The sequence below is a fragment of the Alcanivorax profundi genome (assembly GCF_003597125.1).
Taxonomy (GTDB): domain Bacteria; phylum Pseudomonadota; class Gammaproteobacteria; order Pseudomonadales; family Alcanivoracaceae; genus Alcanivorax; species Alcanivorax profundi.
Genome location: NZ_QYYA01000004.1, coordinates 228,696 through 270,083 on the forward strand (window position 1 = coordinate 228,696; position 41,388 = coordinate 270,083).

Consider the following 41,388-nt stretch of genomic DNA (forward strand, 5'->3'; position numbering starts at 1 on the left):
GAGGCCGAAGCAAACCGGCCAAGAGTGACACGGTCATTGCCACCCAGATCCTGCGCGGTGCGCACATCCTGAAAACCGGCCTCGTCCAACAATGCCCGCACCGCACCGCCCTGCTCGAATCCATGCTCCAGCATCAGCCAACCGCCATCAACCAGCTTGCCGGTGGCCTGCCGCACAATCTCGGCCAGGTCCGCCAAGCCCTTATCGTCAGCCACCAGCGCCGAACGCGGCTCAAAGCGCACATCGCCTTCGTCCAGATGGTGGTCGCTGGCATCGATGTAAGGCGGGTTGCTGACGATCAGATCAAACGGCCCCTCACAGGGCACCAGCCAGCTGCCGGCCAGGCATTGCACCGGCGCGTTCATCTGTCCGGCATTGTCGGTGGCTACCTGCAGGGCGGCCTCGCTGAGGTCCACCAGCGCGACCTGCCAGTGCGGCTTTTCCAATGCCAGGGTGACACCGATGGCCCCGCTGCCGGTGCCCAGGTCGACCACACGGGCGTCATCAGGCAGCGGCAGGGCAAGCGCGATCTCGATCAGGGTTTCGGTATCGGGTCGAGGAATCAGGGTATCGGCGGTCACCCGGAAAGGACGGCCAAAGAATTCCCGTTCACCGGTCAGGTGCGCGACAGGCTCGCCGGTTTCGCGCCGAGCCAGCAATGCCTCAAAGGCGGTCTGCTGGTTCGCTTCCAGCTCCCGGTCAGACCAGGTGAACAGCCAGGTACGCGTCTGGCCCAGTACATGGCACAGCAGCAGCTCTGCATCCAGGGCGGCAGAAGGCGACGATGCCAGACGGCCACGAGCCTGCCGCAGGGCCTCATCGATGCGCATGTTACTGCTCGCTCAGGGCAGCCAGCTGATCGGCCTGATGCTCGGCCAACAATGCTCCCAACACTTCGTCCAGATCCCCTTCCATCACTTCATTGAGGCGATACAACGTCAGATTGATGCGGTGATCCGTGATGCGACCCTGGGGGTAATTGTAGGTCCGAATGCGCTCGGAACGATCCCCGGATCCCACCAGGGATTTGCGCTCCGCCGCCTGCTCGGCGTGGGCGGCATTCTGCTGGGCATCATAGAGTCTGGCGCTGAGCAGGCTCATGGCCCGGGCCTTGTTCTTGTGCTGGCTACGCTCGTCCTGGCACTCCACCACAACACCGGTGGGCAAGTGGGTAATCCGTACCGCGGAGTCGGTGGTGTTAACGTGCTGACCGCCCGCTCCGGAAGAACGGTAGGTATCAATACGCAGGTCTTCGTTGCGGATTTCGATATCGCCCAGGTCTTCGGCTTCAGCCATGATGGCCACGGTGCAGGCAGAGGTATGAATGCGCCCCTGGGATTCGGTGGCAGGCACTCGCTGCACCCGGTGAGCGCCAGACTCGAACTTCATCCGCGAATACACACCATCGCCAATGACTCGGGCAATCACTTCCTTGTAGCCACCATGCTCGCCTTCGCTGGCACTGACCAGCTCCACTTTCCAGCCCATCTGGTCGGCGTACTTCGAATACATGCGAAACAGGTCGCCGGCAAAAATCGCCGCCTCGTCACCGCCGGTACCCGCACGCACTTCCAGAAAGACATTGGCGCTATCGCGCGGGTCTTTCGGCAGCATCAGTTTCTGCAGCTCATCGGCCAGCGTCTCGATCTGCGACTGGGCTTCGCGGGCTTCTTCTGCCCCCATTTCACGCATTTCGGCATCGCTGTCATCCTGCATGGCCCGGGCAGCCTCCAGGTTTTCCTGCGCCTGCAGATATTCACGGTAGCATTTGATCACCGGATCGATTTCAGCGTACTCGCGGGACAGGTCCCGGAAACGGTTCTGGTTCGATATCACCTCTGGATCCGACAACAGGCCCGACAATTCCTCGAATCGGTCTGCCAGTTTATCCAGCTTGGCTTGTAACGACGCTTTCATAAAATCGATTCCACGCTTCACGCAACCACGCCGCCCGATGGGCGCACGCAACATTCAGGATATTTCGAAGACCAGGGTACCGCTGAAGAACGCCCCGGCTACGACGACGAGTCATCGTCGCCAAGCAACAATTCACGGGCGACCAGCAATGCCTCTGCCCGACCTTCTGCGGCCATCTTGCGCAGGGCCACACTGGGCGAGTGAAGCCACTTGTTGACCAGAGAATGCTGAAAACGGCGCAACACCTCTTCCGCGTCACCGCCATTGTTCAACTGTTGAAGGGCTTTATCCAACTCATCCGCTGCCATGCGAGTGCGATTTTCACGGTAATCACGCAACACACCCACCGCATCCTGTTCACGGCGCTGGCGACGGTGGCGCACAATGGCATCACGGATCAGCTCAGAGGCTTCACGGGCTGCATCCTGTCGGGCCCGGACATTCTCCTGGATCGCCTCCTGAAGATGGTCCACCGTGTACAGGTACACATCATCCAGATTGCCGACCTCCGGCTCGATATCTCTTGGCACGGCAATATCCACCATGAACATGGGCCGGTGGCGGCGTTGCTTGAGTGCTCGCTCTACCATCCCCTTGCCGAGAATCGGCAACGGCGCGGCCGTACAGGAAATCAGAATGTCGGCATTCTCCAGCGCCACGGGCAGCTCTTCCAGACTGATACCCCGCCCTCCCACGCTGGCCGCCAGCTCACTGGCCCGCGCCTGAGTCCGGTTGGCAATGGTAATCTCACGGACCTGTTGTTCACTGAGATGCCGGGCCACCAGCTCAATCATCTCGCCAGCACCGATCAACAAGGCCCGGCTTTTTTTCAGATCGGCAAAGATGTGACGGGCAAAGGAGACCGCAGCATAAGCCACCGACACCGGATTGGCGCCAATGCCGGTTTCGGTGCGGATACGCTTGGCCACAGAGAACACTTCCTGGAACAGGCGCGACAATTCGCCATTGAGCAAACCCGCCTCATGGGCGCGGGCATAGGCCTCACGCATCTGCCCGAGAATCTGCGGCTCACCCAATACCAGGGAATCCAGGCCGCCAGCGACCCGCATCATGTGCTCCAGAGCCTCTTCGCCTTGATGCTGGTACAGAACCGGTTCGATCTTGTCGCGGGAAAGATGACGACGCTCGGCCATCCAGGCCACCAGGTCAGGGGCGCTGTCGTCGGTCAGACAGTAGAGTTCGGTGCGATTGCAGGTCGACAGCAACGCGGCCTCACAAACCCCAGGCACATCGCGAAGACTGGCCAGCGCTGCCTGCGCCTGCTGCGTGGAAAACGCCAGACGTTCGCGTAACTCCACATCTGCGGTGGTGTGATTAACGCCAACAGCAACCAGATTCATAGTGTCCCGTGCCCGTCCGTCGTGACAGGCAATATCCTGCCCTTGCCCGTCCGTACCCGTCAGCCCGCGTTACCCCGAAAAGCGGGGCTGCAAGGGAGAGGCATTTTGCGTGAAAGCGCCCCCCAAAACAATGACGCAGGCCATGGCTACCTTCTATGGCTGCAATAAGGTTTTCGGCTTGCAGAGGCCTGTGCCATCATAACGGAAACACATTGCAGGTCCTTTTGATGTCGCCTTGGTCACTATTGCCGCTCTGCGGCGCATTGCTCTTCACCGGTTGTGCCCATCAACCCGCCGAACCTCCCCCTGAACCCGCGGCCGGGAGCGAGCAGACTGACAGCACGCCGCTGCCACCCGGATATGACAGCGAGACCCTGTCTGACCTGCTGGTAGCCGAAGTGGCCGCCCAGCGACAGGCGCTAGGCGTCACCCTTGGCTATTACGGCCAGGCCGCCAACACCACCGGCGACCCCACCGTCATCCGCCAGGCCGCCCAGCTGGCCAGCTATCTCGAAGACCACCAACAAGCCCTGGCCCTCAGCGAGCAGTGGCTGGAACAGGATCCCGGCAACGAGGAGGCTCTGCAACTGGCGATCCTGTCGGAAATTCGCCTCGGCAATACCGATGCCGCCACCCGATACCTGGATACCCTGATCGGCAGCCATGGGCAGGAATCCCTTGGCCGCATGGTCAGCCAGGCCCGCGGCCTGGACGCCCAGGGCAACCTGCAGCTGGTCAAGGCCCTCGCCCAATTGACAGAGCAATACCCGGATCAGGCACCGCTGTGGTATGCCCGGGCCGTCTGGAAGGAACACGAAGGAGAGCTGCAAGCCGCCCTGGACGCCGATGAGCGCGCCATCAAACTGATGCCTCGGCACGAAGATGCCCTGCTACTCAAGGCTCAGTTACTGTTCGAAATGGGGGAGAGTCGCGACGCCCTTCGCCACATGAAAAAGGTGGTCAAGAAGTACCCCAAAGCACGCCGACCGCGCATCACCTATGTCCGCTTGCTGCTGGCCACTGGCAGTATCGCCGAGGCCGAAAAGCAGCTTGCCATTTTGTCTGAACAGAACCCGGGGGATCTGGATCTCAAGTTTTCACTGGCCTTGCTGGCACTGGAGGCAGGTGCCACCGACACCGCCACTGACCAGCTCGACGCCTTGCTCGCCGAGAACTACCGTCCAAACGAGATCCATCTGTATCTGGGCCAGGCCGCCGAACAGCAAGCAGATCTGGAACTTGCCATCGACCACTACCTGAAAGTGGATGGCCCACAAGGGATGCGCTCACGGGTACAGGCTGCTCGACTGATGGTCCGCCAGGGCAACCCCGCCCAGGCCCATGCCCTGATCAGCTCACTGCGACGCAGCCATCCGGAACTGTCTACCAGTCTCGCCATTACCGAAGCGGAAATCATCAGCAGCCATGGCAACCAGCAAGGCGCCCTTGCGCTTCTGGACAATGCACTGCAAGACGACCCAGACAATACCGAACTGCTTTATAGCCGCGCCACTCAAGCGGAAAAAGCCGGCGATCTGGAGAAAATGGAAAGCGACCTGCGGCGCATTCTGACACTGGAACCGGATGATGCCAGCGCCCTGAATGCACTCGGCTACACCCTGGCCAACCACAATCTGCGGCTGGACGAAGCCCTGGAATATGTCTCCCGTGCGCTGGCCCTGCGGCCCGAAGATCCGGCCATTCTCGACTCAATGGGGTGGGTTCTGTACCGACGCGGCGACCTGAAAGGGGCTCGCGACTATCTGCGTCGGGCCTATGAAAAATTCCCGGACCCCGAAGTGGCCGCCCATTACGGCGAAGTGTTGTGGGTGCTGGGCGCTCAGGGGCAGGCCCGGGAAGTCTGGCGCGACGCCCTGGACAGCAACCCCGATGCCCCGCATATCCGTGAAACCATGGACCGGCTGGGAGCCAAACTGTGAAACACCGCCTTAGCCGTGTGCTTATCGCGCTCTGCATCCCGCTGATCCTGAGCGCCTGTCAGACGCCCACCACGGAACTCACCACCTTCACCCACCCCAGCCAGATTCAGGGCTGGGAGATGGAAGGCAAACTCGGCTACCGCACCCCCAATGATGGCGGGAGCGCCACCTTTGAATGGCGCCAGCAACCCGCCCGAGGCGAAATCCGTTTTTCCGGCCCGCTGGGCTTCGGCAGCGCCGACCTTCGCTGGGACACCGGCCGTGCCGAGCTGATTACCGCCAAAGAGCAATATCAGGCCCGCAGCCCAGGCGAACTGGCCTGGCACCTGACCGGCTTCTGGTTACCGGTATCCGCCCTGCAATACTGGGCACGGGGCCTACCCTGGCCTGGCGCGCCGGGCGAAGCCAGCTATGATGACCTTGAACGCCTGCAGAGCCTGGAGCAATTGGGCTGGACCCTCACCTTTGACCGCTATGAAACGGTGGCCGGCGTTGAACTGCCATTCCGTATCAAGGCCACCCAGAACGGCAACCGCTTCACCCTGCTGATCAAGGACTGGCAACCCGGCCTCGGACAATGATGGCTCCCATTCTGACCCTGCCCGCCCCGGCCAAGCTCAACCTGTTCCTGCACATCACCGGGCAGCGGACAGACGGCTACCACTGCCTGCAGACCGTCTTCGCCCTGCTGGATCACGGAGACACGCTGCACTTCGAACCTGCTGAGAGCCTGAGTCTGGAATGCGATGACCCGGAAGTCCCCTGCGACAGCAGTAACCTGATCCTGCGCGCCGCCCAGGTCTTGCAGCACCACACCCAAACGCGCAACGGCGCGCGCATCCGTCTGCAAAAACGCCTCCCCATGGGGGGCGGCGTAGGCGGAGGCTCCTCCGATGCTGCCACCGCCCTGCTGGGCCTTAACCAGCTGTGGAACCTGGGGCTGTCGCTGGACACCCTCGCCGAACTTGGCCTCCATCTGGGCGCCGATGTGCCCGTCTTCGTCCGCGGCCGCAGCGCCTGGGCCGAGGGGGTGGGAGAGAAAATTACACCGGTTTCCCTGCCGGATGCCCATTTTTTAGTCATTCACCCCGGAATTCATGTATCAACTGCTCGAATTTTCGGCGACCGGGAATTGACAAGGGATACCCCCATCAGTAAATTACCGGCCTCGCTTGAGGCGGTGCTGACCCGCGACTTTCACAACGACTGTGAAGCGGTGGCACAGCGGCACTTTCCGGAGATCGGCAAGGCCCTCGACTGGCTCAGGCAACATACGGGTAATGCCCGTATGACCGGTACCGGCGCTTGCTGCTTTGCACGCCTCACCGGATCGCAACAGGGGCAGCAATTGCTGCAACAGTTGCCACAACACTGGACAGGTTTCGTCGCTCGAAGCGGTAATACTTCTCCTCTCCATCAAACGCTTGGAGAGACACTGGCGAAGTTTCGAGAGACAAAGAATTCAGGCGAATCTGCACAAACGCATAAGTAGTGCAGACCTGTAAAAGCGTGTTGGGGTATCGCCAAGTTGGTAAGGCAACGGGTTTTGATCCCGTCATTCGTAGGTTCGAGTCCTGCTACCCCAGCCATTTTCTTTCCCGGCCCTCCCTTCCCGGGGCCAGAAATTCACGATACGAAGCACGAAGAGAAGAGAGGCGCCAGTGTCCAAGCTCGTCGTTTTCACCGGTAACGCAAATCCCGAACTGGCCCGCGCCATGGTCAACCACCTGAATCTGCCCATCGGCAATGCCGACGTTGGCACGTTCAGCGATGGTGAAGTCGCCGTGGAAATTCAGGAAAACGTGCGCGGCAAGGACGTCTTCATCGTCCAGTCCACCTGCAACCCCACCAACAACAACATCATGGAACTGCTGGTCATGGCCGACGCACTGCGTCGCTCCTCCGCTGGCCGTATTACCGCCGTGATGCCGTACTTTGGTTACGCCCGTCAGGATCGCCGCGTGCGCTCCGCACGAGTGCCGATTACCGCCAAAGTGGTGGCCGACATGATCACCACCGTGGGCATCGACCGCGTGGTAACCGTCGACCTGCATGCAGATCAGATCCAGGGCTTCTTCGACATTCCGGTAGACAACGTCTACGCCACCCCGCTGATCGTGGCAGACATCGAGCGCCAGAAACACGACGACCTGATGGTCGTGTCCCCGGACGTGGGTGGCGTAGTCCGTGCCCGCGCTTTGGCCAAGCAACTCAACGATGCTGACCTGGCCATCATCGACAAACGCCGCCCCAAGGCCAATGTCTCTCAGGTCATGCATATCATCGGTGAAGTGGAAGGCCGCACCTGCATCCTGGTAGACGACATGGTCGATACCGCCGGCACCCTGTGCAAAGCCGCCCAGGCACTGAAGGATCATGGCGCATCCAAGGTCTACGCCTACATTACCCACCCGGTACTGTCTGGCCCGGCCATCGATAACATCGCCAGCAGCTCTCTGGACCAACTGGTGGTGACCGACACCATCCCGCTGTCAGAAGCTGGCCGCGCCTGTGACAAGATTCGCGTGCTCAGCCTGGCGCCGATGCTGGCAGAGACCGTTCGCCGGGTGAACAACGAAGAGTCGCTCAGCGCCATGTTCGACCGATTGGAGCTGGTGTAACCCCGGTTTCGAGATGAACGTTAAAAGTTGAAACGCGGGCAAGACCATCTTGTACCGCCGCCGCGGAGGCCGCGCACCAGTTTTGGGCGCGGCCTCCTGCTTTTTGGGGTCGCCCCCACGCCATAACCACGTTTTGACTTTAAACTTTGGACTTTCAACTCTTGCCCTGCTGGCCTCCCGGCCAGATTTCATGCATAATCGCGCCCCCGCGGAATCCTCCGTGGTTTTATCAACCTCTCTGGCCGACCTGGTCGCGGGAAGCCCGAGAGCAGACTGGAGACATAACATGTCCAATGAATTCCTGCTGAATGCAGAAATCCGCAGCGACGCGGGGAAAGGTGCGAGCCGCCGCCTGCGTCGTCTGCAAGATCGCGTACCTGGCATCCTCTATGGTGGCGAAGCCGAACCGCAGATGATCAGCGTTGAGCTGCGCGAGCTGAAAAAAGCCCTGGAAAACGAAGCGTTCTACAGCCACATCCTGACCCTGAAAGTCGACGGCAAGGATGTACAGGCGGTACTGCGTGACCTGCAGCGTCACCCGGCCAAAGGTGTTCCGACCCACGCGGATTTCCTGCGTGTGGACAAGACCCACAAGATCACCATGAACGTACCGCTGCACTTCATCAACGAAGCCGGCTCCATTGGCGTGAAGAAGCAGGGTGGCGAAATCCAGCACAACATTTCCGAAGTGGAAGTGAGCTGTCTGCCGCAGGATCTGCCTGAGTTCATCGAAGTGGATATGGCTGAAGTCGAAATGAACGCCATCGTTCACCTGTCCGACCTGAAACTGCCGAAAGGCGTGGAACTGACTCAGCTGGCGCTGGGCGACGACCACGACCAGCCGGTTGCTGCTATCCACGCGCCGAAAGTACGTGCTTCCGAGTCTGACGACGAAGAAGGCGGCGAAGAAGCAGCCAGCGAAGAATAAGACGCACCGTGGCGGAACCTGTTCGACTGATCGTAGGCCTGGGTAACCCGGGCCGCGAATACGAAGACACCCGCCACAATGCCGGCGTCTGGTACATTGACGCCCTGGCTCGCCGCCAGGGCGTTTTCCTTTCCGAAGACAAGAAGTACTTCGGCCTGACCGGCACCTTCACCTTTGAAGGCGAAACCATTCGCCTGCTGGTCCCGACCACTTTCATGAATCGCAGTGGTCAAGCCACGGCCGCACTGGCCAATTTCTTCAAGATCCCTGTCACGCAGATACTGGTCGCCCACGACGAACTCGACCTGCCTCCAGGCACTGCCCGCTTCAAGTTGGGCGGAGGCCACGGTGGGCATAATGGTCTGCGCGACATCATCAGCAAGCATGGCAACAGCCGCGACTTCTACCGCTTGCGGCTTGGTATTGGCCATCCCGGCTCTGCTGCCCAGGTCACGCCTCATGTGCTCAACAAGCCGTCGAAAGCCGACCGTGATCTGATTGACCGCGCCATCGACGAAGCGGTGTATCACACCCCGGATATGCTTCGCGGGGAACTGAACAGCGCGATGAATCAACTGAATGGGTTCAAGGCGTAGAGGACAGGTTCAGCCTTCCCTGACCCGTTCGCGTGTTGCCCGCATTATCGATCCTGCCCGTAACGCGCCAGCACCCATTGTCCAGCCGGCCGGGTATTGAGCTTATGCAGCTGTGCCTGCAGAGCCGGGGAAAGGGTGCTCTCGTCGAAAATATCCCAAGGGGTACCGACTGGGCTCAGCAGCGGCGCCAACAGGCTGGCTGCGGCAATGTCCGCCAACGTAAAGGTGTCCCCTACCAGATAGTGCCCATTGCCCTTTTGAAGGCAGGACTCCACCAGGGCAAGCCCTTCCTCCACACGCTGCTCGGAACGCATCACCGCCTTGGGTTGGATCCGGTACAGGCGACGCACCGCCTCACGGGTCACGGGTGTCATGACTTTCTGCACCATCGCCGGCAGCCCGTAGGGCGTGAGCATGGCATCCATCACTTCCGGCCGGTCAATGATCTGCCCATAGAGCCAACGGCGGACATGAACACCAATGCGGTCAAACTGCTGCTCCAGCTCAATCACCCGGGCTCGCAGCTCCCGGTCTTCCGGTAACAGGGGGCGTTCCGGGTATGTCTTTTCCAGGTAATAGGCAATCCGGGTGGAATCGCCCACCGTCCGCTTGCCGTCACGAAGAATTGGCAAGGTATCGATCCGGGCCATCAAGCGGGTGCGGATACGGTGCGGCCCGGGCAGCAGGTTATGGATACGGAAACCCAGCCCCTTGTGGTCAAGCTGCCAGCGGGTTTTCTCGCAATAATGCGAAATCGGAAACTGGTAAAGAATGCGGTCAGTCATGATGGTGCGCCAGTCAGGATCATGGCCGCAGTCTAGCCCCTCCCCAAAATGGCACATCGGCATCAGCGCCCTGCCATGCCGTCCCCCCAGCAACCCCGCTTTCCGCCTGCCGGTGGTCGCTTTTCCGGCCCGCTTTCAGTAGCATTGCGGCCTCGAAAACTGGAGGTCTGTCATGGGTTTCAAATGCGGTATCGTCGGTCTGCCCAACGTGGGCAAATCCACCCTGTTCAACGCGCTCACCAAGGCGGGGATTGATGCCGAGAACTTCCCGTTCTGCACCATTGAGCCCAACACTGGCGTGGTCCCGGTACCCGACCCGCGTCTGGACAAACTGTCCGCCATCGTGGATCCGGAGCGCGTAATGCCCGCCACCATGGAATTCGTGGACATTGCCGGCCTGGTTGCCGGCGCCTCCAAAGGCGAAGGCCTGGGCAACAAGTTCCTTGCCAACATCCGTGAAACCGACGCTATCGCCCATGTGGTACGTTGCTTCGACGACGAAAATGTTATCCACGTGGCCGGCAAGGTCTCACCGCTGGACGATATCGCCGTGATCAATACCGAGCTGGCACTGGCGGATCTGGATACCGTGGAAAAGGCCCACCTGCGTGCCACCAAAGCCGCCAAGGGCCAGGACAAGGATGCCAAAGGCCTCCTTCCTGTTCTCGACAAGGTATTACCCGCATTGAACGAGGGCGAGCCTGCCCGCTCCGTGGAGCTCAATGACGACGAGCGCAAGGTGCTCAAGAGCCTCAACCTGCTGACGCTCAAGCCGACCATGTACATTGCCAACGTGGACGAAGGCGGCTTCGAAGACAACGCCCTGCTGGATGCCGTACGCGAGCTGGCCGAGAAAGAGAACTCTTCCGTGGTGCCGATCTGCGCCAAGATTGAATCCGAAATCGCCGAGCTGGACGACGAAGAGAAGGCGGATTTCCTGTCTGATCTCGGCATGGACGAACCGGGTCTGAACCGGGTAATCCGTGCGGGTTTCAGCCTGCTCGGCCTGCAGACCTACTTCACCGCCGGCAAGAAGGAAGTCCGCGCCTGGACCGTCAAAGTGGGCGCCACCGCGCCACAAGCCGCCGGGGTCATCCACACCGATTTCGAGAAAGGCTTCATCCGTGCCGAAGTCACTGCCTACGATGACTACATCGAGCACAACGGTGAGTCCGGCGCCAAGGATGCCGGCAAATGGCGCCTGGAAGGCAAGGAATACATCGTCAAGGACGGCGATGTAGTGCACTTCCGCTTCAACGTGTAAACGCCACAGGCACGCAACACGCTAAAACGAAAAGGCCGCCCGAGGGGCGGCCTTTTCGTTTTTCGCTGTTAACTGATTTAATCAGTGCCACCCGCATTCACCGGCTCAAAGTCTTCATCCTTCAACTCCGGCAGCTTCTCATCACAGCCCTGAATGCCCTGCTTTTTCAGGTTGGTGCACACCCGATCCAGCTTGTTGTCCACCGCATGCATGTGATCCAGCAGCAAGTGAATGGCTTCGGCCACCGGGTCGGGCATGTCGTTGCTGACCCCATAGGCCTGAAATCCGATTTTCTCGGCCATTTCCTGACGGGTCTTTTCTTTCTCGGTGAGCGGCTTGTTGATCACACGACCCGGGATCCCCACCACCGTTGCCCCTTCCGGTACCTCTTTGGTCACTACCGAGTTGGAACCGATCTTGGCGCCCTTGCGCACGGTAAACGGGCCCAGCACCTTGGCGCCGGCCCCCACCACCACCCCATCTTCCAGGGTCGGGTGGCGCTTGCCTTTGTTCCAGCTGGTGCCGCCCAGGGTCACCCCGTGATACAAGGTGACGTCATCGCCGATCTCTGCGGTTTCACCGATCACCACCCCCATGCCGTGGTCGATAAAGAACCGACGACCAATCTTGGCACCCGGGTGGATTTCAATACCGGTCAGCCAGCGGGAAAACGTGGAAATAATGCGCGCCAACTGCTTGAAGTTGCGCCGCCACAGGCCATGGGCCAGACGGTGAAACAGCACCGCATGCAGGCCGGGATAGTTGAGCAACACTTCCAGCGTGTTGCGGGCCGCCGGGTCCCGATGAAATACCGACGCAATGTCCTCGCGTACTCGATCAAACATAGCTACCTCGTCCAGGACCTGAGTCCTTATGGATGCGCCAACCCGGTCTGCGTTACGGGTTGCCGCCCTCCTTCATTTTTTTCTCCAGCGCCACCAGCACACCCCGCAAAATGCTCATTTCCATTTTGTCGGGTCGGGCGCGCATAAACAAACGGCGCATGCGCGTCATGACCTGCCCCGGCTGCTCCGGATTCAGGAACCCACTCTGCTCCATGACCGTTTCCAGGTGATCCAGAAAACCGGCCACCGCCTCGTTGGTAGCAAGCGGCTCATCCCAGAACATCTCGGGCAAGGGCATCGCTTCGCGGCGCGAGCGGGCTTCCTTGAGATCGAAATCCTCTCCCAGCAACGCCAGGCGCAACTCGTAACAGATCAGCTGCACCGCCGAGGCTACATTCAACACCCCGTAATCCGGGTTGGCCGGGACGCTCACGTGCAGGTTGCAACGACGCAGCTCGTCGTTGGTCAGCCCGCGGTCTTCACGGCCGAACAGCACCGCAATGCGTGTTTCTTCCGGCTCGTGGGACAACTGCGCCGCCAGCTGACGGGGGGTCAGACAGGGCCAGGGAATCCGTCGCTGGCGAGCACTGGTACCAATCACCAGCGTGGCGCCTTCCAGGGCCTCATCCAGGCTGTCACATACCTGCGCGGCTTCCAGCACATCGCCGGCACCTGACGCCCGGGCAGTGGCTTCCACATTGGGGTAGCCCTGCGGTTTTACAAGGCGAAGATCCGAAAACCCCATGGTTTTCATGGCTCGGGCAGCAGCCCCCACATTACCGGGATGGGTGGTTTCCACCATCACGATACGCACATTTTCCAGCATCAGCGTTCCTGTAACAGGTCTGGTCGTAAAAGACGGCAATGTTATCATGAGAGTGTATTAATGACTGCTTAGGCTCTGCTACAATCCGCGCCCCGGTCAGGCCTGCCCTGCTGCCGGAGCTCTTTTACAGTCAATTTTTGAGGACAGATGCATGCATGCGCCGCAAGTGAATATCGCCCTGCGAGCCGCCCGCTCCGCGGGTAACCTGATTCGACGCGCTGCCGAAAGCAGTGACCCGGTGTCTGTCACCAAGAAGGGCATGAACGACTTCGTTACCGAAGTGGATCGTGCGGCTGAAAAGCGCATTATCGAAACCCTCCTGAAAGCCTATCCGGACCACGGCATTCTCGCCGAGGAATCCGGCATCATCGAAGGCAAGGGCGAAGGGGCCGATTATCAGTGGATAATCGACCCGCTGGATGGCACCACCAACTTTATCCATGGCTTCCCCCAGTACTGCGTTTCCATTGCCCTCAAGCACAAAGGCAAAGTGGAACATGCGGTGATTTACGATCCCAACCGCGATGAGGAATTCACCGCCAGCCGTGGTCGGGGCGCGGCCCTCAATGGCCGCCGCATTCGCTGCACCAACCGTCCCGGCCTGGACGGCTGCCTGATCGGCACCGGTTTCCCGTTCCGCAAGGATCAAGCCCCCTTCATGGACGCTTACCTGGGCATGTTTGCCGACATCGCCGCCAGCACCGCAGGCTTGCGCCGCCCGGGCTCTGCCGCCCTGGACCTGGCCTGGCTGGCCGCAGGCCGCCTGGATGGTTTCTTTGAATTCGGTCTGGCCGAGTGGGACATGGCTGCTGGCGCCTTGCTGATCACCGAAGCCGGCGGGCTGGTTGGCGACCTGAGCGGTGGTCACAAGTACCTGAAAAGCGGCGGCGTGGTCGCTGGCAGCCCCAAGGTGTTCAAAGGCCTGCTGCAAAAAATCAAACCCCATCTTACCGACGGTCTGCGAAGATAAAGACAGCTTCGAGCTATCCGCTTCCAGCCATGACGCGGCCCAAGCCAGGTGCCAACCAGCACCTCTTGAGCCGCACCCCATTGCCTTCCATGTCAGCTTCCTTCCTGTTAAGCGCTTCGATTTCTGCTTTTCCGCTTTTTCTCGCAGCTCACCGCTAATCGCTCGCCGCTGATTTCCTTAGACCCCAAACCGATTTTTGCAATTCGGCATGGACATCTGTGTGTGCTTTGCTAGCGTGAAAGACAGACACGTTGGCAAGGAGACATGGAATGGGCTCAGTAACGCTATCGGATCCGTCACTTTTCCGTGAGCAGTGCTACATCGACGGTCAATGGTGTGATGCGGACGACGGTGGCACTTTCACGGTGGACAACCCGGCCACTGAAGAGACGCTGGGTACTGCGCCACGCATGGGCGAGGCCGAAACCCGCCGCGCCATTGATGCCGCCCATGCCGCCTTCCCTGCGTGGCGAGACAAAACTGCCGCAGAACGGGCCGGCCTGCTGGAAACCTGGCATGACCTGATGATGGAACATCAGGACGACCTCGGTCTGCTGATGACACTGGAGCAAGGCAAACCCCTGGCCGAAGCCAAAGGCGAAATTGCCTACGCCGCCTCGTTTCTGAAATGGTTTGCTGAAGAAGCCCGTCGCGCCTACGGCGACACCATCCCGGCACCAAAACCCGGCCAGCGTATCGTGGTCATCAAACAACCCATCGGTGTCACCGCCGCGATCACCCCCTGGAATTTCCCCTCCTCCATGATTACCCGCAAGGCGGGGGCGGCTCTGGCAGCCGGCTGTACCATGGTCGTCAAACCGGCCAGCGCCACCCCCTATTCGGCATTGGCACTGGCAGAGCTGGCCCAGCGGGCCGGCATTCCGGCCGGCGTTTTCAGCGTCATTACCGGTAGTGCAGGGGCAATTTCCACCGCCCTGACCGACTCCCCCATTGTTCGCAAGCTGAGTTTTACCGGTTCCACCGAAGTGGGCAGCAAACTGATGGCCCAATGCGCCAAACATATCCAGAAGGTCTCACTGGAACTCGGCGGCAATGCGCCCTTCATCGTGTTTGATGATGCCGATCTGGACAAGGCGGTGGAGGGCGCCATGGCCAGCAAATTCCGCAACACCGGCCAGACCTGCGTGTGTGTTAACCGCTTCCTGGTACAGGACAGCGTGCATGATGCCTTCGTGGACAAGCTCAAGGTCGCCATCGAAGCCATGAACGTAGGCAATGGCATGGACGATGGCGTGACCCAGGCCGCCCTGATCAATCGCGGTGCCGCCGACAAGGTCATGGAGCATATCGAGGATGCCCTGGGCAAGGGCGCCACTGTTATCACCGGCGGGCAGCGACATGAACGCGGCGGCAGTTTTGTACAGCCTACCCTGATCACCGGTGTCAGCCAGGACGCCCAGCTCTGCCAGGAAGAAACCTTCGGCCCACTGGCCGCCGTCATCCCGTTCAAGAGCGAAGAAGACGCCATCCGGATTGCCAACGACACCCCGTACGGCCTGGCGGCCTATTTCTACAGCAATAACATCCACCGCTGCTGGCGTGTGGCTGAAGCACTGGAAAGCGGCATGGTCGGCGTCAACGAAGGCCTGATTTCCAATGCTGCGGCCCCCTTCGGCGGCGTCAAGGAATCCGGCCTGGGCCGGGAAGGCTCCCATCAGGGAATGGATGAGTACCTGGAAGAAAAATATCTCTGCATGGGTAGCTGATACCCCTGAACGGTCGCCTGGCGCGGCCCACCCCTGAGTGAGGCCTGAAGACAGAACCGCGCCGGCCAGAAAGGAGACGGAATGGGACAAACGCTGAACATTGCCCTGTTGCCCGGTGACGGCATTGGCCCGGAAGTCATGGATGTGGCGGACGCGCTCCTGGAACAGTTGATTCAACGCTATCAGCTCCCCCTCGCTGCGACCCTGTTTCCCTGGCCATCCCATGCCTGGTACCAGCAGCACGGGCAGATGATGCCTGAGGATGGCGTGGCGCAATTGCGCCGCTTCGACGGCATCCTTCTCGGGGCACTGGGTGATCCCGGCCCACTGGATGATCCTGAGCGGTTTGTCCTCTCTGACAGTATTTCACTGGGGCCTTTGCTGGCCCTGCGCAAACAGCTGGATTTATGGGCCTGCGAGCGCCCTGCCCGCTGGCTGGCTGGTGCTCCCCAATACCTCGCGGACCCACGCGCCAAAGACGTCGACATGCTGGTGATTCGGGAAAACAGTGAAGGCGAATACAGCAATCAGGGCGGCCGCCTGCGGGCCGGCACGGCAGACGAAATCGCCACCCAGGTCGAAGTCTTCACCGCCACGGCCACAGAACGGCTGATTCGCCATGCCTTCGAACGTGCCGAAGAACGTGCCCGACTGCGCGACACCCCACGCCAGTTCAAGGACGGCAAAGCCGCCCAGGTGTGCCTGATCACCAAACGCAATGCGCAACCCTTCTGGGGAGATCTGTACACCGAAACCTTCGCCCGCATCGCGGCTCTCTATCCCGAGGTGGACACCCATCACGAGCTGGTGGACGCCGCCTGCATGAAGTTCGTGCAAAGTCCCTGGCAGTTCGATGTGATCGTGGCCAGCAACCTGCACGGCGACATTCTCACCGACCTGGCTGCAGTGCTGTGTGGCGGGCCGGGCCTGGCACCGTCTGCCAACCTGAATCCGGCTGACGCCGACACGCCAGCCCTGTTTGAGCCGGTACACGGCAGTGCCCCGGATATCGCCGGAAAGAATCTGGCGGACCCCCGTGCCACCCTGTTAAGCCTGGCCATGCTGCTGGACACCCTGGCGCCGAACCATCCGGCCATCGGCAATGCGGCACAACATCTGCATGACCTGATAGCAGAGGATTTACGACAGCCCTTTACAGGCACCCGGGAAACCGGCCAACGATTGAGTCAACGTATGGCCGCTGCCGTCTGAGGGCAGCGCCATTGATGAGGAAAACCGCGACAGCAAAGCAAACACATCGCAAGCATTGGTAAACGGAGGCGCCATGAGTCATTTGTCCCCCCTGCTGGTCCAGTCCAGCGGCATTTGTGCGGAGCGCGGCGAAGGAAGCTGGCTCTATGACAAGGACGGCAACCGCTGGCTGGATTTCACGTCCGGGATTGGCGTCACCGCCACAGGCCATTGCCACCCAAGGGTCGTTGCGGCTGCCCAGGAACAAGTGGCCAAGCTGGTGCATGCTCAATACGCCACGGTCACCCACCCCAACATGCTGGCACTGACGGACAGGCTCTATGAGCACTTGCCCAAAGGACTCGATGCGGTGGCCTTTTCCAATTCCGGCAGCGAATCCGTCGAAGCCGCCGTGCGGCTGGCCCGTCAGGCCACCGGACGCACCAATCTGATTGCCTTTCGCGGTGGCTTCCATGGCCGCACTTTGGCGGCGGCCTCCCTGACCACCTCCACCAGCAAGGTCCGCACCGGCTGGCAACCGCTCATGGCCGGGGTCAGCATCGCCCCCTTCCCCCATGCCTACCGCTATCAACAGAACATGGACGAATGCGTGGCGGCCTGCCTGCACGAGCTGGACCATATCTTCGCCACCGAGTGCAATCCGGCAGACACCGCCGCCATGATCATTGAGCCGGTGCAGGGTGAATACGGTTATTACCCCGCCACAACCGGGTTCATGGAAGGCTTGCGCGAGCGGTGCGACAAGCACGGCATCTTGCTCATTGCCGACGAAATCCAGGCGGGCTATGGCCGCACCGGGCGTTTCTGGAGCCACCAGCATTTCAATGTGAAACCCGACCTGATTATTACTGCCAAGGGGCTGGCCAGCGGTTACCCGCTGTCTGCCATCGCCGCCAGCAAGGACTTGATGAACCACGGTTATCCAGGCTCCCAGGGCGGCACTTACGGCGCCAACGCGGTGGCCTGCGCAGCGGCCCTTGCCACCCTGGATGTCATCGAGGATGAACAGCTGGTCGCCCGGGCCGACAGCCTAGGTGCCCGGTTGCGAAAGCATCTTGAAGGTTTGCAGAAAGAGGACGGCGGCATCGATGAAATCCGCGGCGCCGGTCTGATGTTGGGCGTGGAAATGGTCAGCGCGCCGCACGTTCCCGACGGCGACCGCGCCGGCCGCATTCTCAAACATTGCGAACAGAACGGCATGTTGATGCTGCGCTGCGGCAGCCAGGGGCAGGTGGTACGCTGGCTGCCCCCGTTGACGGTCAGCGAGGCAGAAATCGATCAGGCCGTTGACCTGTTTGCCAAGGCGCTGAAGGCCACCGCCTGAGCGCCGTACTGAATCAAGGATCTTGTATGACCGAAACCGTTGTGACCGTGCTGCTTGCCGAAGACGAGCCCTCCCTGCCCGGCCTGGAAGCCCTTGCCGGCCAGGCCCGGGTGCAGGAAGCACGGACACCGGAGCAGCTGAAAGCCGCCCTGCCGGACACCGAGGTACTGGTGGTCACCGACTTTCGCACCGATGTGCTGGCGCAAGTGTGGCCGGACAACTGCCCGGTGCGCTGGGTCCATGCCACCAGCGCCGGCGTGGATGCACTGATGATCGACCCGATCAGGAACAGCGACATCGTCGTCACCAACGCCCGCGGCATATTCGACCGGGGTATCGCCGAGTATGTGCTGGGTGCGGTGCTGATGTTTGCCAAAGACACGCTCACCAACCTGTCACTGAAGCGCGAGCATCGCTGGCAACACCGTGAAACCCGCCTGCTGCGTGACAGCCTCGCCGTCATCGTGGGGGCGGGTTCGATCGGCCGGGAAGTGGCCCGTCTGCTGGGCGCGCTGGGCGTGAACGTGGTGGGCACCGCCCGCCATGCCCGTGACGATGCAGCCTTTGACAAGGTGTATGCGCAAGACGATTTGCCCGGGCTCCTTGGCGAGGCGGACTACGTAATCATCACCGCGCCACTGACCCCGGACACCGAAGGATTATTCGATGAGCCGCAGTTCCAGCGCATGAAAGCCGGGTCGGTCCTGGTGAACGTCGGCCGCGGCCCCATCGTTCGCACCGACGCCCTGCTGGCCGCCTTGCAGAGTGGTCATCTGGCCGGGGCCGCACTGGACGTATTTGAACAGGAGCCCCTGCCCGCCGATCACCCATTGTGGGATCAACCCAACGCCATGCTGTCCGCCCATATGGCAGGGGATTTCATCGGCTGGCGCGCTGCGCTGGGGCAGCAATTTGTCGACAACTTTGAACGCTGGCAACAGGGCGAGGCGCTCGCCAACCCCGTCAGCAAGGAACATGGCTATGTCAGCAATGCCTGAGTGCGGATCCATTCAGACCAGGCATACGTCACACCAGGAGGTACGCCGATGAGCAAGGAACTACTGACCATGAGCGCCCAGGCGCTCAAAGCCGCCTACCAGACCGGCGCGCTGTCCCCCGTGGAAGTGTGCTCCAGCCTGCTGGACCATATAGAAAAGCACGACCAGGCGCTGAATGCCTGGTGCCTGATCGACCGCGACACCACCCTGCAATGGGCCCGTGACTCGGAGCAACGTTATCAGGATGGCAAGGCAGACGGCCTGCTCGATGGAATCCCGGTGGCGGTCAAGGATGTGTTCCTGACGCCCATGTGGCCAACCGTGAAAGGGTCAAAAACCATCGACCCCGACGCGACCCTCAACAAACGCTCCCCCGCCGTGGCCGCCCTGGAACGGCATGGCTATGTCCCGCTTGGCAAAACCACCACCCCGGAGTTCGGCTGGAAGGGCATCACCGACAGCCCCCTGTGCGGGCCGACCAACAACCCCTGGAACCCGGCACGCACTGCCGGCGGTAGCAGCGGCGGCAGCTCAGCGGCGGTCTCGGCCGGCATGGCGCCCCTGGCGCTGGGCACTGATGCCGGCGGCTCAATTCGCATCCCGGCCGGTTTTTGCGGCATCGTGGGCCATAAACCCACCTTTAGCGAAGTCCCACACTGGCCGGCCAGCCCGTTCGGCACCCTGGCGCACGCAGGCCCCATGACACGAACCGTAGCCGATGCCGCACTGATGATGAACGTGCTGTGCGAAGCCGATGCCCGCGACAGTCTGGCCGCACCGCGCCGCCATATTGATTATGTGGCAGCCCTGAACCAGCCCATGAAAGGCCTCAACATCGCCATGAGCACGACTCTCGGCTATGTGGACGTGGACCCGGAAATCGAAAAGGCGTTCAAGGACGCTGCCAAGGTGTTCGAGGACCTGGGCGCCACCGTGACCGAAGCGGACCCCGGTTTCAGCAACCCGCTGGCCGCCTTCAGCCATCTGTTCTACAGCGGCGCCGCCAACGCCATGCGCGACCTGGGCGACCGCCAGCGCAGCCTGATGGACCCGGCGCTGGTCGAAGTGGCCAGCAAGGCCGAAAAGCTCACCATGCTGGACTATCTGGGTGCCATGAACGAGCGCATGGCCGTGAGCGAACGCATGGCGGTATTCCATACCAAGTACGATCTGCTCATCACCCCGACCCTGCCCATCGAAGCCTTTGATACCGACCGCGAAGTGCCGGTGGACTGGCCCAGCACCCGCTGGCCGACCTGGACGCCCTTTACCTATCCGTTCAACCTCACCGGGCAGCCGGCGTTGTCGGTGCCCATGGGCCTGAACAGCAATGGGCTGCCCATGGCCCTGCAAATCATCGGCGCCCGTTTCGATGACGCCCGGGTACTGGCGGCAGGTCACGCCTTCGAGCAGGCAAAGCCATTCACAGACTTGCCGCCCTTGCTACAGGAATAACCTCTTTCTGCAGGAGCATCGCAGTCGGCTCGAAAACCACAGCAAGAAGCGGGCAACGGGTTTGGTGGCGCACACCGCACCCTCGCGAAAAGTTTTTCAGGAAGGAGAACATGATGGGCAATATCAATCTGGACACGGATTTCTACGAAAACGAAGACCCGATCTGGAATCCGGCGTTGCTCACCATTCCGGTGCCGGGAATTCGCCGCATGGTGAATCTTGCCGCAGACATGGACGACGTTATCCATCTCTCCATCGGCCAACCGGACTTCAAACCACCTGACCATGTCATTCAGGCGGGTGTGGATGCGCTCAAGGCTGGCCAAACCGGCTACACCATGGATGCCGGGCTGCCGGAATTACTGGAGGCATTGGCGGAGTATTACAGCAAGCGCTATGGCCGCCCGCTGTCACCGGAAAATTTGATGATCACCACGGGGGCCACGGAAGCCATCTACCTGGCTCTGACTGCCACCTCGGCACCTGGACGCGAGTTCATCATTCCCGACCCTTCCTTCATGCTTTACGGCCCACTGATTCGAATGAATGGCGGCACAGTCAAAAGCATTGCAACCCGCCCCGAAAACAATCACCAGCTCGACCCACAAGAAGTGATCGATGCAATGGGGCCGAACACCTTTGCCGTGGTGCTCAACTCTCCCAGCAACCCCACCGGCACCATTTATCCCCGGGAAACGATTGAAGCCATTGTCGAAGAAGCCGCCTACCGGGGCATTCATGTCATCAGCGATGAAGTGTATGACCATCTGATTTATGATGGCAGGGAATATCCCAGCGTACTGTCCTGTTGCTCTGACCTTGACCATGTCATGGTGGTCAGCAGTTTCTCAAAAACCTTCTCCATGGCCGGTATGCGAGTTGGCTGGATGATTGGCAGCCAAGGCGCGATCAAGAAACTGCGCCGCTACCACATGTTCACCACCACCGTGGCCAACACGCCCTGTCAGTGGGCCGGTGTGGCCGCCCTGCGCGGGAGCAACCAATTCATTGACAGCATGGTAGAGGAATACCAGCAACGCCGTGACCGCCTGGTGGAACTGGTGGAACAGACACCCCACCTCACCGGCTACCGCCCGGAAGGCGCCTTCTATTTATTCCCCTCGCTCCCCGAAGGCGTGGATAGCGCCAACGTGGCCCTGAAGATGCTACGGGAAACCGGCGTCTGCACCATCTCCGGCGACACCTTCGGCGAAGCCGGCAAAAGCGCATTACGCATCAGCTATTCGACCTCCCTGGAACAGATCGAGGAAGCCTTCGAACGAATTATTCCGTGGATGAAAAAGCAGAACTTTAGTTAAACGCCAGATGCCTGACACAAAAAAATCGCCTGCAGGCAGGTTCCCACAGCAACACCAAAATAAAAAAAGCCGCGAAAGAATCGCGGCTTTTTTGTTTTAGCTGTTAACTGTTAACTGTTAACTGCTCTTATGGCATTTCATCAATTTCTTCCGGCTCCGGAATGATGAAATCCTCCTTGCTCACATTCATCATGAAGAGGATGTTGCTCACCACGTAAATGGAAGAGTAAGTACCGACAGCGATACCCACCAACAGCGCTTCCGAGAAAGAACGCATCACCTCACCACCGAAGAAGAACAGTGCCACCAATACCAGTAACGTTGTCAGAGAGGTATTGATGGTTCGGCTGAAGGTCGCATTCACAGCATCATTGATGATCTGTTCAGGGTCACTCTTGCGCGAGTTGCGAAAATCTTCCCGAATCCGGTCCGCCACCACAATGGAGTCATTCAGGGAGTAACCAATGAGCGCAAGAACTGCCGCCAGCACCGTCAGGTCAAACGGCCACTGCACCAGAGAGAAAATCCCCAGCACGATGATCACGTCATGGAACAGCGCCACCACAGTGGCAACACCAAACTTGTTGGAGAAGCGGAACCAGACGTAGAGCATCATCAAACCCAGCGCCAGCAACATGGCGGTGCCGGATTCATCCCGCAGCTCGTCACCGACCTGTGGGCCAACGAACTCCACTTTGAGCAACTCCAGCTCACCATTGTGCGCCTTGAGCGCCGCAAAGACGTTATGGCCCACCTCATCCGCGTCCGCGCCTTCTTTTGGCGCCACGCGAATGTTCACTTCCTTTGGCGAACCGTAGTGCTGTGCCACCGCATCGCCGAAGCCCGCCGCAGTCAGATCCGCACGAACCTGCGACAACTCCACGTCTACCGGGCTTTTCACTACCACTGTGGTCCCGCCAGTGAAGTCCAGCCCCAGGTTCAGCCCCCGGGTGACCAGCAATACCACCGAGGCAATCACCAGCAGGACAGACAGGATGCCCAGCGGTTTGCGGACACCCATAAAGTTAATGTTCATGGTTGCTTTACTCATCGCATCACCGCCTTAGATACTCAGTTTCGCCGGTGCACGGGCGCCGCGCCCGTAAACCATTTCCGCCATGGCACGGGTCCCAATGATCGCCGTGAACATGGACGTAAGAATGCCGATAAACAGGGTAACCGCGAAGCCCTGCACCGAACCGGTACCGGCCGCGAACAGGATCACCGCGACAATCAGGGTAGTGATATTGGCATCCAGGATGGTGGTAAAGGCACGGCCATAACCCTCTTCGATGGCCTGCCGGGGTTTAAGTCCGCGACGCAGATCCTCACGAATACGTTCGAAGATCAATACGTTGGCATCCACCGCCATACCCACGGTCAACACGATGCCGGCAATGCCCGGCAGCGTCATGGTGGCACCGGGAATCAGCGACATGATGCCTACAATGATGACCAGGTTGCCCAGCAGGGCCACATTGGCAATCAAGCCAAACAGCTTGTACCAGACCACCATGAAGATCAGCACCAGCGACAAACCCAATGCCATGGACTTGAGGCCCGCCTCGATGTTCTCGGCACCCAGGCTCGGGCCGACGGTGCGCTCTTCCACAATGCTCACCGGCGCCGCCAGAGAACCCGCCCGCAGCAGCAGGGCCAGCTCGGACGCCTCTGCGGGGTTATCCAGCCCGGTGATCCGGAATCGACTGCCCAGGGTGTCCTGAATGGTGGCAACGTTGATCACGTATTTGTCGGTGGTACTGACCATCTTGTCGACCAGATTGCCGTCTTCGCCCTCGACCTTCTTCACGTCAGTCTTGGTTTCAATAAACAGCACGCCCATGGGGTTACCGACGTTCTTGCCCGTAATGCGCTGCATACGACGGGCGCCATCGGAATCCAGGGTGACGTTCACTTCCGGTGAACCGGAGTCCTGACTGAAGCCCATGCGCGCATCAATCACCTGATCACCAGTGGCGATTTTGGACTTGCTCATGGCCACGATTCGGCCTTCCTGCCCCTTGAAGGGATAGAACTCCACGCCCGGAGGCGCCATGCCGCTGCGCAGCCGCGCCGACGACACACTGTTATCTACCAAGCGGAATTCCAGCGTCGCGGTACGCCCCAGAATCCGGCGTGCCTGGGAAGCATCCTGAATGCCCGGCAGCTGCACCACGATACGGTCAGCCCCCTGACGCTGTACCACCGCTTCCGCCACACCCAGTTCGTTGACACGCTTGTTCAGGGCAGTACGGTTCTGGTCGACGGCGTAGTCCTGCATTTCCTTCAGGGCACTGTCGTTCAACACCAGAACGGCTTCCGGGGTATCTCCGGCCGGCTTCATGGTGAACTTGTCCAGCGCCTGGCGCAGGGGGGCTCGTGCCGCATCGGCGGCGACCTGATCAGCAAAGGTTACCGTCAGGGTCGTGCCGTCCACCGCAACGTCACGATAACGGACACCCGCATCACGCAATGTCAGCTTGGCATTACCTGCCCAGGCTTCCATGCGGCTGTCGACCACCGCATTCATGTCTACCTGCAACAGGAAATGCACCCCGCCGCGCAGATCCAGACCCAAATTCATGGGGCTGGCACCGATGGATCGCAGCCAGTCCGGCGTCGTTTCGGCCAGGTTCAGGGCAACCACATAGTTATCCCCCAGCTCAGTGGCCGCCAGATCGCGGGCACGCAGCTGGGCTTCTGTATCGTTCAGGCGCACCAACAGGGAGGAGCCGACGGATTCGCCGGGGCCGTGACTGAGTCCGGCCTCATCCAGAGCGCCAAGCACTCTCTGACGGGCCACGTCAGAGACTTCACCGCCAGCATCAGCATGGCTGATCTGAATGGCAGGAGCGTCCGGGTACAGGTTGGGCAGGGCATACAGGCCGCAAACAACGAGGGCGGCCAGAAGCAGGAAAAATTTCCAGCGTGGATAGCGGGTCATAGCTCTTTCCGGTGTTTATTCCGGTGGTGTCCGGTGTAATAAAAAGCCCCGTCAGAAACGGGGCTGAGAGTCTTAAATGGACTTGATGGTGCCTTTGGGCAAGGTGGCCTGGATGCTCTGCTTTTGCAGTTTGATTTCCAGGTTGTTGCTGATTTCTACCACCACGAACTCGTCGGTGACCTTGGCGATCTTGCCCAGAATGCCACCGCTGGTGACCACTTCATCACCCTTGTTCAGGTTTTCCACCAGATTCTTGTGCTCTTTGGCGCGCTTTTGCTGCGGACGAATCAGGAAGAAGTAGAACACCACCATCATCACCACCAGCATGATCAGCTCGACACCACCGGGGCCGGCCGGGGCCGCCTGGGCATACGCCGGAGAGACCAGGGCAGTGGCCAGAAGGGCCAGCAGGGAACGCATTGCGATTTTCATTAATTACTCCAGTTTTCAATAAGCTACAGCGCGGGAGTCTGCTCACCCCGAGCGGCATAGAAGTCGTCCACAAAGGCGGACAATGTACCCCCTTCAATGGCCCCCCGCAATCCAGCCATCAGGCGCTGATAGTAGCGCAGGTTATGGATGGTATTGAGCTGGGAGCCAAGCATTTCATTGCAGCGATCCAGATGGTGCAGATAGCTGCGGGAAAAATGCTGGCAGGTATAGCAGTCACACTCGGCTTCCAGTGGCGCCAGGTCGTGACGGTGTTTGGCGTTACGGATCTTGATCACCCCTTGAGAGGTAAACAGGTGGCCGTTGCGGGCATTACGGGTGGGCATGACACAGTCGAACATGTCGACTCCGCGCCGAACCGCCTCGACGATATCTTCCGGCTTGCCGACCCCCATCAGGTAACGGGGACGGTCTGCAGGCATATGCGGCGTCAGGTTACCCAGAGTACGCAGCATTTCTTCCTGGGGCTCACCCACACTCAAACCACCCACGGCATAACCATCAAAGCCGATATCCACCAGACCGGCCAGCGACTCCCGGCGCAGGTTGTCGTACATGCCGCCCTGCACAATGCCGAAGCAGGCCGCATCGTTGCCCTGGTGCGCATCCTTGGAGCGTTGTGCCCAGCGCAGGGACAGTTCCATGGAATCTCGGGCCTGCTGCTCGGTGGCAGGAAACGGGGTGCATTCATCGAAGATCATGCAGATATCACTGCCCAGCGAGCGCTGTACCTGCATGGCTCGCTCGGGCGTCAGCTCGACCTTGTCGCCATTGATGGGGTTCTTGAACACCACGCCGTGTTCGGAAATCTTGCGCATTTCTCCCAGGCTGAAGACCTGAAAGCCACCGGAATCGGTAAGGATGGGTTTGTCCCATTGCATGAAACCATGCAGGGACCCATGGGCTTCGATCACCTCGGTGCCTGGGCGCAGCATCAAATGGAAGGTATTGCCCAGACAGATCTCGGCACCGGTATCGGCCAGGTCTTTCGGCAGCATGCCCTTCACCGTGCCATAGGTCCCCACAGGCATGAAGGCCGGGGTCTGGATCGTGCCGCGGGGGAAGGTAATCTCGCCACGACGGGCATCACCGTCCGTGGTCTTCAGGGAAAATTGCATTCGAGACATCAGTCCCCCTTTGCGGTGGACACATCCACCCTTTCAATGAACATGGCATCGCCGTAGCTGAAGAAACGGTATTCTGCCTCGATCGCCGCCTGATACGCGTTCATGACGCGTTCTTGCCCGGCAAAAGCACTGATCAGCATCAACAGCGTGGACTTGGGCAGGTGGAAATTGGTCAGCAGACACTCCACCAACCGGAATTGATAACCGGGATAGATGAAAATATCGGTTTCCCCCTGGCCGGCCTTCAAACCACCGGATTGGCTGGCGGCCTCCAACGCCCGCAGCGCGGTGGTGCCCACAGCCACAATACGTCCGCCACGGGCATGGGCCTGCGCCACCTGCTCCACCAACGTTTCGGGAATCTGGTAGCGCTCGCTGTGCATGTGATGGTCTTCCACCTTGTCCACACGCACTGGCTGAAACGTCCCTGCTCCTACATGGAGGGTGACATAGCCGATATCAACCCCGTGCTGCTGCAGGGCCGCCAGCATCGCCTCATCAAAATGCAGCCCCGCGGTGGGAGCCGCCACGGCACCGGGCTCGCGGGCATACACGGTCTGATAGCGCTCCATGTCCCCCTGTTCATCCGGGCGATCGATATAGGGCGGCAACGGCACATGGCCAATCCTTTCCAGCGCGCCAAGCAGGGTCTCGCAGCCGTGGAACTGGAGAATAAACAGGGCATCGCGGCGACCGGTGACCTGGGCCCGTACGCCCTCATCAAACTGAAGCCAGCTGCCCGGCTTGGGGGATTTGGAAGCACGCACATGGGCCAACGCTTCATGATCATCCACGACCCGCTCAATCAGCACTTCCACCTTGCCGCCACTGTCTTTGTGGCCGAACAGGCGAGCCGGGATCACCCGGGTGTCATTGAAGATCAGCAGGTCACCGGGCCGCACATGGCCCAGCAAGTCAGGAAATTGCTGGTGTTGGAGGGCGTCACGAGTCAGCGCCAACAAACGGGCATCACGGCGCTGCGCGGGGGGATGGCGGGCGATCAGCCCGTCCGGGAGTTCAAAGTCAAAATCGTCGACGTTCACGTACTGTACCGGCACGGAAGTTCAAGGGAGGGCAAGGATACCCGGCACCGAAAGCAGGATCAAAAGCTGTTTCCCCTCGGAGAGCACCTGGACACGAAGACAGTCCGGTTTTCACCGCTGTTTGCGTTTGTGCTCCGAGGCTATTTCTTGCCCTTGGGTTTCTTCGGCAACTCAACCGTTGCGGTGGCAGACAAACGATCATGCAAAGTCTGGTGCGGGGCGATCAGGACAACCAGATACCCCGCCCCGAACAGCCCCCAGGACAGGCACGCCCCAAGAAAGCGGGCGGCGGTCTGCCACAGTTTGACCGGCCCACCTCGGTAATGGCGAACCTGCAGGCGCCAGGCACGCATGCCCAGCGTCTGACCACCGCGCATCCAGAACCAGGCGTAAAAGAGCCAGGTTTCTACCAGCAACAACGGCAGCAGGATCCCCTTGAGATAGCCCGGAGCTGCGCGGGTTACCCCATTGATGTCCTCCATGGGCAAACCGGTCCTAGGGTAGACCAGCACAAAGATCCCGGTGGTCACAAACCACAAGGCCAGTACCAGAAAACCGTCATAGACCAGCGCCATCAAGCGCTTCAGCAAACCGGCAGGCGGGGCATAATCGGTCATCATTCACTCCGAAGCCAACGCTTCTCCGCTGCAGACGTCCGGTTCAGCGCCAGACGCCCGACATAAAAAAGCCCGCTCGAAGCGGGCTTTTTCATCGTTTGGTACCAGAGGCCGGACTTGAACCGGCACGCCCGTGAAGGCAACGGATTTTGAATCCGTCGTGTCTACCAATTCCACCACTCTGGCAGTGGGGCGCGAGTATACCAGCCCGTCGCTGCTTTGCCAGCCCATTATTCAGGATTACCCTGCACAAGCACCGCCGTCACGTTGTCACGGCTGCCCTTATCCAGGGCGGCCTTGAGAATACCGGACTCGGACACCCGGTGACGCATCAACGACAAGAGGTCATCTTTGGTCAGCACAGAATGAATCCCATCGGTAGTCAGCAAAAAACGCTGCGCCTGAGCGACAGGAAATCGGGCCTGCTCCAACTGCAGTTTATCCCCGGTGCCGACAGCCTGATAAATCACGTGGGCGCGGGGATGCTGCATGGCTTCAACCTCTGTCAGCTCACCCGCGTCCAACAGGGCCTGCACGGGGGTGTGATCGCGGGTGAGCATGTCGAGCCGCTCGCCCTCCTGACGGTAAAGACGGGCATCACCAGCCCACAGCACGGCCGCCTCTTCGCCCTGAATCAGCACGACCACGACAGTCGCCCCCATGGGCTTGCTGCGCATGTGCATGGCGGCATGGTGCCGTATCGCATGGTTGACGGTTTGCAGTGCGGTTTCCACCGCCAGAAGTCGATGGGCCATGCCGCCCCCCAGAGACAACCCCTCCAGGCATTGCCGAATCATGCTGGCGGCCAGATCACCTGCGTCATGGCCACCCATACCATCAATCACGGCCCAAAGGCCTTCTCCGTCTCGACACACCAGGGCATCTTCATTGGTTGCTCGTCTGCCCTTGTGGGTGCGTCCTTGCCCCCGCCAGATTGTCATCCGCTATCGCACCCTCTGCAGCAGCCAGATCCCCAACACCAGACACAATGCGGGGGGCACAGCCGCCGCCATCAAGGGCTCGGTATGGAAAACCAGCGACAATTGACCGAAAAACTGCTGGCCGTAATGAAAGATCAGCCCGGCCACGATCCCTGCCGTTAGACGCAGTCCCATGGTGACTTCCCGGAGTGGGCCGAAGACAAAGGAAATCGCGATCAGCACCATGCCGATGGTCGCCAGCGGCATAAACAGTTTCTGCCAGAAACTGAGCATGTAATCGGCCGTCTCAAGGCCCTGCCGCTTGAGGTACGCGGTGTATTCCAGCAGCTTGGCCATGGCAAGGTGATCGGGCTTGAGCACAACAATACTGAGCAACTGCGGGGTCAGGCGCGTTTGCCATTCGCCGTTATCTTTTTCATAGGTCTCGGTGTGATCTTCGAACAGACGGGTACCTGTGATGCCTTCCAGTGACCAGAAATCCCCTTGGTAAATTGCCCGCGCCACAAACTGGGTTTCTGTCAGTTTCTGCTGCTCGTCAAAACGATAGCGGGTCAGTCCATGCAACACGCCGTTAGGCTGCACCGCATTGATATGAATGAACTCCTCGCCTTCCCGATGCCAGTAACCGTATTTTGAGCGCAAGGCCTCGCCGCCACCTTCCGCCATCGAGCGGTTACTCTGGGCCACCTGCTCGGTGTACGGGGTGAGGTACTCTCCCAACGGGATCGACAGGATGATCAACAGGAACACCGGTCGCAACACCAGCCAGCTGACGCGTAATGTAGACACCCCCGCCGCCCGGATCACCGACAGCTCGCCACTGTTGGCGAGTAGCCCCAGACCAATCAACGTTCCCAGTAGTATCGCCATGGGCAGATATTCATGCACTCGCCGGGGCGTAGTGGTCAGAATAAACTGTAAGGCCTGAAGGGTTTGGTAATTACCCCTCAGGAACTCCAGTTCGTAGATAAAGCCGAACAGGCAATCCAGGCCGACAATGATCGCCAGGATAGCTAACGTTGGCACCATCACTGCCCGCCAGAAGTACCGCTTGAGCAATCTCATGCTGCGGCCCTCCGCCGGAAAATCCGGCTGCCGAAATAGAGCAGGAAAACAATGGTGGCGGCCATCAAGTGAATCCAGGCCATATTCAGATACCAGGGCAACACACCGGAATAATCCTCGATGGCGCTACGGGTGACCAACAACATACCCACATACATCATATAACCCAGCACCGCAGGAATCAGACGGTAAAAGCGCCCCTGGCGCGGGTTCACTCTGGCTAACGGGATCGCCGCGAGGGCCATAATAGGCACCGTAAGAATCAGCGACAGTCGCCACTGCAGCTCCGCCAGCGCTTCGTGGTTATTCTCTCTCTCGGCGATCAACTCCCGGGTCGACCGGCCACGCACTTTGGGCGGGCGACTGTCGGATTTTTCACCACCGATGCGCACTCGCGCTTCCTTGAATCCAATTTCCTTGTAATCGCGCTGGCCCGGTTTACCCTGATACTGGAACCCATCTGTCAGCAGCAGATAACTGATGCCCTCTTCCTGAACCAGCTTGCCGCTCCTTGCCCACACCGTCAGCAACCGGTTGGCTTCCCCCTGCCCCTCAAAACGGGCATCCGCCACGAAGACATTTTCCAGCACCCCTTTCTCACGATTGAGGTGCTCCGCATAGGTGGCACGCTGACTGTTACTGGATCCCTTTACGTGGAAACGGCCAGGAGTCAGCAGTTCGAGCACCGAACGGTCTTTCTGCTCCTCGAAAATACGGTTGACCTCCGCGTCGCCGCGGGGAGTCACGTAAAGCGAAAACAACCCCACCAACGTGGTCGCCATCAACACGGGTACTACCAACGAACGAACAATCCGTCCATGCCCCTGCCCTCCCGCACGCAGGACAACCATCTCGTTATCCATGTGCATTCGTCCCAGCACTAGCAGCAGGGCAATATAAAGGCTCAATGGCACAATCATTTGCAGGAATTCCGGCATCCGGAACGCCATCACCAGAAACAATGCATCAGCGGCAATTTCGCCGGCAGCCGCCTCTGCCAGATATTTGATAAACCGGCCACTAACCAGCACCATCACCAGAATAAAGGTGACCATGACGGTACTGAGGAACACTTGCCGGTTAATGTAGCGATGAAGAATCAAGGGCTGGCCCATTCGTCCTTGTCGTTTAAACGTCGCTGATGCGTGCCAGCTTTGCAGTCGATACCCGTAAAGGCAGGCCGTTAGCCTGCGGCACCACACCGACACACATAGCAGAATGCTGCCTAGTGTAACTGACCGATCATGAAAGGCGGTAATTCCTGCACCAGAAGACAGCAAACAGTCGCAATGTTTCCCAGCTCATTCGTGTTTGTCACATTGCGTTTCCCCTGCCAAGGCCCCACTATTTCAGGTTGTTGGCAGCCCTGATCAACTTGGAGACAACATGGATTTCGCCGTAAGCAACCGTCCACTGGACAAAATCAAAGCTGATGCCCTCGTTATCGGCCTGGGCAAGAAGAGCGACCTGCCTGAGGCGCTCCCCGACGCCACTCGCAAGCAAATTTCTGCCTTTATCAAGGCTGGCGACTTTAATGGCAGCAAGGGCCAACACACCTGGCTGCATGGCCCGGAAGATATGGCTGCCGCTCGCATCCTGCTGGTCGGCATGGGCGACAACACCCCCAGCGATACGCAGTGGCAAGCGCAACTGCGCGGCACCGTGAAAACACTGCAAAACGCGCCGGTCAAGCACGCCGTTTGGCTGCTCGACAGCACCCTTGCACAGACACTGGAGTGGCAGGTGCGCGAGGGCTCACGCATCGCCGAAGAAGGCTTGTATCGATTTGACCAGTACCGCAGCCATCCGGCAGCGGCAAGCAAACTCACCAAGTGGACGTACTGGCATGCAGAGAAAGATGCCAGCCTGGGCAAAGCCCACAAGACCGGAAAAGGCGTCGCGGCAGGCGTCAATCTTGCCCGCGATCTGGGCAACCTCCCCCCCAATGACTGCTATCCGGAATATCTCTCCGGGGTTGCCCGCGAACTGGCCGGGCAGTATGAAAAGCTGACCGTCAAAGTGGTCAGTCAGGCCCAGGCCGAAAAGATGGGCATGGGAGCTTTCGTCGCTGTTGCCAAAGGCTCTGAGCGCCAGGGGCAAATCATCGTCATGGAATACAAAGGCAGCAAACCCACCAAGCAGGGCCCCGTGGCACTGGTGGGCAAAGGCATCACCTTTGATACCGGCGGCATCTCCCTGAAACCCGGCGCCAACATGGACGAGATGAAATACGACATGGGCGGCGCCGCCAGCGTATTCGGCAGCGTCAAAACGGTCTGTGAGCTGGATCTGCCGATTCACCTGGTTGCGGTCGTCGCAGCGGCAGAGAACATGCCCGATGGCCGGGCATCTCGCCCGGGCGACATCGTCAAGACCCTGTCCGGCCAGACCGTGGAGATCCTCAACACCGACGCTGAAGGCCGTCTGGTGTTGTGTGATGCGCTGACCTATGTGCAACAGAAGCACAAACCTCACACCGTCATCGACATCGCCACCCTGACCGGCGCCTGTGTGGTCGCCCTTGGCAGCCATGCCCAGGCGGTTTATGCCAACGACGACGATCTGAGCCAGGCACTACTGGCCGCCGGTCAGGCGACAGGGGACCGGGGCTGGCCCATGCCGCTGTGGGATGAGTATCAAAGCCAGCTCGATAGCCCCTTTGCCGATATGCAAAACATCGGTGGACCCAAGGGCGGCTCCATTACGGCTGCCTGCTTCCTGTCCCGCTTCGCAAAAGACGTCAAGTGGGCGCATCTGGATATCGCTGGCACCGCCTGGATCAGTGGCGGCATGAGCAAGGGCGCCACAGGCCGCCCGGTCCCCATGCTTACCCGCTTCCTGATGGATCTGGCCTGATCCGCCTCGCACCACGCGGCATGCTTTGAGCGTGATGCGTGGTGCGAGACGCATGCGAGCATTTTCATGACCGAAGTTACCTTTTATCTCAGCAGCAAGGCCGGGGATGGCGTTCGCCAGGCGCTGGCCTGGCGAATTGCCGACAAAGCCATGAAACAGGGCCGTCTGGTCTATATTCATTGCAGGAATGAGGAGCATGCACGGCAATTGGACCGCCAGTTCTGGCAAGCTCCAAAGACGGGCTTCCTACCCCATGCCATTCATCACGAAGGGCAGGCGCCGGTGATTCTGGGCCACAACGGCGACCCGGGCGAATACCACGACGTACTCATCAACCTGACGGATCACGTGCCGGATTTCGCCTCCCGCTTCCAGCGAGTCGCGGAAATGATCAGTGGCGCCGAACCCGAAAGACAAGCAGGCCGGGACCGTTTCCGCTTCTACCGTGAACGGGGTTTCCCGGTCACCACCCATGAACTGGGCTGACAGCAGCGCGGGGGCAGACATGAACAACGAGCGCGACACACGCAAACAGGACTTGCTGCGGGAGCTGGGCGATGTCCAGTCCCTGCTGGATGACATGGATAAGCCCCCGCTGCTCGAACCTGCCGAAGCTCCCCAGGCTGCACCCGTCAATAACCGACTAAACAGCGATCAGATTCGCAAGCTGGCCAGCGAGCGCAGCAATCCGTTCCTTCCCACCGCAAGCCAGCCCGCCACGCACCCGGCGCCAGCGACGGCCTCCCCGGCAGCCCCCACCCTCTCAGCGCCCCGACCGACCCTGAGCAATACCGATATCGACAGGGTTATTGACGAGCTGGTGGCCGAAGCCCTACCCAAGCTGGAAAAAGCCCTGCGTCTGCGTTTGCGCGACGCCCTGCGTCGCAAGAACTAGGGAGCCTCCGAATAACACCAGTGAACCCACGACGGCACCGCCCGGCTTCGCTATAATGCGCCCTCTTTTTTTGATGCAGCATCCAAAGGCAACAGGCGCAGATCATGGACAAGACTTACCAACCCGATCGCATTGAGCAATCCTGGTACGAAACCTGGGAAAAAGCCGGTCATTTCAAGCCCTCCGGCCAGGGTGATTCCTACTGCATCATGATCCCGCCCCCCAATGTGACCGGCAGCCTGCACATGGGTCACGCGTTCCAGGACACCATCATGGATACGCTGATTCGTTACCGCCGGATGCAGGGCCGCAACACCCTCTGGCAAGTGGGCACCGACCACGCCGGCATCGCCACCCAGATGGTGGTAGAGCGCAAGCTGGCGGGTGAGGGCACCAACCGCCATGAACTGGGCCGCGAAAAATTCCTGGAGAAAGTCTGGGAATGGAAAGGCGAATCCGGCGGTACCATTACCCGCCAACTGCGCCGCATGGGCGCCAGCGTGGACTGGACCCGTGAGCGTTTCACCATGGACGAAGGCCTGTCCAATGCCGTGCGTGAAGTGTTTGTCCGCCTCCACAAGGAAGGCCTGATTTACCGCGGCAAGCGCCTGGTGAACTGGGACCCCAAGCTGCACACCGCCATTTCTGATCTGGAAGTGGAAAACGTGGAAGAGCAGGGCCATATGTGGCACTTCCGCTACCCGCTTTCTGATGGCTCGGGGCATCTGGTAGTCGCCACCACCCGCCCGGAAACCATGCTCGGGGATACCGCCGTTGCCGTGCACCCGGAAGACCCCCGCTACAAGGACATGATAGGCAAGACCATTCGCCTGCCCCTGGCCGATCGCGACATCCCCATCATTGCCGATGATTATGTCGACCCGGACTTCGGCTCCGGCTGCGTGAAGATTACCCCCGCCCACGACTTCAACGATTATGAAGTAGGCAAACGCCACGACCTGCCGATGATCAATATCCTGACCATCGATGCGGCCCTCAATGACGAGGTCCCGGAAGCCTACCGCGGGCTGGACCGTGTGGACGCCCGCAAGAAAGTGGTCGACGACCTGGATGCCCTCGGCCTGCTGGAAAAGGTGGCCGATCACACCCTGCAGGTGCCCCGTGGCGACCGCTCCGGTGTGATCATCGAACCCTATCTGACCGACCAGTGGTTTGTGGCGGTAGAAGAACTGGCCAAGCCGGCCATCGCCGCGGTAGAGAACGGTGATATCCAGTTCGTGCCGAAAAACTACGAAAACATGTACTACTCCTGGATGCGAGACCTGCAGGACTGGTGTATCTCCCGACAACTCTGGTGGGGCCACCGCATCCCGGCCTGGTATGACGCAGACGGCAATGTCTATGTGGGTCGCAGCGAAGAGGAAGTGCGCGCCGACAACAACCTGGGCGACACCCCCCTCAGCCAGGATGATGACGTCCTCGACACCTGGTTCAGCTCTGCCCTGTGGACCTTCTCGACCCTCGGCTGGCCGGACGATGAAGAAACACTGCGCACCTTCCACCCCACGGATGTGCTGGTCACCGGCTTTGACATCATCTTCTTCTGGGTTGCGCGGATGATCATGATGACCCTGAAGTTCACCGGTGAGGTGCCCTTCAAGAAGGTTTACGTACACGGCCTGGTCCGCGACAACGACGGGCAGAAAATGTCCAAGTCCAAGGGCAACGTCCTTGACCCTCTGGACATGATCGACGGCATCCAGCTCGAAGAACTGGTCGACAAACGCACCAAGGGGTTGATGCAGCCGCAGAAAGAAAAGCAGATTGCCAAGCGCACCCGCAAGGATTTCCCGGACGGTATCAACGCCTACGGCACCGATGCGCTGCGCTTCACCTTCCTCTCGCTGGCCTCCACCGGACGCGACATCAAATGGGACATGGGCCGCATCGAAGGCTACCGGAACTTCTGCAACAAGATCTGGAATGCCGCCCGCTACGTGATGATGAACACCGAAGGCCAGGATTGCGGTCTTGAAGGTGAAGTCGAGCTGTCACTGGCCGACCGCTGGATCATCTCTGCCCTGCAGCGTGCCGAGCAGGAAGTTTGTGACGCCCTGGACAGCTTCCGCTTTGATGTGGCCAGCCACGCCGCCTACGAGTTTATCTGGAACGAGTACTGCGACTGGTACCTGGAGCTGTCCAAACCGGTCCTGTATGGCGACGACTATTCCGACGCCCAGAAGCGCGGCACCCGTCGCACCCTTGTGCAGGTACTGGAAGCCATTCTGCGGCTGGCCCATCCGTTTATGCCATTCATCAGCGAAGAGATCTGGCAAAAGGTGGCTCCGCTGGCAGGCAAAGATGCCAGTGAAGGCAGTACTATCATGCTGCAGGCCTACCCCGCCGCCGATACCAACCGTATCGACGCCGACGCCGAAACCGGTATCGCCTGGATCAAAGGGGTTATCACCGCGGTGCGCAATATCCGTGGCGAGATGGGCATTCCACTGGGCAAAGCACTGCCGCTTTATCTGCACAACGGCAAGGACAGCGACAAGGCGCTGCTCGATGCCAACCGCAACTTCCTCAGTAAACTGGCCAAACTCGAATCCATCACCTGGCTGACCCCGGACGACTCCGCCCCGGCATCGGCTACCGCGCTGGTCGGTGACATGGAGATCCTGGTGCCCATGGCCGGCCTGATCGACAAAGATGCGGAAATTGAGCGCCTGGGCAAGGAAATCGACAAACTTCGCAAGGAAGTAGGACGCGGAGAAGGCAAGCTGAAAAACCCGAACTTTGTCGACAAGGCCCCCCAGGCCGTCGTCGACAAGGAAAAGGCCAAGCTTGACGATTACCGTTCACAGCTTGCCAAACTCGAAGAGCAGCTCGAAAAGATCAAATATCTCTGACCCTAAATACAGGAATCCGAGTCATGGATGACCCGCGTCGTGCCCGCATCCTGACAGCCGCCCAGGACGTCTTCGCCCGCGAAGGTTTCCGTACCGCAGAAGTGAAAACCATTGCGGAACAGGCGGCTGTGGGCAAGGCCACGATCTACAAGTTCTTTTCTTCCAAGGAAGCCTTGCTGCTGACCATCGTTGAGGAGAACCTCAACGATATCCGCGACATCATTCTTTCCGCATTGATGAGCGTGGACCCGCCCCTTGAGAGACTGGAAAACCTGTGCCGCAATGTGGCGCGCTACCTGGAACAGAATCAGGCCTTTTCACGGGTGCTGATTCAGGAAGCCGGGGATTTCATGGGCGACATCCAGCGCAACTATCTCGCGCTGATCGAACAAAACCTTCCCGTGGCCGACGCCTTTTTCAACGAACTTCGCAAAGATGGCTACTTCGTTGCCCTTCCCACTCGCGATACCATCCTGTTAATGGTAAATCTGGTTATCGGCACCACCTACACATGGGCCCTCACCGGCGAGGGCAGCCTGGAAGCCCAAGCCGCAGATTACATGAAGGTGCTGATCCGCGGCCTCAGATAGGACGAGACAATACAATGCGTATTATTGCGGTTTTGATTACACTGCTGGCCACACCTCTTGCCCATACAGCCTCACTTCTTGAACTGGCGGATGGGGCACACCGCAGCACAGAAGAAAAAGCCAGAAACGCATACCGCCACCCAGTGGAAACACTGACTTTCTTTGATGTTCAAGCAGACATGACGGTAGTGGAAATCTGGCCTGGCGCGGGCTGGTATACCTCGATCCTTGCGCCCTGGCTACACGACAATGGCACCTACTATGCTGCCCATTTCCCGGAAGATAGCGCCGTGCCTTTTTATCGTCGCTCTCTGACCCTGTTCAAGACACGACTGGCGCAAACGCCAAGCCTTTATGATCACGTTCGCATTACAGCTCTCAATCCACCTGCACACAGCATAATTGCCCCAGCTGGCACCGTGGACCGCGTACTTACCTTTCGCAATGTGCACAATTGGGCCAAAGCCGGTAAAACCGAAGCGGTGTTTGCCAGTTTCTACTCTGCACTCAAGCCCGGAGGCATTCTGGGAGTTGTCGAGCACCGGGCACCGGAAGTCCGTCCGCTGGACCGGCAGATCGAGACGGGCTACATGAGTGAAGGCTATGTTATCGAACAGGCGGAAAAAGCCGGTTTCAGGTTGGTCGAACGCTCTGAAATCAACGCTAATCCAAAAGACGAAACCAATCACCCCGCCGGGGTCTGGACGCTCCCACCCAGCTTGCGCCTCGGCGATACGGATCGGGACAAGTATCTGGGTATTGGCGAAAGCGACCGGATGACACTGAAGTTTATCAAGCCGGAGTAATCTCCGGCATGGTCGGGGCTGGACAAGGATCAGGCGACAGGTCGTTCCAGCATCCCCGACGTCGCCTCACCCAGCACCAGCGACTCGGCAATACCAATCGCCACTCGCTGGCACTGCTCAAGCCGCTCTTGGGAAAAGCCCCCATCTTCAAAGATGTACAGGGAATAGTTTTCCATCATCCATAACATGGTACGGAACACTAGCGGGTCATAATCACGGCCTGTAAAGCGACTGATCTGGGCAGTCAGTACTTCAGACGAAATTGCCTGGGCACGCTCCCGATGCGGCGCAAGGGCTGAAGCCGATGAACGCGCCTCTTCCATCATCAACTTGATGATCGGGCCCATGCTTACATGATAGGCGAAGTACACTTTGGTCGTGTTGCGAATGATATCCTTGGCTGAGCCCGCCTGTTTCACTTCCTTGTGGAAGTGCAGCAGCATATTGTCCACAAAAATGCGGTAGATGCTTTCCAGTACATCCATCTTGTTGCGGAAATACTTGTAAAAGGTGCGACGCGACACATCGGAGGCATCCAGCAAGTGCTGTACAGTCGTACGCTGCAGTCCTCGCTGGGCAAAGACCTGCATGGAATGGATCAGGATCTCTGCACGGGCCTGAGATCGCTGCCCCCCTTCTTCCCGGGCGTGAACCTCGAGTACCTGGTTCACCACCTGACGGATTGCATCAATGTCACTGCTTCTGTTCTGCACCTGACAAATACCCCTGAGAATGTATACTTTTCGCTAGCTTAACCAACGGTTCAAGCAGAGTAAACACTGAGTTTATCCTTCGCCATGACCGTTTTGCTCAGAGATTGGCCGTTCTTCCAGCGTTTCCAGATCTTCTCGTGGAAATGATACGCCACGGTATTCACGCAGGGTTCAACCAAGGCTGTCGCCCCTCCAATCCGCCAGTCTCCGGTCATTGCCCAGACGACAAGAAAGGCCACTGAAATATGCATTACCCCAAAGCTGACTGTCTTGATCATGATAACCACCTCGCTAAGTGATACTGATTATCATAATCACCCAAAAAATAGTTAAGCGCTATTAATTTATAATTTTGATAGCCCAAAACTATAGCCAAGGTTAATCCTTGTAAAGCGGCGCTCTCGGGTCTCCTCTTTGCTTCTCGACCGGGCTACTCTGTCCTTCTGATCACTTTGGCAGGATACGGGATGACCACCAACAGCCTTCTTATTCTCCATGGCAAACAAGCTGCCAACGAGGCAGTTCGCAACGCCGTCATGAAATGGCGGGAACAAGGCCATCAAATTGCTGTGCGCGTGACCTGGGAAGGAGGAGATGCGGAACGCTATGTCGAAGAAGCCCTGGACGCGGGCTACCGTACGCTGATCGCAGGTGGGGGCGACGGCTCTATCCGTGATATTGCTCATGCCATGCTTGCCAGTGGTCGTGATGATCTGTCTCTTGCAATTATGCCACTTGGTACAGCAAACGATTTCGCTACTGCGGCCCGAATCCCCCAGGACATGGAAGAGGCACTATCTCTTGTTAGCCGGCGGGCTTCTCCCTGCGATGCCGTCAAGATTAACGATCATTATTTCCTGAACATGGCTACCGGCGGGTTTGGAACCGAAGTCACCACCCAAACCTCCGAAGAACTGAAAAAACTGCTCGGCGGGGCAGCTTACTTTCTAACCGGTCTGAGCAAATTCACGGAAATCACGGCCGCCAAAGGTCGCTTTAGTAACGGTGACTTCGAATGGGAAGGCGAATTCCTGGCTGCCGGGCTCGGTAATGGTCGCCAAGCCGGCGGCGGCCAACAACTCTGTCCGGATGCCGTAATCAATGATGGACTGCTGGATGTGGCGATCTTGCCTGCCGATATGGATCTACTGGCTGGCGTTCGTGAACTGTTTGATAGCGAAGCACGACAGGACCCTGATCACGATGGGCTCTTCATTCGGGCAAGAGTCGACTCACTGACCGTCGAGACTCCCTCAGCCATGCACTTCAATCTGGATGGTGAGCCCCTCAAGGACACCCGCTTTGATGTAGCTGTGGTGCGCAACCGTATCGCGCTGCACCTCCCTGAAGATTGCCCGTTACTGGGGTGAGGCTATCGAGGCAGAGGTTTCCGTTGACCTCGCACAGCGCAGGATAAACTCACGCACTCGCTGGCGACGGTTATCCAGTTTATGACCAAAAAGGGGGAAATGCTTCCAAACCCCCTGATCCCGCACCCCATAACGGCGCGTTGCAACCGCCACCACCATCATGCCGGTACGGATAACGCCCATTTCGCAATGCACCAGGCAACGGCTGCCCTCGCGATCAAGCTCATCCATCATCTGGCCAATCTGGGCTTCGCTAGGCGGTGTATCCTGGGCCATCGGAATGTTGACCAGGCGAATGTCATTGCGCTCACAATAACGCTTCTGGCGGTGGTACCAGCCGCCTTTCACATATTCATTTTCGAGTCGTAGATTGACGATCGTATTCACCCGGAAAATCCGGTGCATCACCCACAAGCCGACAGGACCAAGCGTACCACTGCGGTAGAGCTTTCCCGCTTTTACAGATCGAAAGTGGTACATCAGTTTATGGTAGCGATAGGCAAGGAACGCCAGGGCTGCCACCAAAATGCATATATAAAAGATCATCGGGCATCTTCCGTCATCTCTGGTCTGACCACCCATCATGGGGACGGCATAGGTATGCTTGATGACCACGGTTTTTCGGTTTGGTGACAGAGCCACATATATGCTTGTGGAGCCATGTTTGTATGACGATTGAGGTGTTGGGGGCAGGCTCCGACGTGACGTTTTTTTCTGTTGGCGCGGGGGTGCGTTTGGGGTTTAGCGTCAGGCATGTTGCGTGTTGCGGCTGGCGCGCTCGTGACCTGCTTAGGCAGCGAGCAAGCTCGCTATCCCTTCGGGACGCCTTGGCGCCTCACCCTGGCTCCTGCGGAGCATCGCTTGTCACATGGCAGCGCGAGCACTGCGAGGTAGTGAGAGGAGATCAGCGTGATCCTAAACCCAACAAAAAACCCCCGTCACTTTCGTGGCGGGGGTCTTTTGTTTAGTTTAAGAGCCTGACGATGACCTACTCTCACATGGGGAAGCCC

The 41,388-nt window shown here is 59.4% G+C and carries 39 protein-coding genes and 2 tRNA genes (1 of these 41 cut by a window edge); 22 read left to right on the top strand and 19 right to left on the bottom strand.

Annotated features, from left to right (window positions below):
- The 3 genes from prmC to hemA form a co-directional block, all read right to left on the bottom strand.
- On the bottom strand, positions 1–830 hold the 5' portion of the coding sequence (prmC, locus tag D4A39_RS13730) for a peptide chain release factor N(5)-glutamine methyltransferase (RefSeq protein ID WP_119918388.1). The gene continues 7 nt to the left of window position 1, outside the view; 830 of the gene's 837 nt are visible here — the first part of the coding sequence; its start codon is at positions 828–830; the stop codon falls past the left edge of the window.
- A gap of 1 nt (position 831) precedes the next feature.
- Entirely contained in the window at positions 832–1,917 is a 1,086-nt protein-coding gene (prfA, locus tag D4A39_RS13735; protein WP_022985177.1) for a peptide chain release factor 1, read from the bottom strand.
- A gap of 98 nt (positions 1,918–2,015) precedes the next feature.
- The gene (hemA, locus tag D4A39_RS13740) at positions 2,016–3,278 is read right to left on the bottom strand and encodes a glutamyl-tRNA reductase (protein ID WP_022985176.1); all 1,263 of its coding nucleotides are present in this window, start codon (positions 3,276–3,278) and stop codon (positions 2,016–2,018) included.
- 227 nt (positions 3,279–3,505) lie between these two features.
- Between hemA and D4A39_RS13745 the strand changes: the two genes are divergently transcribed.
- From D4A39_RS13745 to pth, 7 genes are all read left to right on the top strand, one after another.
- A complete protein-coding gene (locus D4A39_RS13745) occupies positions 3,506–5,218 on the top strand; it encodes a tetratricopeptide repeat protein (RefSeq protein ID WP_119918391.1) in 1,713 nt (570 codons plus the stop codon).
- Positions 5,215–5,799, top strand: a complete 585-nt coding sequence (lolB, locus tag D4A39_RS13750) for a lipoprotein insertase outer membrane protein LolB (RefSeq protein ID WP_022985174.1) — start codon at positions 5,215–5,217, stop codon at positions 5,797–5,799. Before D4A39_RS13745 ends, lolB begins: the two co-directional genes overlap by 4 nt.
- A complete protein-coding gene (ispE, locus tag D4A39_RS13755; RefSeq protein WP_233552487.1) occupies positions 5,796–6,710 on the top strand; it encodes a 4-(cytidine 5'-diphospho)-2-C-methyl-D-erythritol kinase in 915 nt (304 codons plus the stop codon). The genes lolB and ispE overlap by 4 nt, the downstream gene beginning before the upstream one ends.
- Positions 6,711–6,731: 21 nt before the next feature.
- Positions 6,732–6,807, top strand: a tRNA-Gln gene (locus D4A39_RS13760).
- 72 nt (positions 6,808–6,879) lie between these two features.
- Positions 6,880–7,839 (top strand): ribose-phosphate pyrophosphokinase, encoded by a 960-nt coding sequence (locus tag D4A39_RS13765; protein WP_022985172.1) that lies wholly within the window; start codon positions 6,880–6,882, stop codon positions 7,837–7,839.
- 286 nt (positions 7,840–8,125) lie between these two features.
- Positions 8,126–8,767, top strand: a complete 642-nt coding sequence (locus tag D4A39_RS13770; protein ID WP_022985171.1) for a 50S ribosomal protein L25/general stress protein Ctc — start codon at positions 8,126–8,128, stop codon at positions 8,765–8,767.
- Between the two features lie 8 nt (positions 8,768–8,775).
- Positions 8,776–9,363 (top strand): aminoacyl-tRNA hydrolase, encoded by a 588-nt coding sequence (pth, locus tag D4A39_RS13775; RefSeq protein WP_022985170.1) that lies wholly within the window; start codon positions 8,776–8,778, stop codon positions 9,361–9,363.
- A gap of 44 nt (positions 9,364–9,407) precedes the next feature.
- On the opposite strand, the gene D4A39_RS13780 is transcribed toward pth, so the two are convergent.
- Positions 9,408–10,148: a glutathione S-transferase family protein gene (locus tag D4A39_RS13780; RefSeq protein ID WP_031226357.1), complete on the bottom strand. Its 741-nt coding sequence runs from the start codon at positions 10,146–10,148 to the stop codon at positions 9,408–9,410.
- A gap of 172 nt (positions 10,149–10,320) precedes the next feature.
- On the opposite strand from D4A39_RS13780, the gene ychF reads away from it, so the two are divergent.
- Complete coding sequence (gene ychF / locus D4A39_RS13785; RefSeq protein WP_022985168.1) at positions 10,321–11,412, top strand: redox-regulated ATPase YchF; 1,092 nt, start codon at positions 10,321–10,323, stop codon at positions 11,410–11,412.
- Between the two features lie 77 nt (positions 11,413–11,489).
- On the opposite strand, the gene cysE is transcribed toward ychF, so the two are convergent.
- Positions 11,490–12,257, bottom strand: a complete 768-nt coding sequence (gene cysE, locus D4A39_RS13790) for a serine O-acetyltransferase (RefSeq protein ID WP_022985167.1) — start codon at positions 12,255–12,257, stop codon at positions 11,490–11,492.
- A gap of 52 nt (positions 12,258–12,309) precedes the next feature.
- Entirely contained in the window at positions 12,310–13,083 is a 774-nt protein-coding gene (locus D4A39_RS13795) for an RNA methyltransferase (protein ID WP_119918393.1), read from the bottom strand.
- 151 nt (positions 13,084–13,234) lie between these two features.
- Here D4A39_RS13795 and D4A39_RS13800 point away from each other — a divergent pair, with 151 nt between their 5' ends.
- From D4A39_RS13800 to D4A39_RS13830, 7 genes are all read left to right on the top strand, one after another.
- The gene (locus tag D4A39_RS13800) at positions 13,235–14,053 is read left to right on the top strand and encodes an inositol monophosphatase family protein (protein ID WP_119918395.1); all 819 of its coding nucleotides are present in this window, start codon (positions 13,235–13,237) and stop codon (positions 14,051–14,053) included.
- Between the two features lie 269 nt (positions 14,054–14,322).
- A complete protein-coding gene (locus D4A39_RS13805) occupies positions 14,323–15,780 on the top strand; it encodes an NAD-dependent succinate-semialdehyde dehydrogenase (RefSeq protein WP_022985164.1) in 1,458 nt (485 codons plus the stop codon).
- Between the two features lie 81 nt (positions 15,781–15,861).
- Positions 15,862–16,992, top strand: coding sequence for an isocitrate/isopropylmalate dehydrogenase family protein (locus tag D4A39_RS13810; RefSeq protein ID WP_119918397.1), 1,131 nt, complete (start codon positions 15,862–15,864; stop codon positions 16,990–16,992).
- A 73-nt stretch (positions 16,993–17,065) separates the two neighbouring features.
- Positions 17,066–18,316, top strand: a complete 1,251-nt coding sequence (locus D4A39_RS13815) for an aspartate aminotransferase family protein (protein WP_119918399.1) — start codon at positions 17,066–17,068, stop codon at positions 18,314–18,316.
- A gap of 26 nt (positions 18,317–18,342) precedes the next feature.
- On the top strand, positions 18,343–19,314 hold the full coding sequence (locus D4A39_RS13820; RefSeq protein WP_022985161.1) for a D-2-hydroxyacid dehydrogenase: 972 nt from the start codon (positions 18,343–18,345) through the stop codon (positions 19,312–19,314).
- A 48-nt stretch (positions 19,315–19,362) separates the two neighbouring features.
- The gene (locus D4A39_RS13825) at positions 19,363–20,769 is read left to right on the top strand and encodes an amidase (RefSeq protein WP_119918401.1); all 1,407 of its coding nucleotides are present in this window, start codon (positions 19,363–19,365) and stop codon (positions 20,767–20,769) included.
- A gap of 110 nt (positions 20,770–20,879) precedes the next feature.
- On the top strand, positions 20,880–22,088 hold the full coding sequence (locus D4A39_RS13830; protein WP_233552488.1) for a pyridoxal phosphate-dependent aminotransferase: 1,209 nt from the start codon (positions 20,880–20,882) through the stop codon (positions 22,086–22,088).
- 127 nt (positions 22,089–22,215) lie between these two features.
- Here D4A39_RS13830 and secF read toward each other — a convergent pair whose 3' ends face one another.
- The 10 genes from secF to lptF form a co-directional block, all read right to left on the bottom strand.
- The gene (gene secF, locus D4A39_RS13835; RefSeq protein ID WP_233552489.1) at positions 22,216–23,139 is read right to left on the bottom strand and encodes a protein translocase subunit SecF; all 924 of its coding nucleotides are present in this window, start codon (positions 23,137–23,139) and stop codon (positions 22,216–22,218) included.
- A gap of 12 nt (positions 23,140–23,151) precedes the next feature.
- Positions 23,152–25,032 (bottom strand): protein translocase subunit SecD, encoded by a 1,881-nt coding sequence (gene secD, locus D4A39_RS13840; protein WP_119918405.1) that lies wholly within the window; start codon positions 25,030–25,032, stop codon positions 23,152–23,154.
- 72 nt (positions 25,033–25,104) lie between these two features.
- The gene (gene yajC / locus D4A39_RS13845; protein ID WP_022985156.1) at positions 25,105–25,464 is read right to left on the bottom strand and encodes a preprotein translocase subunit YajC; all 360 of its coding nucleotides are present in this window, start codon (positions 25,462–25,464) and stop codon (positions 25,105–25,107) included.
- A 23-nt stretch (positions 25,465–25,487) separates the two neighbouring features.
- A complete protein-coding gene (gene tgt, locus D4A39_RS13850) occupies positions 25,488–26,600 on the bottom strand; it encodes a tRNA guanosine(34) transglycosylase Tgt (protein ID WP_031226354.1) in 1,113 nt (370 codons plus the stop codon).
- A gap of 8 nt (positions 26,601–26,608) precedes the next feature.
- Positions 26,609–27,652: a tRNA preQ1(34) S-adenosylmethionine ribosyltransferase-isomerase QueA gene (queA, locus tag D4A39_RS13855; protein ID WP_119918418.1), complete on the bottom strand. Its 1,044-nt coding sequence runs from the start codon at positions 27,650–27,652 to the stop codon at positions 26,609–26,611.
- 140 nt (positions 27,653–27,792) lie between these two features.
- Positions 27,793–28,269 carry an RDD family protein gene (locus D4A39_RS13860; RefSeq protein WP_022985153.1) on the bottom strand — a complete coding sequence of 159 codons (477 nt, stop codon included), beginning with the start codon at positions 28,267–28,269 and terminating at the stop codon, positions 27,793–27,795.
- A 99-nt stretch (positions 28,270–28,368) separates the two neighbouring features.
- Positions 28,369–28,455: transfer RNA gene (locus D4A39_RS13865), tRNA-Leu, on the bottom strand.
- A 44-nt stretch (positions 28,456–28,499) separates the two neighbouring features.
- Entirely contained in the window at positions 28,500–29,210 is a 711-nt protein-coding gene (locus D4A39_RS13870; protein ID WP_022985152.1) for a PP2C family protein-serine/threonine phosphatase, read from the bottom strand.
- Positions 29,211–29,213: 3 nt separating this feature from the next.
- Positions 29,214–30,275 carry an LPS export ABC transporter permease LptG gene (gene lptG, locus D4A39_RS13875; protein WP_022985151.1) on the bottom strand — a complete coding sequence of 354 codons (1,062 nt, stop codon included), beginning with the start codon at positions 30,273–30,275 and terminating at the stop codon, positions 29,214–29,216.
- A complete protein-coding gene (lptF, locus tag D4A39_RS13880; RefSeq protein ID WP_022985150.1) occupies positions 30,272–31,390 on the bottom strand; it encodes an LPS export ABC transporter permease LptF in 1,119 nt (372 codons plus the stop codon). Before lptF ends, lptG begins: the two co-directional genes overlap by 4 nt.
- Positions 31,391–31,661: 271 nt before the next feature.
- Between lptF and D4A39_RS13885 the strand changes: the two genes are divergently transcribed.
- The 6 genes from D4A39_RS13885 to D4A39_RS13910 all read left to right on the top strand — a co-directional run bounded on the left by D4A39_RS13885 (position 31,662) and on the right by D4A39_RS13910 (position 38,295).
- Positions 31,662–33,131, top strand: coding sequence for a leucyl aminopeptidase (locus D4A39_RS13885; RefSeq protein ID WP_022985149.1), 1,470 nt, complete (start codon positions 31,662–31,664; stop codon positions 33,129–33,131).
- Positions 33,132–33,197: 66 nt separating this feature from the next.
- Positions 33,198–33,617, top strand: coding sequence for a DNA polymerase III subunit chi (locus D4A39_RS13890; protein WP_022985148.1), 420 nt, complete (start codon positions 33,198–33,200; stop codon positions 33,615–33,617).
- On the top strand, positions 33,604–34,026 hold the full coding sequence (locus tag D4A39_RS13895; protein WP_233552490.1) for a hypothetical protein: 423 nt from the start codon (positions 33,604–33,606) through the stop codon (positions 34,024–34,026). The genes D4A39_RS13890 and D4A39_RS13895 overlap by 14 nt, the downstream gene beginning before the upstream one ends.
- A 104-nt stretch (positions 34,027–34,130) precedes the next feature.
- Positions 34,131–36,899, top strand: a complete 2,769-nt coding sequence (locus D4A39_RS13900; RefSeq protein ID WP_119918407.1) for a valine--tRNA ligase — start codon at positions 34,131–34,133, stop codon at positions 36,897–36,899.
- Positions 36,900–36,922: 23 nt separating this feature from the next.
- Positions 36,923–37,489 carry a TetR/AcrR family transcriptional regulator gene (locus D4A39_RS13905; RefSeq protein ID WP_119918408.1) on the top strand — a complete coding sequence of 189 codons (567 nt, stop codon included), beginning with the start codon at positions 36,923–36,925 and terminating at the stop codon, positions 37,487–37,489.
- A gap of 14 nt (positions 37,490–37,503) precedes the next feature.
- Complete coding sequence (locus D4A39_RS13910) at positions 37,504–38,295, top strand: class I SAM-dependent methyltransferase (protein WP_119918409.1); 792 nt, start codon at positions 37,504–37,506, stop codon at positions 38,293–38,295.
- A gap of 29 nt (positions 38,296–38,324) precedes the next feature.
- On the opposite strand, the gene D4A39_RS13915 is transcribed toward D4A39_RS13910, so the two are convergent.
- Entirely contained in the window at positions 38,325–39,008 is a 684-nt protein-coding gene (locus D4A39_RS13915) for a TetR/AcrR family transcriptional regulator (RefSeq protein ID WP_022985143.1), read from the bottom strand.
- Between the two features lie 50 nt (positions 39,009–39,058).
- Positions 39,059–39,286 carry a DUF2061 domain-containing protein gene (locus tag D4A39_RS13920; protein WP_022985142.1) on the bottom strand — a complete coding sequence of 76 codons (228 nt, stop codon included), beginning with the start codon at positions 39,284–39,286 and terminating at the stop codon, positions 39,059–39,061.
- A gap of 189 nt (positions 39,287–39,475) precedes the next feature.
- Between D4A39_RS13920 and yegS the strand changes: the two genes are divergently transcribed.
- Entirely contained in the window at positions 39,476–40,378 is a 903-nt protein-coding gene (gene yegS, locus D4A39_RS13925; protein ID WP_119918410.1) for a lipid kinase YegS, read from the top strand.
- Here the strand turns inward: yegS and D4A39_RS13930 are convergent.
- The gene (locus tag D4A39_RS13930; RefSeq protein ID WP_022985140.1) at positions 40,367–40,924 is read right to left on the bottom strand and encodes a fused DSP-PTPase phosphatase/NAD kinase-like protein; all 558 of its coding nucleotides are present in this window, start codon (positions 40,922–40,924) and stop codon (positions 40,367–40,369) included. The two genes, yegS and D4A39_RS13930, sit on opposite strands and share 12 nt — an antisense overlap.
- Positions 40,925–41,388: the final 464 nt, after the last annotated feature.

Excerpts from the sequence above, each read along its gene's own strand:
- prfA (WP_022985177.1), bottom strand. The coding sequence starts at position 1,917 with ATGAAAGCGTCGTTACAAGCCAAGCTGGATAAACTGGCAGACCGATTC.
- hemA (WP_022985176.1), bottom strand. The coding sequence starts at position 3,278 with ATGAATCTGGTTGCTGTTGGCGTTAATCACACCACCGCAGATGTGGAG.
- D4A39_RS13745 (WP_119918391.1), top strand. The coding sequence starts at position 3,506 with ATGTCGCCTTGGTCACTATTGCCGCTCTGCGGCGCATTGCTCTTCACC.
- ispE (WP_233552487.1), top strand. The coding sequence starts at position 5,796 with ATGATGGCTCCCATTCTGACCCTGCCCGCCCCGGCCAAGCTCAACCTG.
- D4A39_RS13770 (WP_022985171.1), top strand. The coding sequence starts at position 8,126 with ATGTCCAATGAATTCCTGCTGAATGCAGAAATCCGCAGCGACGCGGGG.
- D4A39_RS13780 (WP_031226357.1), bottom strand. The coding sequence starts at position 10,148 with ATGACTGACCGCATTCTTTACCAGTTTCCGATTTCGCATTATTGCGAG.
- ychF (WP_022985168.1), top strand. The coding sequence starts at position 10,321 with ATGGGTTTCAAATGCGGTATCGTCGGTCTGCCCAACGTGGGCAAATCC.
- cysE (WP_022985167.1), bottom strand. The coding sequence starts at position 12,257 with ATGTTTGATCGAGTACGCGAGGACATTGCGTCGGTATTTCATCGGGAC.
- D4A39_RS13795 (WP_119918393.1), bottom strand. The coding sequence starts at position 13,083 with ATGCTGGAAAATGTGCGTATCGTGATGGTGGAAACCACCCATCCCGGT.
- D4A39_RS13800 (WP_119918395.1), top strand. The coding sequence starts at position 13,235 with ATGCATGCGCCGCAAGTGAATATCGCCCTGCGAGCCGCCCGCTCCGCG.
- D4A39_RS13805 (WP_022985164.1), top strand. The coding sequence starts at position 14,323 with ATGGGCTCAGTAACGCTATCGGATCCGTCACTTTTCCGTGAGCAGTGC.
- D4A39_RS13810 (WP_119918397.1), top strand. The coding sequence starts at position 15,862 with ATGGGACAAACGCTGAACATTGCCCTGTTGCCCGGTGACGGCATTGGC.
- D4A39_RS13815 (WP_119918399.1), top strand. The coding sequence starts at position 17,066 with ATGAGTCATTTGTCCCCCCTGCTGGTCCAGTCCAGCGGCATTTGTGCG.
- D4A39_RS13820 (WP_022985161.1), top strand. The coding sequence starts at position 18,343 with ATGACCGAAACCGTTGTGACCGTGCTGCTTGCCGAAGACGAGCCCTCC.
- D4A39_RS13825 (WP_119918401.1), top strand. The coding sequence starts at position 19,363 with ATGAGCAAGGAACTACTGACCATGAGCGCCCAGGCGCTCAAAGCCGCC.
- D4A39_RS13830 (WP_233552488.1), top strand. The coding sequence starts at position 20,880 with ATGATGGGCAATATCAATCTGGACACGGATTTCTACGAAAACGAAGAC.
- secF (WP_233552489.1), bottom strand. The coding sequence starts at position 23,139 with ATGAGTAAAGCAACCATGAACATTAACTTTATGGGTGTCCGCAAACCG.
- secD (WP_119918405.1), bottom strand. The coding sequence starts at position 25,032 with ATGACCCGCTATCCACGCTGGAAATTTTTCCTGCTTCTGGCCGCCCTC.
- yajC (WP_022985156.1), bottom strand. The coding sequence starts at position 25,464 with ATGAAAATCGCAATGCGTTCCCTGCTGGCCCTTCTGGCCACTGCCCTG.
- tgt (WP_031226354.1), bottom strand. The coding sequence starts at position 26,600 with ATGCAATTTTCCCTGAAGACCACGGACGGTGATGCCCGTCGTGGCGAG.
- D4A39_RS13860 (WP_022985153.1), bottom strand. The coding sequence starts at position 28,269 with ATGACCGATTATGCCCCGCCTGCCGGTTTGCTGAAGCGCTTGATGGCG.
- D4A39_RS13870 (WP_022985152.1), bottom strand. The coding sequence starts at position 29,210 with ATGACAATCTGGCGGGGGCAAGGACGCACCCACAAGGGCAGACGAGCA.
- lptG (WP_022985151.1), bottom strand. The coding sequence starts at position 30,275 with ATGAGATTGCTCAAGCGGTACTTCTGGCGGGCAGTGATGGTGCCAACG.
- lptF (WP_022985150.1), bottom strand. The coding sequence starts at position 31,390 with ATGGGCCAGCCCTTGATTCTTCATCGCTACATTAACCGGCAAGTGTTC.
- D4A39_RS13885 (WP_022985149.1), top strand. The coding sequence starts at position 31,662 with ATGGATTTCGCCGTAAGCAACCGTCCACTGGACAAAATCAAAGCTGAT.
- D4A39_RS13890 (WP_022985148.1), top strand. The coding sequence starts at position 33,198 with ATGACCGAAGTTACCTTTTATCTCAGCAGCAAGGCCGGGGATGGCGTT.
- D4A39_RS13895 (WP_233552490.1), top strand. The coding sequence starts at position 33,604 with ATGAACTGGGCTGACAGCAGCGCGGGGGCAGACATGAACAACGAGCGC.
- D4A39_RS13900 (WP_119918407.1), top strand. The coding sequence starts at position 34,131 with ATGGACAAGACTTACCAACCCGATCGCATTGAGCAATCCTGGTACGAA.
- D4A39_RS13905 (WP_119918408.1), top strand. The coding sequence starts at position 36,923 with ATGGATGACCCGCGTCGTGCCCGCATCCTGACAGCCGCCCAGGACGTC.
- D4A39_RS13910 (WP_119918409.1), top strand. The coding sequence starts at position 37,504 with ATGCGTATTATTGCGGTTTTGATTACACTGCTGGCCACACCTCTTGCC.
- D4A39_RS13920 (WP_022985142.1), bottom strand. The coding sequence starts at position 39,286 with ATGATCAAGACAGTCAGCTTTGGGGTAATGCATATTTCAGTGGCCTTT.
- yegS (WP_119918410.1), top strand. The coding sequence starts at position 39,476 with ATGACCACCAACAGCCTTCTTATTCTCCATGGCAAACAAGCTGCCAAC.
- D4A39_RS13930 (WP_022985140.1), bottom strand. The coding sequence starts at position 40,924 with ATGATCTTTTATATATGCATTTTGGTGGCAGCCCTGGCGTTCCTTGCC.